At 61.6% G+C, this 57671-nt stretch carries 47 protein-coding genes and 3 pseudogenes (2 of these 50 cut by a window edge); 23 read left to right on the forward strand and 27 right to left on the reverse strand.

The annotated features are described in order from the left end of the window. The 4 genes from B5E41_RS22970 to B5E41_RS22985 all read left to right on the forward strand — a co-directional run. Nucleotides 1-119 carry the final stretch of a 2-dehydro-3-deoxy-phosphogluconate aldolase gene (locus tag B5E41_RS22970; protein WP_088396193.1) on the forward strand. 520 nt of this gene lie to the left of the window's left edge, so 119 of the gene's 639 nt are visible here — the last part of the coding sequence; the start codon falls outside the window, past its left edge; it ends in the stop codon at nt 117-119. Between the two features lie 106 nt (nt 120-225). Beyond that, nucleotides 226-945 carry a tellurite resistance TerB family protein gene (locus B5E41_RS22975; RefSeq protein ID WP_088396194.1) on the forward strand — a complete coding sequence of 240 codons (720 nt, stop codon included), beginning with the start codon at nt 226-228 and terminating at the stop codon, nt 943-945. Nucleotides 946-1062: 117 nt separating this feature from the next. Continuing rightward, nucleotides 1063-1758: a GNAT family N-acetyltransferase gene (locus tag B5E41_RS22980; RefSeq protein WP_088396195.1), complete on the forward strand. Its 696-nt coding sequence runs from the start codon at nt 1063-1065 to the stop codon at nt 1756-1758. Continuing rightward, nucleotides 1755-1961, forward strand: a complete 207-nt coding sequence (locus B5E41_RS22985) for a hypothetical protein (RefSeq protein ID WP_088396196.1) — start codon at nt 1755-1757, stop codon at nt 1959-1961. Before B5E41_RS22980 ends, B5E41_RS22985 begins: the two co-directional genes overlap by 4 nt. Before the next feature lies 1 nt (nt 1962). On the opposite strand, the gene B5E41_RS22990 is transcribed toward B5E41_RS22985, so the two are convergent. The 3 genes from B5E41_RS22990 to B5E41_RS23000 form a co-directional block, all read right to left on the reverse strand. Next, complete coding sequence (locus B5E41_RS22990; RefSeq protein WP_088396197.1) at nt 1963-3039, reverse strand: nickel/cobalt transporter; 1077 nt, start codon at nt 3037-3039, stop codon at nt 1963-1965. Further along, nucleotides 3033-3674 carry a DUF1007 family protein gene (locus tag B5E41_RS22995; protein ID WP_088396198.1) on the reverse strand — a complete coding sequence of 214 codons (642 nt, stop codon included), beginning with the start codon at nt 3672-3674 and terminating at the stop codon, nt 3033-3035. Before B5E41_RS22995 ends, B5E41_RS22990 begins: the two co-directional genes overlap by 7 nt. Before the next feature lie 130 nt (nt 3675-3804). Further along, on the reverse strand, nt 3805-4698 hold the full coding sequence (locus tag B5E41_RS23000) for a LysR family transcriptional regulator (RefSeq protein ID WP_088396199.1): 894 nt from the start codon (nt 4696-4698) through the stop codon (nt 3805-3807). Nucleotides 4699-5225: 527 nt separating this feature from the next. Between B5E41_RS23000 and odc2 the strand changes: the two genes are divergently transcribed. The 4 genes and pseudogenes from odc2 to B5E41_RS23020 all read left to right on the forward strand — a co-directional run. Continuing rightward, nucleotides 5226-6359 (forward strand): ornithine/lysine decarboxylase, encoded by a 1134-nt coding sequence (gene odc2 / locus B5E41_RS23005; RefSeq protein ID WP_088396200.1) that lies wholly within the window; start codon nt 5226-5228, stop codon nt 6357-6359. A gap of 96 nt (nt 6360-6455) precedes the next feature. Beyond that, on the forward strand, nt 6456-7046 hold the full coding sequence (locus tag B5E41_RS23010) for a GNAT family N-acetyltransferase (protein ID WP_064811366.1): 591 nt from the start codon (nt 6456-6458) through the stop codon (nt 7044-7046). A 191-nt stretch (nt 7047-7237) separates the two neighbouring features. Continuing rightward, nucleotides 7238-8298 (forward strand): annotated as a pseudogene (locus B5E41_RS23015) (serine hydrolase domain-containing protein). 120 nt (nt 8299-8418) lie between these two features. Beyond that, a pseudogene (locus B5E41_RS23020) lies at nt 8419-8739 on the forward strand (GGDEF domain-containing protein); the annotation flags it as partial. A gap of 28 nt (nt 8740-8767) precedes the next feature. Here B5E41_RS23020 and cysE read toward each other — a convergent pair. The 5 genes and pseudogenes from cysE to B5E41_RS23045 form a co-directional block, all read right to left on the reverse strand. Continuing rightward, nucleotides 8768-9586 carry a serine O-acetyltransferase gene (gene cysE, locus B5E41_RS23025; RefSeq protein ID WP_088396201.1) on the reverse strand — a complete coding sequence of 273 codons (819 nt, stop codon included), beginning with the start codon at nt 9584-9586 and terminating at the stop codon, nt 8768-8770. An 89-nt stretch (nt 9587-9675) separates the two neighbouring features. After that, nucleotides 9676-10169: pseudogene (locus B5E41_RS23030) on the reverse strand (N-acetyltransferase family protein). 16 nt (nt 10170-10185) lie between these two features. Then, complete coding sequence (locus B5E41_RS23035) at nt 10186-11175, reverse strand: WD40 repeat domain-containing protein (RefSeq protein WP_088396202.1); 990 nt, start codon at nt 11173-11175, stop codon at nt 10186-10188. Next, nucleotides 11175-12284, reverse strand: coding sequence for a CobW family GTP-binding protein (locus tag B5E41_RS23040; protein WP_088396203.1), 1110 nt, complete (start codon nt 12282-12284; stop codon nt 11175-11177). The genes B5E41_RS23035 and B5E41_RS23040 overlap by 1 nt, the downstream gene beginning before the upstream one ends. A gap of 145 nt (nt 12285-12429) precedes the next feature. Then, nucleotides 12430-13218 carry a creatininase family protein gene (locus B5E41_RS23045; protein WP_088396204.1) on the reverse strand — a complete coding sequence of 263 codons (789 nt, stop codon included), beginning with the start codon at nt 13216-13218 and terminating at the stop codon, nt 12430-12432. Nucleotides 13219-13303: 85 nt separating this feature from the next. Here B5E41_RS23045 and B5E41_RS23050 point away from each other — a divergent pair, with 85 nt between their 5' ends. From B5E41_RS23050 to B5E41_RS23060, 3 genes are all read left to right on the forward strand, one after another. Further along, entirely contained in the window at nt 13304-13816 is a 513-nt protein-coding gene (locus B5E41_RS23050) for a MarR family winged helix-turn-helix transcriptional regulator (protein WP_088396205.1), read from the forward strand. A gap of 118 nt (nt 13817-13934) precedes the next feature. Beyond that, entirely contained in the window at nt 13935-14957 is a 1023-nt protein-coding gene (locus B5E41_RS23055; protein ID WP_064805004.1) for a LacI family DNA-binding transcriptional regulator, read from the forward strand. Between the two features lie 26 nt (nt 14958-14983). Further along, nucleotides 14984-15949 carry a 2-hydroxyacid dehydrogenase gene (locus B5E41_RS23060; RefSeq protein ID WP_088396206.1) on the forward strand — a complete coding sequence of 322 codons (966 nt, stop codon included), beginning with the start codon at nt 14984-14986 and terminating at the stop codon, nt 15947-15949. Between the two features lie 89 nt (nt 15950-16038). Here the strand turns inward: B5E41_RS23060 and B5E41_RS23065 are convergent, their stop codons facing one another. Further along, complete coding sequence (locus B5E41_RS23065; protein WP_088396207.1) at nt 16039-16818, reverse strand: gamma-glutamyl-gamma-aminobutyrate hydrolase family protein; 780 nt, start codon at nt 16816-16818, stop codon at nt 16039-16041. Between the two features lie 290 nt (nt 16819-17108). Between B5E41_RS23065 and B5E41_RS23070 the strand changes: the two genes are divergently transcribed. After that, nucleotides 17109-18215, forward strand: a complete 1107-nt coding sequence (locus B5E41_RS23070; protein ID WP_088396208.1) for a TRAP transporter substrate-binding protein — start codon at nt 17109-17111, stop codon at nt 18213-18215. Nucleotides 18216-18297: 82 nt separating this feature from the next. On the opposite strand, the gene B5E41_RS23075 is transcribed toward B5E41_RS23070, so the two are convergent. Both B5E41_RS23075 and B5E41_RS23080 read right to left on the reverse strand, forming a co-directional pair. Beyond that, entirely contained in the window at nt 18298-19791 is a 1494-nt protein-coding gene (locus B5E41_RS23075; protein WP_088396209.1) for a TRAP transporter large permease, read from the reverse strand. Between the two features lie 20 nt (nt 19792-19811). Beyond that, entirely contained in the window at nt 19812-20351 is a 540-nt protein-coding gene (locus B5E41_RS23080; protein WP_088396210.1) for a TRAP transporter small permease subunit, read from the reverse strand. A 327-nt stretch (nt 20352-20678) separates the two neighbouring features. Between B5E41_RS23080 and B5E41_RS23085 the strand changes: the two genes are divergently transcribed. The 6 genes from B5E41_RS23085 (at nt 20679) to B5E41_RS23110 (ending at nt 27477) form a co-directional block, all read left to right on the forward strand. Continuing rightward, the gene (locus B5E41_RS23085) at nt 20679-22982 is read left to right on the forward strand and encodes a putative bifunctional diguanylate cyclase/phosphodiesterase (protein WP_088396211.1); all 2304 of its coding nucleotides are present in this window, start codon (nt 20679-20681) and stop codon (nt 22980-22982) included. Nucleotides 22983-23122: 140 nt separating this feature from the next. After that, nucleotides 23123-23875, forward strand: coding sequence for an N-acyl amino acid synthase FeeM domain-containing protein (locus B5E41_RS23090; RefSeq protein WP_064811354.1), 753 nt, complete (start codon nt 23123-23125; stop codon nt 23873-23875). 223 nt (nt 23876-24098) lie between these two features. After that, the gene (locus B5E41_RS23095; RefSeq protein WP_011426827.1) at nt 24099-24323 is read left to right on the forward strand and encodes an aa3-type cytochrome c oxidase subunit IV; all 225 of its coding nucleotides are present in this window, start codon (nt 24099-24101) and stop codon (nt 24321-24323) included. Nucleotides 24324-24528: 205 nt separating this feature from the next. Then, nucleotides 24529-25677: a Re/Si-specific NAD(P)(+) transhydrogenase subunit alpha gene (locus tag B5E41_RS23100; RefSeq protein WP_088396212.1), complete on the forward strand. Its 1149-nt coding sequence runs from the start codon at nt 24529-24531 to the stop codon at nt 25675-25677. Further along, nucleotides 25677-26075, forward strand: coding sequence for a proton-translocating transhydrogenase family protein (locus B5E41_RS23105; protein ID WP_003582338.1), 399 nt, complete (start codon nt 25677-25679; stop codon nt 26073-26075). Before B5E41_RS23100 ends, B5E41_RS23105 begins: the two co-directional genes overlap by 1 nt. A 7-nt stretch (nt 26076-26082) precedes the next feature. Continuing rightward, nucleotides 26083-27477: an NAD(P)(+) transhydrogenase (Re/Si-specific) subunit beta gene (locus tag B5E41_RS23110; protein ID WP_088396213.1), complete on the forward strand. Its 1395-nt coding sequence runs from the start codon at nt 26083-26085 to the stop codon at nt 27475-27477. A 32-nt stretch (nt 27478-27509) separates the two neighbouring features. On the opposite strand, the gene B5E41_RS23115 is transcribed toward B5E41_RS23110, so the two are convergent. The 5 genes from B5E41_RS23115 to B5E41_RS23135 all read right to left on the reverse strand — a co-directional run bounded on the left by B5E41_RS23115 (nt 27510) and on the right by B5E41_RS23135 (nt 33043). Continuing rightward, nucleotides 27510-27992, reverse strand: coding sequence for a DUF992 domain-containing protein (locus B5E41_RS23115; protein WP_088396214.1), 483 nt, complete (start codon nt 27990-27992; stop codon nt 27510-27512). A 59-nt stretch (nt 27993-28051) separates the two neighbouring features. Next, nucleotides 28052-29704, reverse strand: coding sequence for a sensor histidine kinase (locus B5E41_RS23120; RefSeq protein WP_088396215.1), 1653 nt, complete (start codon nt 29702-29704; stop codon nt 28052-28054). A gap of 425 nt (nt 29705-30129) precedes the next feature. Continuing rightward, a complete protein-coding gene (locus B5E41_RS23125; protein ID WP_088396216.1) occupies nt 30130-30990 on the reverse strand; it encodes a tetratricopeptide repeat protein in 861 nt (286 codons plus the stop codon). A gap of 134 nt (nt 30991-31124) precedes the next feature. Continuing rightward, on the reverse strand, nt 31125-31337 hold the full coding sequence (gene rpsU / locus B5E41_RS23130) for a 30S ribosomal protein S21 (protein WP_003585885.1): 213 nt from the start codon (nt 31335-31337) through the stop codon (nt 31125-31127). A 155-nt stretch (nt 31338-31492) separates the two neighbouring features. Then, a complete protein-coding gene (locus tag B5E41_RS23135) occupies nt 31493-33043 on the reverse strand; it encodes an adenylate/guanylate cyclase domain-containing protein (RefSeq protein ID WP_245303136.1) in 1551 nt (516 codons plus the stop codon). A 331-nt stretch (nt 33044-33374) separates the two neighbouring features. Here B5E41_RS23135 and B5E41_RS23145 point away from each other — a divergent pair, with 331 nt between their 5' ends. Next, nucleotides 33375-35546 carry a CHASE2 domain-containing protein gene (locus B5E41_RS23145; RefSeq protein ID WP_088396249.1) on the forward strand — a complete coding sequence of 724 codons (2172 nt, stop codon included), beginning with the start codon at nt 33375-33377 and terminating at the stop codon, nt 35544-35546. Between the two features lie 6 nt (nt 35547-35552). Here B5E41_RS23145 and B5E41_RS23150 read toward each other — a convergent pair whose 3' ends face one another. Further along, nucleotides 35553-36584: a FecR family protein gene (locus tag B5E41_RS23150; protein ID WP_088396250.1), complete on the reverse strand. Its 1032-nt coding sequence runs from the start codon at nt 36582-36584 to the stop codon at nt 35553-35555. Between the two features lie 315 nt (nt 36585-36899). Between B5E41_RS23150 and B5E41_RS23155 the strand changes: the two genes are divergently transcribed. The 4 genes from B5E41_RS23155 to B5E41_RS23170 all read left to right on the forward strand — a co-directional run bounded on the left by B5E41_RS23155 (nt 36900) and on the right by B5E41_RS23170 (nt 42135). After that, nucleotides 36900-38153 carry a sarcosine oxidase subunit beta family protein gene (locus B5E41_RS23155; protein WP_011426818.1) on the forward strand — a complete coding sequence of 418 codons (1254 nt, stop codon included), beginning with the start codon at nt 36900-36902 and terminating at the stop codon, nt 38151-38153. Between the two features lie 109 nt (nt 38154-38262). Then, nucleotides 38263-38604, forward strand: a complete 342-nt coding sequence (locus tag B5E41_RS23160; RefSeq protein WP_064804970.1) for a sarcosine oxidase subunit delta — start codon at nt 38263-38265, stop codon at nt 38602-38604. After that, nucleotides 38601-41594 carry a sarcosine oxidase subunit alpha gene (locus tag B5E41_RS23165; RefSeq protein ID WP_088396219.1) on the forward strand — a complete coding sequence of 998 codons (2994 nt, stop codon included), beginning with the start codon at nt 38601-38603 and terminating at the stop codon, nt 41592-41594. Before B5E41_RS23160 ends, B5E41_RS23165 begins: the two co-directional genes overlap by 4 nt. Further along, a complete protein-coding gene (locus tag B5E41_RS23170) occupies nt 41587-42135 on the forward strand; it encodes a sarcosine oxidase subunit gamma (protein WP_088396220.1) in 549 nt (182 codons plus the stop codon). The genes B5E41_RS23165 and B5E41_RS23170 overlap by 8 nt, the downstream gene beginning before the upstream one ends. Nucleotides 42136-42281: 146 nt before the next feature. Here the strand turns inward: B5E41_RS23170 and B5E41_RS23175 are convergent, their stop codons facing one another. The 10 genes from B5E41_RS23175 to B5E41_RS23220 form a co-directional block, all read right to left on the reverse strand. Further along, complete coding sequence (locus B5E41_RS23175; protein WP_088396251.1) at nt 42282-42770, reverse strand: MaoC family dehydratase; 489 nt, start codon at nt 42768-42770, stop codon at nt 42282-42284. Between the two features lie 89 nt (nt 42771-42859). Further along, on the reverse strand, nt 42860-44836 hold the full coding sequence (glgX, locus tag B5E41_RS23180) for a glycogen debranching protein GlgX (protein WP_088396221.1): 1977 nt from the start codon (nt 44834-44836) through the stop codon (nt 42860-42862). A 12-nt stretch (nt 44837-44848) separates the two neighbouring features. Then, on the reverse strand, nt 44849-46480 hold the full coding sequence (locus B5E41_RS23185; protein ID WP_088396222.1) for an alpha-D-glucose phosphate-specific phosphoglucomutase: 1632 nt from the start codon (nt 46478-46480) through the stop codon (nt 44849-44851). Between the two features lie 6 nt (nt 46481-46486). Beyond that, entirely contained in the window at nt 46487-47929 is a 1443-nt protein-coding gene (gene glgA / locus B5E41_RS23190; RefSeq protein ID WP_088396223.1) for a glycogen synthase GlgA, read from the reverse strand. 3 nt (nt 47930-47932) lie between these two features. After that, entirely contained in the window at nt 47933-49195 is a 1263-nt protein-coding gene (glgC, locus tag B5E41_RS23195; protein ID WP_064804961.1) for a glucose-1-phosphate adenylyltransferase, read from the reverse strand. Between the two features lie 18 nt (nt 49196-49213). Continuing rightward, entirely contained in the window at nt 49214-51421 is a 2208-nt protein-coding gene (gene glgB, locus B5E41_RS23200; protein ID WP_088396224.1) for a 1,4-alpha-glucan branching protein GlgB, read from the reverse strand. Then, nucleotides 51418-53880: a glycogen/starch/alpha-glucan phosphorylase gene (locus tag B5E41_RS23205; protein ID WP_064804959.1), complete on the reverse strand. Its 2463-nt coding sequence runs from the start codon at nt 53878-53880 to the stop codon at nt 51418-51420. Before B5E41_RS23205 ends, glgB begins: the two co-directional genes overlap by 4 nt. Nucleotides 53881-54154: 274 nt before the next feature. Beyond that, a complete protein-coding gene (locus B5E41_RS23210; protein WP_088396225.1) occupies nt 54155-55375 on the reverse strand; it encodes a TadE/TadG family type IV pilus assembly protein in 1221 nt (406 codons plus the stop codon). A gap of 114 nt (nt 55376-55489) precedes the next feature. After that, complete coding sequence (locus B5E41_RS23215) at nt 55490-56368, reverse strand: transglutaminase family protein (RefSeq protein ID WP_085860463.1); 879 nt, start codon at nt 56366-56368, stop codon at nt 55490-55492. A gap of 4 nt (nt 56369-56372) precedes the next feature. Then, nucleotides 56373-57671: the 3' portion of a circularly permuted type 2 ATP-grasp protein gene (locus tag B5E41_RS23220; protein WP_088396226.1), read on the reverse strand. 1119 nt of this gene lie beyond the right edge of the window; only the last 1299 of its 2418 coding nucleotides appear in the window; its start codon lies beyond the right edge, outside the window — the gene reads right to left on this strand; its stop codon occupies nt 56373-56375.

The raw sequence follows: 57671 nt of genomic DNA on the forward strand, positions 1-57671 counted from the left end.
CGCTGCCGAACGTCGTCTGTGTCGGCGGTTCGTGGGTTGCGCCGAAGGAACTGGTCGCAGCCGGCGACTGGGCTGGCATTACCACACTTGCGGCGGAGGCCGCCGCTCTGAAGGCCTGAGGTTGCATGGGCGGGACATGAGCGCCAGGCAGCCCGCCCAATATTTGTATTTCAGCCGTCGCAAACCTATGTTCTCCTCCGGCCTCAAACAGGGAGACGACGAGGAATGTTCGACGCAAAGAAGCTTCTCGACCAGTTCTTGGGTTCGCAGGTGCCGGGTCTCGGCGGTTCAGTCCGCGACAAGGCGGGCGAGGCGATGCAGACGGCAAAGAACAATCCGATGAAGACCGGCGCGATCGCAGCCGTGCTTCTCGGCACCAAAACCGGCCGCAGTATTGCCGGCAATGCATTGGCGATCGGTGGTCTTGCCGCTATCGCCGGCCTTGGCTATCAGGCTTACAAGAACTATCAGGCGGGCCAAGCGCCCGCGGCCCCCTCGGATGCACCGTCGGCAAACAATCCGGTGCTCCTGCCTCCGCCCGTCGAATCCGGTTTCGGACCGGCATCGCCTGCCGCCAGCAACGAATTCGTGCTGGTACTGATCCGGGCGATGATTGCCGCAGCGAAGGCCGACGGCCATATCGACGACGCCGAACGCGCCCTGATCATGGACAAGATCAAGGCCGCTGACGTCAGCGGCGAGGCTGCTGCTTTCATCGAGGGCGAACTTGCGTCACCGACGGACATTGATGCGCTCGTGGCTGCGGCGGTGACGGAAGAACAGCGCGTCGAGCTCTATACCGCCTCGCGGCTGACCATCGATCCGGATTCGCGCGCCGAGCGCGGTTATCTCGATCTGCTCGCGGGCCGGCTCGGCCTCGCCGATCAGCTGATCGACCATATCGAGGCGACGGTGTCATCCGCCAAGACGACCTTGTCACAGTGACATCCAGGCCGGTTGCGTTTATCGGGCGACTGGCCTATCCACTCCCGGAGCCTTCCCCGGATAAATTGACGCATTCGTCAATTTATCCGGGGAAGGCTCTGGAATAGGGGAGTGAACATGCGCGATCTTGCAAATTTCAAGGGCTGCCCGGCGCCGAAGCCGGTTACGCTGAAAGGCCGTTTCGTCACCATCGAGCCCTATCGCCGCGAGGAACATCTCGAAGCGCTGTGGGACGGGCTCGGCGGCATGGGCATCAACCCACTGCTTCTTTATTTTTCGCAGGATGATTTCTCGGGCATCGAGGACTTCGCCAACTGGCTGGAAAACGTCTACACCAAATCCGGCTGGCTCACCCATGTCTTTCGTGACAACGCCACCGGCAAGGTTGTCGGCATGGCGAACTACATGCGCGCCGACCCGGCAAATGGCGTCGTCGAAATCGGCGGCGTGGCTCATGGTCGCGACATGAGCCGTTCGCCGCTGTCCACCGAAGCGCACTACCTGATGGCCAAACATGTTTTCGAGGATCTCGGCTATCGCCGCTACGAATGGAAATGCGACAATAAGAACGAGGCGAGCAAGACGACGGCACTGCGCTACGGCTTCAGCTTCGAAGGGGTGTTCCGTCAGCACATGATCTCCAAGCATCGCAACCGCGACACCGCCTGGTTCTCGATGATCGACGCCGAATGGCCGCTGATTAACGATGCTTTCGAGGCCTGGCTTTCGCCCGAAAATTTCGACGCGGCCGGCAATCAGATCCGCCGCCTGCAGGATATTCGTGCGGATCTGGAGAAGGAAAGGCTGGCGTGAGCCCGGAAAGCCGCTCGCAGGCGATCGCCGCCGCTGTCATCCTGCTCGGCGCTGGCCTCGTCCTTTATTTTCTGCCGACCATCGTTCTCTGGATCGGCAATTTCTCGCCGACGCTGGGGATCCTTGTGGGCATCTGCCTGATCACGGCGTTTTTTGCGGTCTTCTGGCTCAGGGCGCGCTACCAGCGTCGCAGAGGAAAATAGCCTATCCTTGCAGGGAGGCGCCGAGCAGGACGGCGCCCATCAGGATGACGAGCAGGGCGCCGAGGATTTCAATGGCATTGCCAACCCAGACCGAAGCCGTCGAGCCTCGTCCGGATAGGCGGACTGCCGCACCCTTGGCGGTGACGGCAAGCGTCGCGAGCACGGAAACGGTGATCGCCGTGCCGAGCGACATGGCGGCGACCGAAAGCGCGCCGCCGAGATAGAGGCCGTTCAGCAGCGAGAAAGTCATGACAAGCAAAGCCCCGGAGCAGGGTCGAAGGCCGACGGCTATGATCGCCGACCAAGCCTCGCGGACGCTGAACCTGTCGCCGGCGAGCAGGGCCGGATCAGGCACGTGCGTATTGCCGCAGGTCTCGCAGACCATGCCGGGAACGAAGCTGTGGCCAGCCTTCACGGCCTGCGCCTTGCCGTTGAAGGCATAGGACTGGCGTTCGGCTGCGTTATCCTTCCAATCCAGCATCATGGACACCGGACCGGCCGACGTCGCCACCAGCCGGCGGCGCGGCAGATTGCTTGCCATCGAACGCAGTTTGCGGAACAGCAGCCAGCCGCCGAAGAGGATCACCATGACGAAGCTTATGATTTCCATGGCATGAGTGGCTGTCGTCAGCGTAATGCCGGTGCCGCGCAGCACCAGCCAGGCGCCGCCGACCAGCGCCACGGCAACGACGCCCTGGATGAAAGCCGAAATGAAGGAAATAACCACGCCGCGCTTCAGCTCGACCTCGTTGGCGATCATGTAGGAGGAGATCACCGCCTTGCCGTGGCCGGGGCCGGCGGCATGGAAGACGCCGTAGGCGAAGGAAAGGCCGACCAGTGATGTCAGCTGCCACGGATCCTCCCGCATTCCCTTCAACGCACCGGTCAGCGCCCGATAGAAGGCCTGCTGTTCATAGTTCACATAGAGCAAAAGCGGCGCAAAAGGCCCGCCCGTCGGTTGAAAACTCGGTTCGGCCGTACCGATGCCGAGCGGCGATTGCGCGTGGGCGAGGCTTGCCGCCGTCAGGAGCGCGAGCAGTGCTGCGGAAAGGATGAGGGACGGGCGTTTTATCAGCATGTGAGCTCCAGCCGTGTGGCGAAGAGTTTGGACATGTTGGTGCCGGTGGGATCGTTGAAGAAGGCGTCCGTCAGCGACTGTTTGTTTTGCGAGATCACCTCGTCGGCATCCGGCCTTACCACCTGGTGTTTGCAGGCCTTGAAACCGTCGCCCACCGTTGCCAGCTCGTTGTCTGTGGGGAAATCGATCGACGTATAGAGCGTCGGATCATAGACGCCGAAGGTAAGCCTGCCCTTGAGCGGCATCTTCTCCGCCGGCTTGACCGCAAAGAACATCAGGAGCTGGCCATTTTTATAGTCGACATGGATGATGTCCGGCTGCTGGACGGTGATGCTCTTCCCGTTGATCGTCAGGTTCATGTAATAGTCGTAATCGGCAAGCGATTGCTTCACCGTTTTGCCGACCTGCGCGAGTTCGTTCGGCTCCAGCTTCAGATCGGTGTTCTTGTCGAAATCCATGACGACCGAGGAGGAGAAGACCTCGTCGAAGCGCCAGACATTGCGCAGTTCCTCGACGCTGCCGTCAGCGCCGGCCACGACTTCGAGCCGCGCCTCCACGAAGATGTGCGGATGCGCAAAGGCAACTGCCGGTGTGAGCGAAAGAAGCGCGGTCATCAATGCTATGGATTTGTTCATGCGTCCCGCTGCCATATTCGGTCGACCCGAGTTCTTGCCAGAAATTGGGACGGAATTGGGACCGGTTTGCCGGTTGAGTTCCGATCGGCCCCACTCCATCGTCCGGCCAGGCCGGTCTTGCGTGCAGATATCACGGATGCTTCTTGAACCAGTTGTGCAGGTAATCGACGAAGATCCTCACCTTGGCCGGCAGGTAGCGCCGGTGCGGGTAGACGGCATAGATGCCGCGGTCGGTCGGAATATAATCGTTAAACAGCGTCACCAGCTCGCCGCTTTCGATCGGTTTACGGGCGATGAAATCGGGAATGAGGGCGATGCCGATGCCGGCGAGGGCAGCGCGAAGTGTCGCGTGCGGGCTGTTGACCTCGATCGGCCCCGAGACGGCGACGGCGAAGGTTGTGTTGTCAGGATTGTGGAAGCGGATGCTGCCGTGGGTGCGTGAATTGGTATCGACGATAAAGGGAAGATTGGAAATGTTGCTTGGATGCTCCAGATCGGGATGACGCTCGAGAAAATCCGGGGTGGCGCAGAGATGGACGCGGAAATCGGAGATCTTGCGGGCGATCATGCCGGAATCTTCGAGCTTGCTGATGCGGATCGCCACGTCGAAGCCTTCCTCGATCAGATCGACGAACCGGTCATCGGCGGCGATCTCCAGCGAAAGGTCCGGGTTCTCGCCGGCGAAATCGATCAGCGACTGGCCGACGTCGGCGTCGACGAAGGTGCGGGGAACGGAGACGCGCAACCGTCCCTTCAGCTGTGCATTGTTTTCGCGCACGAGATCGGCAAGGTTGTCGATCTCCTTCAAAATATCGGAGGCGCTGCGATAATAGGTGTGGCCGGCCTCCGTCATGGAGAACTGCCGGGTCGTGCGGTTGAGCAGCAACGCGCCGAGCTCGTCTTCCAGTTCGCGCACATATTTGGACAGCAGCGCCTTCGAGCGGCCGGTGCGCCGGGCGGCGGCGGAAAAGCCTTCGGCCTCGACGACATCGATGAAGGCGCGTATGCGCGTCAAGGTATCCATGATGCTTCCTAGAACTGTTTTGGAACGTTGAACAAATTGCCCCGCGCTGTTCAATATTTTTTTGCCCAGAGGATCAAAAAATCGCTTGATTATGAAGGCGAATATTCTTATCTCCCAGTCAGCCCAAAGTCGCACGTGCCCATGGGTGTCCGCCGAACCCTCGAATTGGTGAGGAAATCGGTAAGGTACCTGGAATTAACCCCTCCAGTCGCTATTCCGGCCAACCGGAAAATGCGAGGACGCCTGAAGCAACGACGGTGCGGGCCTTTTTGTTCTCTCCCTGCTTTCCATCAGCGGGGGTTACTGAAGAGGCACACCATCATTGCCGGAAGTGCGGTTGGGACTCTCCCTCCAATCCATGGCAGACAAAGCCGAACTTACACCGCATCGCGGCGTTGGTTCACTATCCGCGCATCGAGCGCTTGCTATGGTTCCGGGGTCTCCACCGGCTGGTTCCAATGCGAGTTCTCGTACGCCCTTTGTCCTCCGGTTCATGCCGGAGCTCTGGAACTGGAAGAGGGAACGATATGACCACCCAGCGCATCCGCGACTTTCTCGCAACCCGACGTCCCGACGGTCCCTGCCTCGTGGTTGACCTCGACGTCGTTCGCGACAATTTCCACGCCTTCCGTCACGCCATGCCGGACAGCGCCATCTACTACGCCGTCAAGGCCAATCCGGCTCCGGAAGTGCTGAAGCTGCTCGTCAACCTTGGCTCCAATTTTGATTGCGCATCCGTTGCCGAAATCGAAATGGCGCTGGAAGCCGGCGCGACCGCTGCCCGCATCTCCTATGGCAACACGATCAAGAAGGAGCGTGATGTCGCTCGCGCTCATGCGCTCGGCGTCAGCCTCTTTGCGGTCGACAGCCACGAGGAAGTCGAGAAGATCTCGCGCGCTGCTCCCGGCGCCCGTGTCTTCTGTCGCGTGCTCACCGATGGCGAAGGCGCCGAATGGCCGCTGTCGCGCAAGTTCGGCTGCGTTCCGCAGATGGCCGTCGACGTTCTCGTCTACGCTCATCAGCTCGGCCTGCAGTCCTACGGCGTCTCCTTCCATGTCGGCTCGCAGATGACCAAGGTCGATGCCTGGGATTCGGCTCTTGCCGATGCCAAGCGTGTCTTCGTTCAACTTGCCAAGCAGGGCATCCACCTGCAGATGGTCAACATGGGCGGCGGCTTCCCGACCAAGTATCTGCGTGACGTTCCGTCCGCGGAAGCTTACGGCAAGTCGATCTACCAGGCGCTGCGCACGCATTTCGGCAACCAGATCCCGCAGACGATCATCGAGCCGGGTCGCGGCATGGTCGGCAATGCCGGTGTCATCAAGGCGGAAGTCGTGCTGATCTCCAAGAAGTCGGACAATGACGACGCCCGCTGGGTCTTCCTCGACATCGGCAAGTTCGGCGGTCTCGCCGAAACCATGGACGAGGCCATCCGTTACCCGATCCGCACCGAGCGCGACGGCGACGAGATGGAGCCCTGCGTGATCGCCGGCCCGACCTGCGACTCGGCCGACGTGCTGTATGAAAAGAACCTCTATCCGCTGCCGCTGTCTCTGACGATCGGCGACGAGGTCCTGATCGAAGGCACCGGCGCCTATACGACGACCTACTCGGCAGTCGCTTTCAACGGCTTCGAGCCGCTGAAGGCCTACGTCATTTAAGGCCTTGTTTCTGCTAGTCCCGTAACCAGCCGGGGCGGCAAATTCACAATTCTCCGAAGTCACCGTCTGAAACGGTTTTGAGTGCGGGAGGCCACGATGGCCGCTGTTCTTGATTCTGTCCGTGCATTCTTTGCGCCCTCCATTTTCACCATCGACGCCGAAAATCCGTCGGATGTCGTCGCGCGTGAAAACCTGCTCGATCGCGTCATGGGCACTGACCGCCGCAAGAAGTCGTCGGAGAAAATCCGCCGCAACCGTATTCCGGCCGAAGGACTTGCGCTGGTCGCGCGTGACCGCGACGGCCATCTGATCGGCACGGTGCGGCTCTGGAACGTCGAGGCCGGCGTCAACGCCGAAGGCACGCCGATCAACGCGCTGCTGCTCGGTCCGCTGGCCGTCGATTGCCGTCACGGCGGCAAGGGCGTCGGCTCGGCCCTGATGCGCGCGGCGATCCTCGAGGCGAAGAACCGCGGGCATGGCGCCGTCCTGCTCGTCGGCGATGCCGCCTATTACGAGCGCTTCGGCTTCTTCGCTGAAAAGGCTCGCCATCTTGTCATGCCGGGTCCGTTCGAACGCTCGCGCTTTCTCGCGCTTGAGCTCACTGAAGGCTGGCTTGACGGCGCGGCTGGCATGATCGTCCCCTCGGGACGCATGCTGGCCAGCGCGCCGGTTCGCCGCGCAGCTTGAGCTGCACGCCCGTCGGCAAGTGGGGAATCTCTTTCCCGGGCCGGCGACGTCCGCGCCGCTTGATCATGCAGGCAGGCGGGTCTGCCATGGTTGCGGCGCGGATTGTCTTTCCGTGACAGGGCGGTGAGGCGTGCGAATAATCGGCTCACCAGCAGACACGATCGCGTGAAAAGTGCCATGGGCACACGAAGATGCTGCGGCGATATCCTATCATGCGCCGCACGATCCGGATTTTTCCCCTTCTGCTTTTCTTCTGCCTGCCGTTTGGCGCAACAGGCCTGGCGTCCGCCCAGAGCACGGCGTCCGCCGCCGGGCTTGGTCCGCGTCTCGACCAAGCGGCGAGCGATCCGGCGCTGCGACCGCTCAAGACGGTGGTCGTCGCTCGCAACGGACGCGTTCTCACCGAACGCGGCTTCCACGGTCATTCGCCGTCGGAAACGACCAATATCAAATCCGCTTCGAAATCGATCATTTCGGCGCTTGTCGGTATCGCGATCGGCAAAGGACTGCTGGATGGGCCGGACCAGAAGATCGCGCCGATCCTGAAGGCCGATCTTCCCTCATCGCCTGATCCGCGCCTCAACGACATCACCATCGGCAATCTTCTCTCCATGCAGGCGGGACTCGAATCGCATGTCCGGACCGAATTACGGCCGCTGGGTCTCGTCGCGCAACTGGGTGCGCTTTGCCCTTTCGCAGCCTTTTGTCGATCAGCCCGGCGGAGAGATGCTCTATTCCACCGCATCCACGCATCTGCTTTCGGCCATTCTAACCAAGGTCAGCGCCAGGTCGACCCTGGCTTTGGCGCGCGATTGGCTCGGCCCAATCGAGGGTTTCCGTATCGGCGCATGGGAGCGCGACCCGCAGGGCATCTATCTCGGCGGCAATCAGATGGCGATGAGCGCCCGCTCCCTGCTTGCTTTCGGCGAGCTTTATCGCAATGGCGGGCGGGCGCACGGCGGAGGGAGTGCAGGTGGTGCCCGCCGACTGGATCGTGCAATCCTGGCAGCGCCGCACCAATTCACGCTTCTCCGGCGACGAATATGGCTATGGCTGGTTCACACGTGAGATCGGCGGCGAGCAGGTGCATTTCGGCTGGGGTTATGGCGGCCAGATGCTCTACATCGTGCCGTCGCTCGATCTCACCGTCGTCATGACCTCGGAAGAGAGCGGTCCTTCGGCCCGAAACGGCTACCGCGATTTGCTGCACGGTCTGCTGGCCGACATTATCGGCACGGTGCGGGCGGCTTGACCACAGCGGCGCAGGGAAAACCGCCGATCGTTCAATTCTTAACGAAGGCTCCAATCAAACCGCAAAATGCTTGCTGTAGGTTCCGCGACCAGAACCTCGGAAAACCACATGCTACTGGGCTTTGCCAGCATTTCCAAGGGGATCATGCGCTCAAGCGATCTGCTCGCCCGCCAAGGCGGGGACGAGTTCTTGGCGGTGCTGAAAAACATCTCACAGGAAGATGCGATGGCGATTGCCGAGCGCATCCGTCTCGACTTCGCCGCCGCCATGCAGCGGCCGGATCTCGCCGTCTTTCCTGCGCTCAGCATCGGCGTCGCCACGCGGGAAGGCGGCGGAGATTTCGAACGGCTCGTGCACAAGGCCGATGAGGCGCTCTATCGCTCGAAGCGCGAAGGCCGAAATCGCGTTGAAGCCTTTTGGGAAAACCAGCAAGCGGCATAGCGCGTGGGCGCGACCCTGTAGCGATTACCTAAATATTCTGATCCATCGTCTCGGCCGGGATTTCGTCGGTACGGTGGATACGAACGACGGCGGCCGGCACGCCGGCGACCGTGCAATGTTCGGGGACCGGCTTCAGCACGACACTGCCGGCGGCGATTTTGCTGAAGGCGCCGATTTCGATATTGCCGAGGATCTTGGCGCCCGCGCCGATCATGACGCCGTGGCGGATCTTCGGATGACGGTCGCCCGTCTCCTTGCCGGTGCCGCCGAGCGTGACGTTCTGCAGGATCGATACTTCATCTTCGATCACCGCTGTTTCGCCGATGACGATGCCCGAGCCATGGTCGAGCATGATGGCGGCGCCGATCTGGGCTGCCGGATGGATATCCGGGCCGAAGACCAGCGAGGCCAGATTGGCGAGCCATGTGGCGATTTCCGGGCGGCCCCCTTTCCAGAGCGCATGGGCGATGCGATGGGTCTGCAGCGCATGGAAGCCCTTGAGGTTCAGAAGCGCGTGCAGAAACGTCGTGCAGGCGGGATCACGCTCGCGCACGGCAGCGAGATCTGCCTCGACTTTCCGCATGATGTCGTCATCAAGCGTGGACAGGATGAGATCGAACAAATCGCCCGTTTCAACTTGCGGCACCGAAAGCCGCGCGGTCAGCACACGGGCGAGGATCTCATGGCTGCCGGCAGCGTCCGTCACCTGCTCGGCAAGCAGTCGCTGCAATATCGGCTCGCGCACGGCAAGCTCGCCCGCCTCGGCGCGGATCACGGCCCAGATGGATACGCCGCCCGAGGATTGCGGCTGTTGCTCGGCCAAGCCGAGGCCGGTCGATTTCGGCATTGACGTTTCCTCTGTCAGCCACGGCGCGGGCAATGCCTGCGTGGATTTTCATGTTTCGCCCGGCCAAGGCATTTGGCAAGCCCGATCTTCTAACCGGACGGTTTCGGGCTGAGCGTCGGTTTGGGAAGACGGCGCCAATGATAGAGCACGTCAGGCTCTTTTTCCTCGTTGTCGGCACCGTCGGTCTCTTCCTCGGCGGTAAAGCCATGCCTCTCGTAGAAAGCGCGTGCGCCCGTATTGCGCTGGAATGTCCAGAGCCGGATCTCATTCATCTCCTCTCTGGCGCAGCCGAGGAGGAGGGAGCCGATGCCCATGGCCTGGAAGTCGGGGAGAACGTAAAACTGCTCTATCCAGTTATCGCCATAGGCGATGACGCCGACGAGCTTGTTTGCCATGGCGGCGCCGAGGATCGTGCAGTTCGGCAGGAGATGCATGCGCCAATACTGCTCTTCTTCCTCAGGCGTGTGCAGAACGGGCAGCCAGGGCAGGCGCTGCCAGAGCGCCACGCGCCTGATCTCAGCGCAGCCCGCATGTGGTCGGCGCCGAGCGTCACGAGTTCGGGTTCCGTCAAGGCGCCATCCACTACCGGGAACGCGGCATCAGGCAGAAATATCGACGACGCCGCAATCGCCGGCTTCCGAGGCGAAAGCAAGCAGCTTGCCGTCCCTGCTCCAACTCATCGCCGTGATCGCGCCCTTGCCGGGGCGGCGCAGCAGCGCTTCCTTGTTGTCGGCAACGCGCACAGCGAGGATCATGCCGTCAACGAAGCCGATGGCGAGGATATCTTCCAGCGGATGGAATTTCACCGAGGTCGCCATGATGTTGGCGCGGGTGCCGAGTTCCAGCGGCGCCTTGCCCATCGGACCGTCCTTGCCCTGGAAAGGCCAGACGATGGCCGCCGGCGCGCCCGAGGAGGCGAGCCATTTGCCCTTGACCGACCAGGAGAGGGATTTCACCTTGGCGGGATAGCCGGTCATGCGCATGTGGCGGGCTTCGGCGCCGGGCTTGCTGTCGAGCTTCCAGCCGTGCAGCGCGTTTTCCTGCATCGAGGTGACGAGGAAATTACCATCCGGCGAGAAGGTGACGCCGGTATGCGCGCCCTTCCATTCGAGATCGACCGGTTTGGCGCTCATACCGACCCAATGCAGCGACACGCCGTTGTAACGGGCAACGGCGATGCGTAGACCCTTCGGTGCGAAGGCGAGGCCTTCGACGGTGCGCTCCTCGGGAAATTCCTTGGTCGTGCCGTCGGCAAGGCGCACGAGCGAACTTTTGCCGTAAGAATAGGCGATGGCGCCCTGCGGGCCGGCCGCGACCTGTGAAATCCATTTGCGCGGTGCGGTCGCGAGTTCGCTGACGCTGCCGTCGGCGGTGATGCGCAGGACCTTGCCGTCCTCGCCGCCGGAGATCAGGCTGTCGCTATAAGGATCGCGGATCGCGGTGAGCATGCCCTGATGGGCTTCTGAAACCCTCTCGCCGCCGTCCAGCCGGTGAAACGTGCCGTTTGCGTTTGCGAAGAAGGGAACATCACCTAAAAATTCGACGGCCAGAATGTGGCCGTCGAGATCAAGCGGCGCAACTGTCGGCATCAGGCGGCTGCCTCGCAGGCCTTGAACGAAGCCTCGAGTTTTTCGCGGTCGAGATCGCGGCCGATGAAGACGAGACGGCTTTCATGCTTCTCGCCATCCTTCCACGGCCGCTGGTGATCACCCTCGATGATCATGTGCACGCCCTGAACGACGTAACGCTGGGGATCATCTTTGAAGGCGATGATGCCCTTGAGGCGAAGAATGTTCGGGCCCTGCACCTGGGTGACTTTCTGGATCCACGGGAAGAAGCGCTCGGGATTCATCTCGCCGCCGCGCAGCGACACCGACTGCACCGTCACATCATGGATCGCGGACATCGCGCCATGATGATGGTCGTGCCCATGATGATCGTGATCATGATGATCGTGATCATGGCCATGATGGTGGTGGTCGTGATCATGGTGATCATGATCGCAATCCGGGCCGCAGACGTGGTCGTCATGGCCGTGTTCCAGGAAATGCGGATCGTTTTCGAGCGCGCGCTCCAGGTTGAAGGCGCCCTGATCGAGCACGCGGGCGAGATCGACGCCGGAGCGGCTGGTCTTGTAGACGCGGGCCGCCGGGTTGATAGCGCGGACGATGTCTTCGATCACATCCAGTTCGTCCGGGGTCACGAGGTCGCTCTTGTTGATGACGACGACGTCGGCGAAGGCGATCTGGTCTTCGGCCTCGCGGCTGTCCTTCAGGCGCAGCGGCAGGTGCTTGGCGTCGACGAGGGCGATGACGGCGTCGAGCTCGGTCTTGGCGCGAACGTCATCGTCCATGAAGAAGGTCTGGGCGACCGGTACCGGATCGGCAAGGCCGGTCGTCTCGACGATGATGCCGTCGAAACGGCCGGGGCGGCGCATCAGGCCTTCGACGACGCGGATCAGGTCGCCGCGCACCGTGCAACAGACGCAGCCGTTGTTCATCTCGTAGATTTCTTCATCCGACTCGACGATCAGGTCGTTGTCGATGCCGATTTCGCCGAACTCGTTGACGATGACCGCATATTTCTTGCCGTGGTTTTCGGAGAGGATGCGGTTGAGCAAGGTCGTCTTTCCGGCGCCGAGATAACCGGTGAGCACGGTGACGGGAATAGGCTTCTGGGTGGAGATCGCGTCGGTCATGAGAACCTCTAAATTAGGCGTACGGCCGAACGGCGTAGGATCGGCCGCTTGAGCGGTTGGTCTCATATAATGGCATGGGCACGGCAGTTCAAAGGATTTTATATGTTATAAGATCACATCGCCGCCCGATGCGGATGACCGCTTTTCAACGGAGCTCGCCGAGGTCGAATGCATCGACATCCTCCAGAAGTTCCACCAGCCCCTTCACCGCATGGGCAATCAGCGCCTCGCCCTTTTCGGCCGTCGCAACCGCGGCATTGCCTGCGACGCCCGATTTATTGAGATCCAACATCTTCCAGCCGAAGGCATGCGGGCCGTAGGCGCGCAGGTGCTTGAAGCGGGTGGCGAATTCCGTCTGCCGCGAGGGAAAATCCTCAGCCTTTGCCATGTCTACCTTGTCTTGGTGAAGCGCCAGCATGACCGAAGTCTCGATATCGCCGCCATGGATACCGATCGCCTTTTCCTCCGGTGCAATCACGCCATCCGGCAGGCCGAAACGGGTCCAGCTCGTCGCCACAGCCAGCATGGCAAAACGGACCCGCGCCTCGGTCGCGACGACTGATATCAGAGGCGAATTGCCGCCATGGGCGTTCAGCATCACGAATTTGCGAATGTCTCTCTTCGCCAGCCTTTCGGCAATGCCGAGCCAGCGGTTGACCGCTTCGTCGAAGGCGAGCGTCTTCGTTCCTTCAACATCCATGTGCTCTATGGAATAGCCGACCGATTCGGCGGGCAAGAAGGTGACCGGCAGGCCGGCGGGCAGGGCCGCCTTCAATCGTCCGGCGATGCCTTCGGCAATCAGCGTGTCGGTTTCGAAGGGCAGGTGAGGGCCGTGCTGCTCATGGGCGCCGAGCGGCAGCACGGCGATCGGGCGGCGTGCGCCGGGGGCGCGAACCGAGCCGCTGTCGTCGAAGCGGGGCGAAGGCATCATCATCCGGTCGTTGCCTCTTGTTTATGACGAGATCATGGGCAATGTCATATCGCAGCGGCGTCGGGGCTTAAAGATCAAAGGGATGGCTATGGGAAAGAAGCATAAGGACGGCAAGAAGAGCAAGTCCAAGAAGAAGGACCAGACGGAGTACACGCTTGTCGATCTTTCTCCGGCGCTCACCCAGGCGGCCCGTTCCATGCGCACGGTGCTCTCGCGCAACCTGTTCGAAAGCGGTCTCTATGCCGGCCAAGACGGCGTCATTCTCTCGCTTGCCGAGAGCGATGGCATGACGGCGGGCGGTCTTGCGCAAAAGCTCGGCGTCAAGGCGCCGACGATGACGCGGACGATTGGCCGCATGGAGGCGCAGGGCTTTCTCGAGCGCAAGCCCGATGCCGAGGATGCGCGCCTCACCAAGGTCTATCTCACTGCGCTCGGCCGTGACAGCGTGCGGGCGATCGAAATGGCGGCCTCGGCCTGCGACAGGCTGGCGACGCAGGAATTTTCAGAAAAGGAAATCCGCAATCTGGTTCGCCTGCTGAAGGCGATCGACGCCAATCTGCAGGCGGAAGCGCATGCCATTGAAGAGCCGGACGAAGACTGAAATTTCTCCTGAAAGACGAATTGCCTCCGCCGGTTAAATCTTTTAATTAAACAGTTTAAGGGCCGCGCCGGTTTCCGGCATGGTCTTACTGTCTTGCGTGCTGCCTGGAGGAGGACACGTGGCCCAGAAGATCAAGCTTTCGACAATTGCCGAGACGCTCGGCATTTCAACGGCGACCGTGTCGCTCGCCTTGCGCGACAGTCCGCTGGTTGCCGGCAATACGCGGGAGAAGATCAAGGAGCAGGCGCGCGCGCTCGGCTACATCTACAATCGCCGTGCCGCCAGCCTGCGCACCTCGCGCTCCGGCATCATCGGCGTCGTCGTCCACGACATCATGAATCCGTTCTACGGTGAGATCCTGAAGGCGATCGAAAGCGAGCTCGATCGCAGCCGCCACACCTTCATCCTTTCCAATCACTATGACAATGTCGAGAAACAGCGCACCTTCATCGAGACGCTCCTGCAGCTCGGCGGCGACGGTGTGATCATGTCGCCGGCGATCGGCACGCCGCCCGAGGACGTGCAACTGGCGGAAGAAAACGGTATGCCGGCGATCCTTGTTGCCCGCTCGATGGAGGGGCAGGACCTGCCGACCTATCGCGGCGACGACAGCTACGGCATCTCGCTTGCCACCAACCACCTGATCGGCCTCGGCCACCGCTCGATCGCGATGATCGGCGGTACGGACCAGACATCCACCGGCCGCGACCGCTACCAGGGCTATGTCAATGCCCTGCGCAAGGCGGGCATCGAAGTCGATCCGAATCTGCGCATTCCGGGCCCCCGCTCGAAGCAGGGCGGTTTCGAGGCGGCGGTGCATTTCCTCTCGCTGCCGCAGAAGCCGACGGCGGCCGTTTGCTGGAACGATCTCGTCGCGATCGGCCTGATGAACGGCATTGCCCGCGCCGGCCTGGTGCCGGGCCGGGATATCTCCGTCACCGGTTATGACGATCTCGAGGAGGCTTCGATCGCCACGCCGGCGCTGACAACCGTCTGGAACGGCCAGACCGAAGTCGGCCGTCTGGCCGCGCGCGCGCTTCTCGACCGTCTTGCCGGCAGCCACGAACCGGACGGCATGCATTTGATCAAGCCGGAAATGCGCATCCGCCAGTCGACCAGTCCCCATCGGCCCCGCGCCTGAACCAGACTCTGTCCAAGAGGAAAGCCATGTCCCGCATCGCCATTCTCGTTCCCGGGAAGATACACGAACGTGTTCTCGAAAGGCTGAAGGATCGTTTTGAAATCATCGCTGTCGTCCGCGAGGAAAAGCTGGCGCTCGACAGCGACACCGCCGGCCGCATCCGCGGCGTCGCCGTCTCCGGCGCCTTTCCCGGCAGTTGGATGGACCAGTTGCCTGGCGTCGAGGTGATCGCCAGTTTTGGCGTCGGTTATGACGGCATGGATGTCAAACGGGCCGCCGAAAAGGGCATCGTCGTCACCAATACGCCCGACGTCCTGAATGACGAGGTTGCCGACACGGCGATTGGCCTGCTCCTGAACACGATCCGCGAATTGCCGCGGGCCGAAGCCTGGCTGCGTGCCGGCAACTGGAAGCCGGGCACGGCTTATCCGCTGTCACGGTTCTCGCTCAAGGGCCGTCATGTCGGGCTCTACGGCCTTGGCCGCATTGGGCTCGAGATCGCGAGGCGGCTGGAGCCGTTCAAGGTGAAGATCAGTTATCACACACGTTCGCGCCATGCGGATGCGCCCTACGATTATCACCCGACGCTGAAGGGCTTGGCGGAGGCGGTGGATACGCTGATTGCCATCGTTCCGAAGACGCCGCAGACGCATAAGACGATCGATGCCGATATCCTGGCCGCTCTCGGTCCGAACGGAATTCTCGTCAATGTCGGCCGCGGCTGGACGGTTGATGAAGAAGCGCTGAGCGCCGCCCTCGCGTCAGGCGCGCTCGGTGCTGCCGGTCTCGACGTCTTTTATGAAGAGCCGAGCGTGCCGTCCGGACTGCTGGAACCGGCCAATGCCGTGCTGCTGCCGCACGTTGCCTCGGCCTCCGTGCCCACGCGCATGGCGATGGCCGACCTGGTCGCCGACAATCTCATCGCCTGGTTCGAGAGGGGGGCGGCGCTGACGCCGGTGCCGGAAACGCCGCAGAAGCTCAACCGAGACTGAGTTCAGCTGCCTCCGAGACCGTCGTGCGTCCCTGAGGACGCACAAAGGACGCTTGTTCTTTCCGGAATTCGGCACCGATGTTCGATGCGCTAGGCGATCGCCTGCGCGGTGACAGCCGCCAGTTTGCCGGCAGCGTAGCCGCGGACGGCGTCGCCGAAGGCGGTAAACAGCCGGTTCGACGCCTTGTCGGTTTCGGCCCAATATTCCGGATGCCATTGTACGCCGACGGCGAAGGCCCCGGCGTCGATGACGGAAACGGCCTCCACCGTGCCGTCTTCGGCGGTCGCTTCCACCTGCAGGCGCGGCGCGGTTCTGGCGATCGCCTGGCGATGCAGCGAATTCACGCGGATATCGCCCGGGCCGAGAATGCCTGATATGCAGGAGCCTTCCCTGACATGGACGGTCTGGCGGATGGCGTACATGCCGTCACGGTCGACGCCCTCCGGCCGGCGATGGTCCCAGACTCCGGGCTGCTCGTGGATCTCGCTTGCCAGCGAACCGCCGAGAGCGACGTTCAGTTCCTGAATGCCGCGACAGATGGCGAGCAGCGGGATGGCGCGGTCGATGGCGCGGCGAATGAGCGGCAGGCTGGTGGCGTCGCGGGCCGGGTCGAAGGGGCCGTCCCGGTCGGTCGCCTCGGCGCCGTAAAGCGAGGGATGCACATTGCTGGCCGAGCCCGATACCAGCAGACCATCGACGCGGTCGAGCACCGCGTCGGGATCGTAGCCTGCCTCGAAGGCTGGAATCATGAAGGCCATGACGCCGGCCGCGTTCAATGCGGCACTGAGATATTGATGCTGGACGGCATGCCAGGTCGCGCCGTCGAAGCTGCGGATATCGGCAGGAATGGCAACGATCGGTTTCGTCATGTTTGCACCGGTAAAATCTTCTGCTCGTCGTTTTTGCCGCCAGAACCACCGTGAAGTCAACGCCTGGTTTTGTCCGATGAGCCATTGCGCCGCAAACGACGCCGCGGCTCCGGGGCTCGCGCTAAGCTGCTGATTTTGATGGGCGCCTCGCGCGCTCCCTATTGCTATCCTGATGCCAAAGGCTAATAGACTAAAGCTTGAATCGCGGCCCCCTCCATGCTTAGCTCTGCCCTCGCTGCGGGTAGGGATGAAGATTGGCCGCGCAGTGCCATCTATACGGGAGGTTTTTGATGGATCGTCGTTCGTTTTTCAAGAAGGCGGGAACCGCCGGTGCCGGCGCAGTTGCCGCAACGGCGCTGGCAGCGCCTGCGATCGCGCAAGAGAATCCAAAGATCGCGTGGCGCATGACGTCGTCGTTTCCGAAGAGCTTGGATACGATCTATGGCGGTGCCGAAGACATCGCCAAGCATGTTGCCGCCGCGACCGACGGCAATTTCACCATCCAGCCTTTCGCAGCCGGTGAAGTGGTGCCGGGCCTGCAGGCCGTCGATGCGGTGGCCGCCGGCACGGTCGAGGCGGCACATACCACCTCCTATTATTTCGTCGGCAAGGATCCGGCCTATGCCTTCGGAACAGCCATCCCGTTTGGATTGAACAGCCGCCTGACCAACGCCTGGTTCTACGAAGGCAACGGCAATACGCTGATGAACGAGTTCTATGCCACGCAGGGCATGTATGCCCTGCCGGCCGGCAATACCGGCGCACAGATGGGCGGCTGGTTCCGCAAGGAAATCAATACGCTTGACGATCTGAAGGGCGTGAAGATGCGCATTGCCGGCCTTGCCGGACGCATCATGGAGAAGGTCGGTGTCGTCCCGCAGCAGATCGCCGGCGGCGACATCTACCCGGCGCTTGAAAAGGGAACGATCGATGCGGCTGAGTTCGTGGGTCCCTATGACGACCTGAAGCTCGGCTTCCACAAAGTGGCGAAATACTACTATTACCCGGGCTGGTGGGAAGGCGGCCCGACGGTGCACGCCTTCTTCAATCTGGATAAATGGAGCAACCTGCCGAAGCATTATCAGGCAGCGCTCACCGACGCCTGCGCCTTCGCCAACACCAACATGCTGGCGAAATACGATATGAAGAACCCGACGGCGCTGAAACAGCTCGTTGCGGAGGGTGCGACGTTGCGCCCGTTCAGCCAGGAGATCATGGAAGCCTGCTTCCAGGCGGCAATGGGCATCTACGGCGAAATCTCGGCCAACAACCAGTATTTCAAGAAGATCTACGAGGACCAGACCGCCTTCAAGCGCGACGCCTATCTGTGGATGCAGCTTTCGGAATACACCTTCGATACGTTCATGATGATCCAGCAGCGGGCCGGAAAGCTCTAGGCTTTCCGCGACCGGCATCGACGCTTTAGGCGAATGCAAGCAAAAACCCCGGATCGTTGATCCGGGGTTTGTTTTTGGTGGGCTATTTGGCTGGCGCCGGCGGAGCCCCCGGCAGGCCGTTCAGCGGCGGCAGGGAGAGCCCCGGTATCTGCGGCGAGCCGTTGCCGCCGCCGCCCACGGGCGGCAGGCCGAACTGGCCGCCAAAGCCCGGCACTTCGATCTTGATCGAGTTCGGATCGACCTTCGGGCCATGGTCCAGCCAGTAGGTGACCGATTGCGGCCAGAAGATCACGATCGCAACCAGGATGATCTGCATGCCGACCCAGGGCAGGGCGCCCATGTAGATATCCGAGGTCTTGACGTCCTTGCTGGCGATCGAGCGGAGGTAGAACAGCGCAAAACCGAAGGGCGGATGCATGAAGCTGGTCTGCATGTTGACGCAGATCAGCACGCCGAACCAGATCAGGTCGATCCCGAGGCTGGAGGCGACGGGGGCGAGCATCGGAATGACGATGAAAGCGATCTCGAAGAAATCGAGAAAGAAAGCGAGCACGAAGATGAAGATGTTGACGAAGATCAGGAAACCGACCGGGCCGCCGGGAATGCCCGACAGCATATGCTCGATCCAGCGCGAACCATCCATGCCCTGGAAGACCAGGCTGAAACAGGTGGAGCCGATCAGGATCATCACCACCATTGACGTAATATGGGTGGTCGACGTCATCGCTTCGCGGATCAGCGGCCAGGTGAGACGGCGGTTCATGGCTGCCAGCGCCATGGCGCCGACGACGCCGAGCGCGCCGGCTTCCGTTGGCGTGGCAAGGCCCATAAAAATCGTCCCGAGCACGAGGAAGATCAGCACGATCGACGGCACCATGCCCATCAGCACTTTCGCCAAAAGCGCCCAGTTGAAATCGCCGCGCACCTCTTTCGGCAGCGGCGGCATCGATTTCGGCTGGATGATCGACATCACCAGGATGAAGAGCACGAAAATCGTCACCTGCAGGATCGAGGGGCCGATGGCGCCGAGATACATGTCGCCGACCGATCTGCCGAGCTGGTCGGCGAGGACGACGAGCACGAGCGAGGGCGGGATCACCTGCGTTATGGTGCCGGAAGCGGCGATGACGCCGGTGGCAAGGCGCGGGCTGTAGCCGTAGCGCAGCATGATCGGCAGCGAGATCACCCCCATGGTGATGACGGAGGCGGCTACCGTGCCGGTGATTGCGCCGAGCACGGCGCCGACGAGGATGACGGCATAGGCGAGGCCGCCGGGAATGCCGCCGAAGAGCTTGCCGGTGCCTTCGAGCAGATCCTCGGCAAGGCCGCAGCGTTCTAATATCGCTCCCATGAAGGTGAAGAAGGGAATGGCGAGCAAGAGGTCGTTGGAGACGATGCCGAAAAAGCGCAGCGGCAGCGCTTGCAGAAAGGCTTCGCTGAAATGGCCGGTAACGATGCCGATGATGCCGAAGAACATGCCGACGGCGGCAAGCGAAAATGCGACCGGAAAGCCGTAGAGCATGAAAATGACCATGCCCAGGAACATGGCCGGCGGAATGATGCCGAAATCAAACAAAACCGTTCCCCCCAGGCGCGCTACTGCAGCGGCTTTTCGTATTTGGTGTCGATGCTGATTTGGCCGGTCAGCGCTGCGATCCGCTTGATCAGCTCGGAAACGCCCTGAAGGGAAAGCAGTGCGAAGCCGGCGACGAGGATCAGCTTGACGGGCCAGCGGATCAGCCCACCGGCATTGCCCGATATTTCCCCCTGCCGGTAGGAAAGCGCGAAGAAGGGCCAGCAGAGCCAGGTCAGGAAGACGCAGACGGGGATGAGGAACAGGATGAGGCCGACGATGTCGATCCAGATCTTCGCCTTCTCGGACACTGCGCCATAAATCAGGTCGACACGAACGTGCTCATTGTTGCGCAGCGCATGCGAGGCGCCGAGCATGACGACGAAGGCGAAGAGGTACCACTGGATCTCAAGCCAACCGTTCGAACTGTAGTTGAAGGTGTAGCGGACGATGGCATTACCGGCGCTGATGAGACAGCAGAACAGGATCATATATTCGGAAAGTTCGCCCATGATCCGACTGACCGAATCAATCAGCCGGCTTGCCGCCAGAAGTATCGACATTCGTTTCCCTTATTTTTGTCCTGCCGTTTTTCGGCAGCTTTCCCTCTTTGGAATCGGTGTAGACCACGGCTTTTGAAATTGGAAGGATAAATGCCTCGCGTTGGAGCATAGTCTAAGTCGCAACAGGCAGCGTCTATGGTCCGCCAATGTTTTAACAACCCAAGCGTGGATAAATTATTTTATGAATCTCGCCAGTAGGGTGCATTATCTCGCGTAAGCTGTGGTGTTCATCTGCTGGTTTTAGAAAATTTGACCAAATGTTTGATTCGATTGAAATCAATTTTTAAAGGGTTGGGCTTAGAATCCCCGCGCACAGGGAAAGTGTGGATGAAGCCAGATAACCCGAACAGGGTCCCTATTGATGTGTATTTGTCGTTTGTGAGCTCCCTTTCCGGGAACCGCATGACGCTTCTCGTCGGCGTGATCGTCCATGTCGCGACATGCCTTGCGGTGGCTGCCAAGACGCAGTACTCCATCTACATCCTGCTGTCGGTCGCCTTCCTTTTGGTCTTCAGCGCTCGCATGGCCATCTTCCGGCAGTTCGATCGTGTCGACAAGCAGAGCCTGTCGCGCGCCGGAATCGAGCGTTGGGAGCGGGTTCTCGTTGCCGCTGGATCCTGCACCACCGCTCTTCTCGGCTTCGCCAGCGGCTACGCCATCTTCGTCGTGCATGATTCCTTTGCGGAGCTTGCCTGCATTTCCGTCACCATGGCGACCATGGTTTCCGTTGTCGGGCGCAACTATGGCTCGCGCTTCGCAGTCGACCTCCAGACGTTCTTCTGCTGCCTGCCGATGATCGTCTGCAGCCTGCTGGCGCTGGATTTCTATCGCGGCGTCCTGTCGATCTTTCTCATCCCCTTCTGGCTGACGACGCGGGCGATGGCGAACGGCGTGCGCGAATTCCTGTATGAGAATGTTATTGCGCGCCGGGAAATCACCATCATCGCCGACCGTTTCGACACGGCGCTCAACAACATGCCGCATGGCCTCGTCATGGTCGATGCTGAAAACCGCATCCAGGTTGTCAACCGCAAGGCCTGCGAACTGCTGAAAATCGGTGCGCCGGCGCGGCTGAAGGATCGCGATCTTGGCGCCGTGCTGCGCTATGGCGCACGCTACAGCTTCATGGACGCCTCACAGCCGGAGCTCATCCTGCGCCAGCTCACCCAGGTGGCCGAAGGCAACCTGTCGCGCACGCTCGTTCATTTTCCCGAGAGCCTGTCGCTCGAATTCTCAGCCAGCCGCAGGGCCGACGGTGGCGCGGTGCTGATCTTCGAAGACGTATCCAGCCGTGTGAAGGCCGAGCAGAAGATCATGCACATGGTCCGCTTCGATGCGTTGACCGGCCTGCCGAACCGCGAATATTTCGGCCAGCTGGTGCAGGAGTATCTCGCCAAACATTCGAGGAAATCGGGGCCACTCGGCTTTATGGTCCTCGATATCGATGAGTTCAAACATGTCAACGACATGCGCGGTCACGTCACCGGCGACCATCTGCTTTGCGCCATCGCCGCCCGCATCAAACAGGTCTGTGGCAACGCCATCCTCGGCCGGCTGATGGGCGACCAGTTCATCTTGTTCTTCCCGCATGCGAAGGAGCCGGCCTCACTCGACCTCGAGATCCGCCGCGTGCACGCTGCGATCCAAGGCCATTATGAGGTCGATGAACTGACCTTCCTCATTTCGCTCAGTGCTGGTTACGCCATTCTCGAAAGTTCCGCTTTCGCGATGGACGAATGGAGCGTCAAGGCGGATCTTGCGCTGTTCGAGAGCAAGTCGCGCTTCAAGGGCGGCATATCAGGCTTCGAGCGCGAGATGGACGGACGCTATATCGAGCAGCAGAAGCTGAAAGCAGACCTTCGCGAGGCGGTCTCTGCCCAGGCGCTGCATCTCGTCTTCCAGCCAATGTTCCGGGCCGACGGCTCGCGCATCGAATGCGCCGAGGCGTTGGCGCGTTGGGTGCATCCGGAGAAGGGCTCGATTCCGCCTGATGTCTTCATTCGGCTCGCCGAGGATATGGGCATCATCTCCGACATCACCCGTTTCGTGCTGTTCAAGGCCTGCAGCGAATGCATTACCTGGCCGGAGCACATCGCCGTCTCAGTCAACCTCTCGGCGCGAGATTTGCGCGATGCCGACATTCTGTCGGTGGTCGCCGACGCGCTTGCCCATTCAGGGCTCGACGCGGCGCGGCTGCATCTCGAAGTCACCGAAAGCTGCCTCATCGACGAGCCGCAGGCTGTGCGCGCCATCCTGGCGGAACTCAGAGCCCGCGGCATCACCATCGCGATCGACGATTTCGGCACCGGCTTCTCCAGCCTCAGCTATCTCGACACGCTGCCGCTCGATATCGTCAAGATCGACCGTTCCTTCGTGCGTAATATCGTCGAGGATACCCGTCGCCTCAAGCTCTTGCGCGGCACGGTCAATCTTGCGCGCGAGCTCGGCCTCAAGATCGTCATCGAGGGGGTCGAGACCGAGGAGCAGCTCGCTCTGCTCAACAAGCACCGCAGCACCGATCTGGTGCAGGGCTATGTCTTCTCGCAGCCGGTGCCTTCCCAGAACATCCCGCTCCTGCAACAGGGCGTCGGCCGCCGCGCCGTCCAACGTCGCCGCAACAAGGTCGCCTGAGCACTCGGCAGCCGCCGATTTTCCTTGTGACGCTCCCCGCCGTTAACCTTAATAGTTTATAAACGGTCCGAATTACCGGATTTCCTTGCCTAAATTTCGCTGCTGTATGATTAATGATCCGTTAACGAGTGGATCAAAATATGTCAGACACACTGTTCACGCGTAGTGATTTCAGTACGAAAATCTTGGAAATTCTGGATCATGTCGAATATCGCCGTGTCGAAAGCAGCGAAGACATGGAGGAGGTGGAGCGGCTGCGCTACAAGGCCTACAAGGCCCACGGCGCGCTGTCGCTTGCCCCGGAAGGCCTATTGGACGATGTCGATTTCGACAGCCATGCCTATATCTTCGGTCTCTACTATTATGGCGAACTGGTCAGTACGATCCGAATTCATTACGTGACGCCGGAGCATCGTATCAGCCGGTCCGGAGAGGCCTTTCCCGAGGCGATGGATGAGCTTTTGGACGCCGGGCTGACCTTGATCGATCCGGCGCGTTTCGCGGCCGATCCGGAGCTCACCGCCAACATGCCATGGGTTCCCTATCTCACGCTGAGACCCGCCATCGTCGCGGCAGCGTATTTCCGGGCTGACCGCGTCATTCAGTCCGTCCGGCCCCCGCATGCCGCCTTCTACAAGCGGGTCTTCTATGCCGATACCATCGTGCCCGGCCGACTGGCGGAGAGTTACGGGGTTGATGTGACGCTGATGGCGACGAATGTGGTGGAGGTCGGGCGCAAGCTATTGACGCGCTATCCCTTCTTCATCTCCAGCGCCAGCGAACAGCGCATGATGTTTTCGCGCACTCCCCACGATACGCTGCCGCCGCTTACCATCATCCCGACGGCGCGCTTCGTGCCGCAAGGTGAACTCGGCACCGACCTGCCGCTGTAATTTCTCCTGCTCTGCGAATGAGGAGAGGTTATGCAGCCGTGACAAGATCCGCAGCCGGCGCCCTCACATTTTTCCTTGCGGAAGAAGGTGATTTGGAACCGCGGCTGCGGCATTCTCATGCATTGCGCTTTCGCCTGTCATTGTGTAATTCCTGCAGGCAGGGACTTCCCTCGGCCTAAGAGGGAATCAGGCAGCGCAAAAGCATTTCAGGGAGACGATATTTATGGCCGAACATCATACCGGACCGGTCGAGACCGGCGCGCCGATGGATTACAAGGAACATGAGCAGACCTACAACATGTTCATTGCCGGCACGAAATACGGCACGATGCTTCTCGTTGTTCTCCTGCTCGCGATGACCGCCGGTTTCTTCGGCGGCGCCGGCCTCCTCGGTGGCCTCTTCGTCTTCATCGTTCTTCTCGCCGCCGGCATCTTCCTGTTCCGCTGATCGCGGCTGGCGCATCGGCTCTGAAAATCGCAATCGATTTTCGGCAAACACGATATGTCTATTCAGGAGTTGGAGCGTCTTTGTGCGTCCGGGGGGACGCAGGCGCTCTAAGGGGAGGGGAGGCTTCTCCGAAGCCTTCCGAATGAGATGCTTGGCCTGCGCAGGCGAGCCTGCGGCGGTCTGGCTGACCCGGAGGAGGGGGCAGTTGGGCAATATTGTTTTCGTTGCAAAGGAAGTCACGGACGGGGAGGCGCGTGTCGCGGCCTCCGCCGAGACCGTGAAGAAGATGAAGGGGTTCGGGTTCGACGTCATCGTCGAGGCCGGCGCCGGTGCGGCTTCGCGCATTCCGGACGCTGAGTTCGAGGCCGTAGGCGCCAGGATCGGCAGTTTTGCCGATGCAGCCTCCGCCGACGTGGTGCTGAAGGTGCGCCGCCCGAGCCCATCGGAAATCGCGGGCTATAAGAGCGGCGCTGTTGTCATCGCGATCATGGACCCCTACGGCAATGACGAGGCGATTGCCGCACTCGCAAGTGCCGGGCTTTCGGCTTTCGCCATCGAGCTGATGCCGCGCATCACCCGCGCCCAGTCGATGGACGTGCTCTCCTCTCAGGCCAATCTCGCCGGCTACCAGGCCGTCATCGAGGCGGCCGCGGTCTATGACCGCGCCATGCCGATGATGATGACGGCGGCAGGCACCGTGCCGGCTGCCAAGGTCTTCGTCATGGGTGCCGGCGTCGCCGGGCTGCAGGCGATCGCCACGGCGCGGCGCCTCGGTGCTGCGGTCTCGGCCACCGACGTTCGCCCGGCCGTCAAGGAGCAGGTTGCCTCGCTCGGCGCCAAGTTCATAGCCGTCGAGGACGAGGAGTTCAAGGCGGCGGAAACGGCCGGCGGTTATGCCAAGGAAATGTCGGCCGATTATCAGGCGAAGCAGGCGGCGCTCGTCGCCGAACACATCGCCAAGCAGGATATCGTCATCACCACCGCTCTCATTCCCGGCCGGCCGGCGCCGCGGCTCGTTTCGCGCGCCATGCTTTCCTCGATGAAGCCGGGTGCGGTCGCCGTCGACCTCGCGGTCGAGCGCGGCGGCAATATCGAGGGCGTCGTTGCCGGCGAGATCGCGGATGTCGAAGGCGTCAGCGTGATCGGCTTCGCCAATATGCCGGGCCGGGTCGCGGCCAGCGCCTCGGCGCTTTACGCCAAGAACCTCGTCACCTTCCTCGAGACGATGGTCAACAAGGAAACGAAGGCGGTCGTCGTCAACCTCGATGACGAGCTCGTCAAGGCAACGATGCTGACCTATGCCGGCGACGTGGTGCATCCCGCCTTCGGCGGCGCGAAGAAGGGAGACATGTGATGGCCAGTGAAGCAATGGACAGAGCGCTGCAGCAGTTGAACGACGCCGTGACGGCCGTCGCCACCGCAGCCGCGCATGCCCCCGAAGCGGCAAGTGCGGCAACGGGCGGGGCGATCGATCCCTTCGTCTTCCAGCTGGCGATCTTCGTCTTGTCGATTTTCGTCGGCTATTACGTCGTCTGGTCAGTGACGCCGGCGCTGCATACGCCGCTGATGGCGGTGACCAACGCGATCTCCTCGGTCATCGTCGTCGGCGCGCTTCTGGCGGTCGGCATCTCCACGAGCGGGCTTGCGACCGGCTTCGGCTTCGTTGCCCTGGTGCTGGTCTCGGTCAACATCTTCGGCGGCTTCCTGGTCACGCAGCGCATGCTTTCGATGTACCGCAAGAAGGACCGGTGAGGGATCGATGACCAATATCGCAGCTTTCCTCTACCTCGTTTCCGGCGTGCTCTTCATCCTGGCGCTGCGCGGCCTGTCGCATCCGGCCACCAGCCGCAAGGGCAATCTCTACGGCATGATCGGCATGGGGATCGCCATCCTGACGACGCTGGTGTTGGCGACCCCGAACTTCGGCGGCCTCGTGCTGATCATCCTCGGCCTTGCCATCGGCGGCAGCGCCGGCGCCTATGTCGCTCGCACCATCGCCATGACCTCGATGCCGCAGCTCGTCGCCGGCTTCCATTCGCTGGTCGGGCTTGCCGCCGTGCTGGTCGCTGCCTCCGCGCTTTATACGCCCGCCTCCTTCGGCATCGGCGAGATCGGTCATATCCATACCGAGGCGCGCATCGAAATGGCGCTGGGCGTCGCGATCGGGGCGCTCACCTTCACCGGCTCGATCATCGCCTTCCTGAAGCTCGACGGGCGCATGTCCGGCAAGCCCATCCTGCTGCCCTACCGGCATTTGATCAATGCAACCCTGCTGGCGCTGATCGTGCTCTTCATCATCGGCCTTGCCGCTACCGAAAGCCATTTCGACTTCTGGGCCGTCGTGGCGCTGTCGCTGGCGCTCGGTGTCCTGCTGATCGTGCCGATCGGCGGCGCCGACATGCCCGTCGTTGTCTCCATGCTGAACTCCTATTCCGGCTGGGCTGCGGCCGGCATCGGCTTCACCCTCGGCAATCTGGCGCTGATCATCACCGGCGCGCTCGTCGGCTCCTCCGGCGCCATCCTCTCCTACATCATGTGCAAGGGCATGAACCGGTCCTTCGTCTCGGTCATTCTCGGCGGTTTCGGCGGCGAGACGGCATCCGGCGGGCCGGACACATCAGACAAGACGGTCAAGCTCGGCTCCGCCGAGGATGCGGCCTATCTGATGGCGAATGCCTCGAAGGTCGTCATCGTGCCGGGTTATGGCATGGCGGTCGCCCAGGCTCAGCATGCGCTGCGCGAACTTGCCGACAATCTGAAGAAGAACGGCGTCGAGGTGAAATATGCGATCCACCCGGTCGCAGGCCGCATGCCCGGCCATATGAATGTGCTGCTGGCCGAAGCCAATGTTCCCTATGACGAGGTCTTCGAGCTCGAAGACATCAATTCGGAGTTCGCCCAGGCCGATGTCGCCTATGTCATCGGCGCCAATGACGTCACCAATCCAGCGGCGCGCGACGACAAGACCTCGCCGATCTACGGCATGCCGATCCTCGACGTCGATCGGGCGAAGACCTGCCTGTTCGTCAAGCGCTCGCTTGGTTCGGGTTATGCCGGCATCGACAACACGCTGTTCTACAAGGACGGCACGATGATGCTGCTCGGCGACGCCAAGAAAATGACCGAAGACATTAATAAGGCGATCGCGCATTGAGCCGATGAGCCGCCCTTTTTGGGCGGCTTTTCTCATATCTCGCCCGGCGCCAGCGTCATCTTCTCGACGCCGATCGCCAGGTTCAGCCCTTCCTGCGCCTGGACATTCAGCGGCTGCAGCATGAAAGCCTTATTGGTGCCGCCGGCGATCACTTTGGCGCCGGCGCCCGCACCGATGCTCGCATCGGCGCCGACACCGTAATATTCGCCGGCAAGGGCGAATTGCGGCATATCGGTGCCGGTCTTTGCCAGGACCTGCCAGATCATCACGCTCTTGCCCGTCTGGCCGATGTCGAGGCCGAACTTCTCGATTTTTCCGGCATAGACGGCCTTGGCGCCGCCGGATGCCGGCGTATAGGTGCAGATAAGGTTCTTCTGCGAGGTGACGATCAGGCCCTGACCGCCATCCGATCCGCAGACCAGACGGCCAAGCGTCACATAACTTTCCGCACTCGCCGGGCTTGCCAAGGCAGCGGCCGCCAATGCCGCGGCGGCGATCATCGTTTGCTTGAACATGGTCCTTCTCCTTGGAAACGACCTGTTCGAAACGGGTTGCGGTGGCGATTGTTCCTGGGTTATTCCCGCTCCAGCGCGGCGCGGTGGGCTATCAGCACCCATAACAGGCCTTCGGGCCGGAAATCGACCTGAACCGTGCCTCGGAAGGCGGAAGCGGCATGCGCCTTGATGACGGTCGTGCCGAAGCCGGAGCGCGAGGGCTCTGTGACCGGCGGGCCGCCGCGCTCTTCCCAAGTGAAGCGGAGCAGGGCATCCGACTTGTCTTCGTCCCTGACATCGTGCCAGTCGAAGCGGACGCGGCCCTGGGGGACGGAGAGCGCACCATATTTCACAGAATTGGTGGCGAGCTCATGCAGGGCAAGGCCGAGATTCTGCACTGCATCCGGCTTCAGGACGAAATCATTGCCGGTGATTTCGATCTGTTCGTGCGATTGCGGGAAGGCCTGCAGATGGATGTCAACGACCCGCCGGAGCGACACGCCTCCCCATTGCTCGCTGGTCAGAAGCTCGATCGAACGCACCAGCCCCTCAAGGCGATCGGCGACGGCGGCTTGAAAGGTTTCGACGCTGTCGGCCTGTTTGGCGAGCTGGCGCATCATGGCCTGAGCAAGCGTGAGAAGGTTCTTGGTGCGGTGGACGAGTTCATGCATGACGAAGCGCAACCGGTCTTCGGTCTGGCTGCGATCGAATGAGGCATTCGAAAGAGCGATCGCCACCTGGTTCGCCTCGATGACGCTCGTTTCAACGGGTGAGACGATATGGCCCTTGCCCATGCGGTTCGCCATGTCGGCGATCTCGCGGATGGTGGTGCGGACCTGTCTCGCGACGGCATAGGCGGCCAGCACCGCGACGAGTACGAGCGCGACGCCGCCGATGATGAGGAAACGCCAGGTGCTGAGAATCGAAGCCTGCGCCACCGGCCCCCAGATCACCGTCTTCCAAGACCAGCCGGGAATTTGTGCATAACCGAGAAGCATGTGCGGCAGGATCGACTTATCTTCGAAGACCCCTCGGGAAAAACCAAGCGCCGGCAGGATGCGCGGATCGAAGGGGGTGCCGGGCTTGAGGGCGGCGGGACCTGCGGCAACGACGACGTGGCCGCTTTGGTCGAGAACGGCGGCCGACCAACCGGGGGCAAGACCCTGGGTCGTCACCAGCCGGCCGAGATCACTGGCGTCCTGGGTGATGATGAGGGCGGCGACAGGATCGCCCTCTCTTGGTAAAGTGACGTTGTAGACCCACTCGCCGCTGGTTCTGCCGCGAAAAACATCGGACGCCTCGATTTGGCCGGATTTCATTGCGGCATCGAGGGCGGGGATGTTTGCCGTCTTTCCGAGCGGAGTGCCGAAAGGCCGGCGCGTGTTCAGCAGTTGCTGACCATTGCGGTCGACGGCGAGGACATAGAGCGCATTGTTCCGCAGAGCCGTTTCCGTGCGTTCGTGAAAGGAGGCGAGGTCGCCGTTTTCGAGCTCCGGGGAGCTCGACAGCAGCCGCAACGTCGTCGCCATGTCCTGAAGCTGGCGATCGATGATGCGCGAAAGGGCAAGCGCGTCCTGCGCCGTCTCGCGCTTCAGCGTCGAGCGCTGGTTGTCCTCCAGCTGCAGCAGAAGCAGCGCCACGAAGGCGAAGATCGGCAGCGCAATCGCCACCGCCATGGCGACCAGATAGGTGCCGATCGAAGCTTTAGGAAAAAACAGTGCGACGATCTTCATTTATTGCGCGCCGCCGCTACAAGTCCCGGTATCGCCGCGTCCTTTGTGCGTCCTGAAAGACGCGCGGCGCTGCTGTGCGCGCTGTCCGCAACAGTTTTCGTCTGCGGTCAGGAAAGCAAAGATCCGCATCTCTCGCAAACCGCCCTCAACGTGTTTTCGCATACCCCGATAGCGGGCTATCGAAGCATCCGCATGTTAGGGGGAGCAAAAGCTGGTTGCAACACCGTATCACATGCCATCGAAGACCGCGGCGGGTTTTCCGCCCCTCTTTTCAAAGCGATGCGCCCGCCTTCGTGACGGCGCGCTCCCGCTGTCGGTTGCTGCGCGCGCACCGGGCCGGTCACCGATTAAGCGGTTTGCAGGAGATTTCTTGCAATGCCGAGGTTCTGGGGCATCCGATGTTCCGGCCGCCCCAATTCACATCCTTAGCCGGCTGGAGCGCCGACTCGGGCAAGACCATCGCGGGCCGGCTGGTATTTCGGGTCAAGCCCGACCGCATGGCGATAGGAGCGGGCAGCCTTGGCCTTGTCGCCGCGGCGTTCGTAGACAAGAGCCTGGTTGGCCCAGGATTCGGCGATGTTGCCGTTGAGATCGATCGCGTGATTGAAATCGGCAAACGCGTTGTCGTCGTCATTCAGCGCGATGTAGGAGATGCCGCGGCCATTATAGGGCTCGGGCGAATTCGGCGAGAGCGAGATGGCCTTCGAGAAATCGTCGATGGCCTTGTCTTGCTGATTGCGCTTCTGGTAGATCAGGCCACGATTGTGATAGGCGCGGCCATCCGTCGTGCCGAGCTGGATCGCCTTGCTGAAATCATTGAAAGCTGCATCGTCCTGGCCGGCCATGCGATAGACATTGCCGCGGCCGATATAGGCGACGTCGTAGCTCGGATTGATCTGCAACGCGGCGTTATAGTCGGCAATCGCCTGGGCCTGCTGACCCATGTTGCGATAGACTAGGGCGCGGTTGGCATAGGCCTGGAAGAAGCGCGGATTGATCTGCAGCGCCGTGTTGAAATCGTTCAGCGCCGGACGGAACTGGCCGCCGCGGCCGTAAGCGGAGCCGCGGACATTATAGCCTTCGGGATCCCGGGGGTTGGCGTTGATAACCGCCGTCAGCGAGGCGATGTTCTCTTCCGAACCCTGCGCCTTGTCGATGCGGATCACGGCGTCCGTGGTATTGGTCGTTTCGCAGCCGGCAAGGCCGAACATGGCGGCCAGCGCCATAGCGGGCAGCAATGCGGTTTTCTGCAAGGCGCGGGACGGATTGAAGGTGGTAACAGCCATTCGGGCTCGCTTTCCCCATGCGGCATATCCGATATTGGGATATGCGATCTTCAGCGGCAAACTAAAAAGGCGGCGGCGAACCAATCGCCCCCGCCACAATGCATCTGAAAACGTCGAAAAAACGACGGCAACGCTTAGCGTGCGACCAGGCCTTCGCGCTGGGCGCGCTTGCGGGCCAGCTTGCGAACGCGGCGAACAGCCTCGGCCTTTTCGCGAGCACGCTTCTGCGACGGCTTCTCGTAGTAGTCGCGCATCTTCATTTCGCGGAAAATGCCTTCGCGCTGCATCTTCTTCTTGAGAGCGCGGAGAGCCTGATCGACATTGTTATCGCGGACAAGTACCTGCACGAGAATCACGTTCCTTTGGTTGGTTGATGCCTGAGGCGGCGCAGCGCCAGGGGCAAAAAAATAACGTTCGCGCGGCCGCAGCCTTGCGATTGGTGATGCGGGATAGCAGATCGGGTCGGGGAAGTCCAGACGGATATGGGAGGCAGGCGGAAAAATCACGCCTGCCCGGTATCCTGTCTCGATCGCGCCGACTCCGGCAGGGCTTCATCCAGAGCTGCAATCGCCTCCTTGAGCGCCGTCCTGACCCGAAGGCGGTCGGCAGGCTCGACCCGGCTTATATCCAGATGCAGGTCGAGGCCGGCGAGATGTTCGCTCAGAACGCGGCTCTTATGGTCCGCGCCGAGCGTCAGCCCGTCCACAGCATAGGGCACGATCTCGCGCTGTATGCCCTTCATCGTGATCGGCGGCAGCGGATGGGCATCGACGATCTCGTCGACCAGCGCATAGGTTTCGTAGCTGATGACGATCTCTCCGCCCTGGGCGATCGATTGCAGGCGGGCGGCGAGATTGGCCTCCGCGCCGATGATCGTATAGTCCATGCGGTCGCTGCTGCCGAAATTGCCGACGTTGCAATAACCGCTGTTGATTCCCATGCGCACGACGAAAGGCTCTTCGGTGCCGTTTCTGCGCCATCTGTCCTTCAGTTCGCCGAGACGGCGCTGCATGTCGACGGCCATGCGCAGGCAGGCTTTCGCATCCTCCTCCGGGCCCTTCGTTTCCGGGTCGCCGAAGAAGACCAGCATGGCGTCGCCGATGAACTTGTCCACCGTGCCCCCATGGGCGAGTGCAATGTTCGACATTTCGGTCAGATATTCGTTGAGCATCTCCGTCAGCGCTTCCGGCTGCAGCCGCTCGGTGGTCGCGGTGAAATCCTTGATGTCGGAGAAGAAGATCGTCAGGCGCTTGCGCTCGGTATGGACCACCACGTCCTTCTGCCCGCTGAAAATGCTCTTGTAGATCTGCGGCGAGAGGTAGCGTGAAATCTTCAGCGAGACGCTGGCGAGGAATTCGTTGGCAGCTTCCAGGTCCTGGTTGGCGTTATGGATCGCGCGCGCCTGCTGTCGCTGCAGCAGAATGAAGCTGAGGCCGATGATGGCGACAAACAGAAAATAGCAGAGCAGGTATTTGAAGGCGAAGACGTTGCTCGCATAGGGTTGCCGGATGATCACTTCCTGAATGCCGCGCACATCGCCCACCTTCCAATCGGTCTTCGGGCTTTCCGGGTGGCTGTTGTGGCAGGCAACGCAGGCCTGGCCCATGACGACAGGGGTGATGAACCGCAGGGTATCGGTCAGTCCGACACGGGTGAGGTCGTTCAGCGTCTGTTGTGGATTGGCTCGCAGCGCCGCGAGCGCTTGTCTCTCGAAGTCATCGAGCTCGTGGGATGCTCGGCTCTTGAACGGCAGATCGGAGACGAAACGGTAGGTAATATTGGCCTGCTGTTCCTTGATGACGTCGCCGAGCTCCAGCGAAAGTGTTGCCGGCAGCGGGATGGCGCCTGGAATGTTGGCGTAGTTGTGGGAGACGACCGTGCCGGCGGTCGCACCGCTGGCATGCGCGGCCAAAACCCGTCCGACGACGTTCGCCGAATAATAGGAGCGAATGCTCGAGATCAGCGAACTCATATCACGCGCCTGTCGCCGCAAGGTATTTCCCGAGAGATCGCTGATGTCGAGCCAGACGGCAAGCGGCAGTCCTGCAAGCATCGCCAGCACGACGACTATCAGCCAATAGCCGCTGCGGCGCACGGCGGTTTCGGAAATCACGGGAGCCCCTCACTCTTCCATCTAAAAGCATTCGCGCTTCGCGCCGTTACAAGAACATTTCACCGCGCGCCCGGCAAGATCGAAGCCATGCCGTCCAAGCAAAAGCGTGGCCGAACTGACGGCGTCGCCGAATTTGAAGGCGCCGTTGCGCCGACCGGCGGGAAGCGAGAGGCTGGAAAGCGAAAAGAAGCGCCGCAAGCGCATGGGCGAATGGCGTTCGGATAGAAAGCGGCGTAGCCTGTCGGTCGGCAGGGGGACACCGGTTGGGATGATGACGCGCGTGCAGCAAATCGGTGTCGTTATCGGCCTGGTGATCGTGGCTGCCCTGACGATGCTGCGGGCAGACGATCCCGGGATCTTCAAGCTGATCCGGGGCGTGACCTTCGACGAGTATCAGCGCCTGCTTCCGAGAACATTCGAACCCATGCCGGTCCGCGTGATCGATATCGACGAGGCGTCGTTGCGTGAATTCGGTCAATGGCCGTGGCCACGGGATCGGTTGGCTCTGCTGGTGGACCGGCTTTCTGACATGGGCGCGGCGGCCATCGCCTTCGATGTCCTCTTTTCGGAGCCGGACCGGCTGTCGCCGCGCAACGTGGTGCGCGAGGTCGCGGGGGTTGATCCATCGCTGGCCGAGAAGTTTCCCGACAATGACGAGATCTTTGCCCGCTCGATCTCCGGCAAACCCGTCGTGCTCGGCTTCGGGCTTTCCAACGAGGGCGGTTACCGGCCCCCTGTCAAGGCGGGCTTTGCTTTCACCGGGGAAAGCCCCGTCTCGGCTCCGCCCTACCTCGCCGCATCGACGCCGCTCAGGCCGCAATTGGAAGCCAATGCTGCAGGGCTCGGCCACATCAGCCTCAATCCCGGCAATCCTTCGCCGGTGGTGCGGGCGGTGCCGTTGTTCCTGACCGACGGCGTGCAGCTCTATCCCAATCTCGCGGTCGAGGCGCTGCGCGTCGCGCAGGGTGTATCGACGTATGTATTGGCCGGCGCGCCCGATCGCGCCGGCGTGATGGCATCGGCAAAGATCGGCGATTTCGTCGTGCCGCTGACGGCGGCGGGCGAATTCTGGCTCTATGTCAGCCCCGACCGGGCCGAGCGCTATATCTCCGCCCGCAAGGTGCTCGCCGCCGGAGGCGCCTCTCCCGATATCTCTGCCGCCATTGACGGAAGCATCGTCTTCGTCGGCACCTCGGCGGCAGGCCTGCAGGACATCCGTGTCACGGCGCTCGGCGAGAATGTTCCCGGCGTTTCGATGCATGCGCAGGCCGTCGAACAAATTCTCTCCGGCCGTTTCCTGTCGCGGCCCGATTGGGCGGACGGGCTGGAAATCCTCACGATCGCGGTGCTCGGATGCCTGCTCGTCGTGGTGACAACCTTCGTCAGTCCAGCCGTCGCATTGGTCTGCGGCCTGCTCATTACCGCAATGGCGCTCGTGGCCTCCTGGTTCTCCTTCCTCTATGCGGGGCTTCTTCTCGATCCGTTGGCTCCGATCATCAGCGGATCGATCACCCATTTTGCGGCAACCTCGTTCCGCATTCTGGTGATCGACCGAGAAAGGCGCGAGGTGCGGCGCGCCTTCGGACATTATCTTTCTCCGTCACTGCTCCATCGCATCGAGCATAACCGCGATGCCTTGCGCCTCGGTGGAGATGACCGGGAGCTGACGGTGATGTTCGTGGACGTCAGGAACTTCACCGAGATCAGCGAACGGCTGGCGCCGACTGATGTCGTTGCCTTCCTGAATACATTGCTCGACGCGCTGAGCCGTCATGTCGTGGCTAACGAAGGTACTCTTGATAAGTTTATCGGCGATTCGATCATGGCATTCTGGAATGCGCCGGTTGATGTTGCGGATCACGAAATCAAGGCGGTTCGCACGGCGCTCGCCATGCGCGAGACACTCGCCGAACTGAACGCCAGCGACGCCTTCGGCTTCGGACCCGATCAGGAGGTCGGCATCGGCATCGGCATCCATACCGGCGTTGCTTGCGTCGGCAATATGGGCGCCAAGACCCGCTTCAACTATTCGGCGGTCGGAGATGCGGTCAACGTCGCAGCTCGCATCGAGTCGTCCTGCAAGGAGATAGGCTTCGATATCCTCATCTCCGACAGCACGGCACGCTCAGTGCAGGGAATGGCGGTGATCGAGGCCGGCGCCCTCTCGCTCAAGGGAAAGAGCAGCCGGACGCAGATTCTTGCGGTCATCGGCGATGAACGCGTCGCAGCGTCCCAGGAATTCGCCGCGCTCGAGGTCCTTCACAAGCAACTTATGCAGGCCCTGCAATCGCATTCGCGGAACAGCCGGAAGCTTATCGGCGCGGCAAAGCACAGTGCTGCGCACGTGCTCGGCGGTCTGACCGAATTCTACCAGCGTATATCGGGCAGGACCGATCATTTTCGCGAAGTGCCGGAGGCGGTCGAAAAAAGCGCCGCCGACTGACTGGCCTCAGCGACCGCGATTGAAATCGCGGCCCCTGTGGTGGTTCCGATCGTTGTCATGATCATCATCACGATCGCCATCTCCATCATGGTGGTGGTCGTGCTCTCGATGATCCAGGCCGTGATTTCCCGGCTTGCCGTCGTCGTCGTGCCGGCCATGGCCTTCATGCTTATCGGGTCTATCCGGCTTATCATGATGAGGCTTGTCGTGGTGCGGCTTGTCGTGGTGCGGCATGTCGTGGTGCGGCATGTCGGGCCTGTGCGGTCGCTCCTTTTGCGGCTCGGCCTGTCTCTGTGGCGGATCCTGCCTTTGCGGAGCGGGTGCAACTGCCGGCGGCGGCCGGTTTCGATCGCTCCTTTCCGGCAACAGCGAAGCCATGTTGCATCCGCCGAGCATGCCGAGGCCACCCGAAAGCCGCTGGTTACCGGAGAGGAAGGGCAGGGCGCGCTGGTTTCCAAGGCTCTGGAGGACGTCACGATCCACCCGGCGGGCTGACGTCATATCGCCATTCGGCTTGGCCACGACGCAGTCGCAGCGTTGCTGTAGCTGCCGGCAGCCGCCGGAGCCGCAGAAGCGGGCCGCGCCGTTCAAGAGGACGACGGCGGTGGTGCCGTCTGGGCCGACATAAAAATCGAATGCGGTGCCGCGCACGCCGATCGTGCCTGCCGGAGTCAGGATTTGATAGGCCGAGGATTTGGAATTGCCGCTGACCCAGCGGAAGGTCCCCTTGGCGGCCTTGATGGTGAGTTGCCTGACAGATTGAGAATCGTCGAAAACATATCTGTCGATGACGACGGAGGAACCCCAGCCGACCGCAAGCTTGGTGCCGTCCCTAAATACAAACTGGCCGAGCCCCGACTGCGATGTCTTGATGCGTTCGTCGCGATGAACGCTTGTATTGACTTCGATGGGGCCGGCTTGTCCCGTTACCTCGGTCTTGATGACGACAGCCTGGCCGACCGGCTCGGCGGCAGCAGCCAGCCCGACGCCGCAAAGCGTAAGAAATAGCGCCTGGAATAATAAAAGCCGCCCCCGCATGCACATGATACACCAATCCCGGCAAGGGGGAAAAATTAACATCTCGGCAACTTCTTGTCTGTTCGCCCTCTTGGGTTAGGGGCAGCCCTGCCGCCAGCTGGAAGCGCGGACCTTCGCAAGATCCTGCAGGATGATATTCGTTTGGGTTTGGGAAGCGGCGCTTGACACCATCGGAAATTGCGCAGTTTTCGACACGATGTCGTTCAGTGTCAAAAGCGAAGCTCTCGCGCGTCGCAAAAGAGCCGTTGTGCCGCAATTGGATTTGCGATTTGTATGGGCGCGAGAACAGCCCTTGCCCGAAGGAGAAGAAGGCGGATGCGGAAATATTCGGTTTTTGCCGTGGCGCGGGAGGCCCTTCGCGGCCACAGAGGTTGGGAGAAGCAGTGGACTTCGCCGGAACCGCGCGCCGAGTACGACGTCGTTATCATCGGCGCTGGCGGACATGGCTTGGGAGCCGCCTATTATCTTGCCAAGGAACACGGCATCACCAATGTGGCGGTGATCGAGAAGGGCTGGCTCGGCGGCGGCAATACCGGGCGCAATACCACCATCATCCGTTCGAATTATCTCTATGAAGAGAGCATGCACATTTACGAGCATTCGATGAAGCTCTGGGAAGGGCTTTCACAGGAGCTCAATTACAATGTGATGTATTCGCCGCGCGGCGTGATGATGCTTTCGCACAATATTCACGACCAGCAGTCGTTCAAGCGACACATCCACGCCAACCGGCTCTACGGCATCGACAATGAATGGCTGACGCCGGAGCAGGCGAAGGCCTATTGTCCGCCGCTCGACATCTCTGCCAGCGCGCGCTATCCGATCAATGGTGCGGCGCTGCAGCGCCGCGGCGGCACGGCGCGGCACGATGCGGTAGCCTGGGGATATGCGCGGGCAGCCTCCGATCGAGGCGTGCACATCATCCAGAACTGCGAAGTGACCGGCATCCGGCGCGGTCCGGACGGACGGGTGACAGGGGTCGAGACCTCGCGCGGCTTCATCGGCGCCAGAAAGGTCGGCGTATCGGCCGCGGGCCATACATCGACAATCATGAAGATGGCGGATGTGCGCGTGCCGCTACAGTCGAGCCCACTGCAGGCGCTGGTTTCCGAACCGTTGAAGCCGATCTTCCCCTGCGTCGTCATGTCGAACACGGTGCATGCCTATATCTCGCAGTCCGACAAGGGCGAGCTCGTCATCGGCGCCGGCACCGACCAGTATAATTCCTATTCCCAGACCGGCGGGTTGCAGATCATCACGCATACGCTCGACGCCATCTGCGAACTCTTCCCGATGTTCCGGCGCGTCAAGATGATGCGGCAATGGGGCGGCATCGTCGACAATACGCCGGACCGTTCGGCGATCCAGTCGAAGACGCCGGTTCCGGGGCTTTACGTCAATTGCGGCTGGGGCACCGGCGGCTTCAAGGCGACGCCAGGCTCGGCCAACCTCTTTGCGCATCTGATCGCCCGCGATGAAGCGCACAAGTTCAATGCCGGCCTTACGCTGGAACGCTTCCGCAGCGGCCGGCTGATCGATGAAGCGGCGGCTGCGGCGGTGGCGCACTGATGATGAACGTGTTCGCTCAGATGCTCGCTTCTTTCGTTATTCACGCCCTCGTCCGCCTTGAAAGCACCTTCTCCCTGCTGGGGAGAAGGGGAGGAGAAGGAAAACTCACATGCTGCTGATCCATTGCCCTTATTGTCAGGAAGAGCGTTCCGAGCTCGAATTCCGCGGCGCGGGTGACGCGCATATCGTGCGGCCGGCCGATATCGCCTCGATCTCGGACGAGGAATTCGAAGAGTATTTCTTTCTGCGCGACAACCCGAAGGGGCTGATCTTCGAGCGCTGGCGGCATATTCACGGCTGCGGCCGCTTCTTCAACGCGGCGCGTGATACGGTGAGCGACAAGTTCATCATGACCTATAAGGCAGGCGAGCCGAAGCCGCGGATCGGTGCCGAGGCCGAACAGCACGGGCCTGTCGAGACCTATGAAGCCGTGGAAGGAGAGGCGCAATGAGCGGCGCAAATCGTATCGCCGGCAAGGGGCGTCTGACGCCTGCAAAGACCGCGCGCTTCAGCTTCGACGGCACGAGCTATACCGCGCTCGAAGGCGATACCGTCGCCTCGGCGCTGATCGCCAACGGCATTCATCTTGTCGGCCGTTCGTTCAAATACCACCGGGCCCGCGGTATTCTGTCCGCAGGGGCCGAGGAGCCGAACGCACTGATTGACGTCGCCCGCGACAAGGCGCGCAAGCAGCCGAACGTGCGCGCCACGGTGCAGGAAATCTTCGACGGCATGATCGTCCAGTCGCAGAACCGCTGGCCCTTGCTGGCCTTCGATGTCGGTGCGGTCAACAATCTGATGTCGCCGTTCTTCGCCGCCGGCTTCTACTACAAGACCTTCATGTGGCCGCGCTCCGCCTGGAAACACGTCTACGAGCCGTTCATTCGCCGCGCTGCCGGTCTCGGCGTCGCGCCGACGGAGGAGGATCCGGACCATTATGCCAGCCGCTACGTCCATTGCGACGTGCTGGTGGTCGGCGCCGGTGTTGCCGGGCTTTCGGCCGCGCTGGCCGCGGCCGAGACCGGCGCGAAGGTGATCCTTTGCGACGAGCAGGCGGAAGCCGGCGGTGCGCTGCGCTACGATGCCGGCGTCAGGATCGACGGACAGGATGGTTACGCCTGGGCGCAGAAAACCGTGGCGCGGTTGAAGGCGATGGACAATGTCGAAGTGCTCATCCGCACGACCGCCTTCGGCTACTACAACCACAATTTCGTCGGCCTTGCCGAACGCGTCACCGATCATATCGCCAAACCATCGAGCGATCTGCCGCGCGAGCGGCTGTGGCAGGTCCGCGCCAAGCGGGTGATCCTCGCCAACGGCGCGATCGAGCGGCATATGGTATTTCCGAACAACGACCGGCCCGGCATCATGCTGGCTTCGGCGGGGCGGATGTATCTCAATCATTACGGCGTTGCTGTCGGAAGCAATGTCGGCATCTACACTGCGCATGACTCCGCCTATGAGGCGGCCTTCGATCTGAAACGGGCCGGCGTTTCGATCGCCGCCATCGTCGATTGCAGGCAGGCGCCGGGAGCTGCGGTGCTGGCAGAGGCGCGTTCGCTCGGCATCGATGTTCTCACAGGCCAGTCGGTCGTCAACACGGCAGGGCGGCTGCGCATCTCATCGATGACGGTGGCGCGCAACGGCGGCGGCTCGCCACGCAAGATCGCGGTCGATGCGCTTCTGGTTTCGGCCGGCTGGACACCATCCGTGCATCTGTTCTCGCAGTCGCGCGGCAAGGTGGCCTTCGATGCGGAAAGCCAGCGCTTCCTGCCCGGCACCTATGCGCAGGATTGCCTGTCGGTCGGCGCCTGCAACGGCACCGACGACTTGCAGCGGACGGTCGAGGAATCGCTTGCCGCCGGCGAACTGATGGCGCAGGCCGCCGGCAAGAGCGGCGGCGGGAAAATCACGATCTCGGCCGAGCAGCCCTATGACTGGACGGGCGGGATGATCGGCGCCGCCGAAGGCGCCGGGCCGAAGACGAACGCCAAGGCCTTCATCGATTTCCAGCACGATGTCTGCGCCAAGGATATCCGCCTTGCCGTGCGCGAAGGCATGCACTCGATCGAGCATATCAAGCGGTTCACGACCAATGGCATGGCCTCGGACCAGGGCAAGCTTTCCAACATGCATGGCCTGGCGATTGCCGCGGAAATGCTCGGCAAGGAAATCCCGCGGGTCGGTCTCACCACCTTCCGCGCGCCCTACACGCCGGTGACCTATGGTACGCTGATCGGCCATTCGCGCGGAAAGCTGTTCGATCCGACGCGCAAGACGCCGCTGCACGGCTGGGAAGAAGCGCATGGCGCTGTTTTCGAGGATGTCGGCAACTGGAAGCGCGCCTGGTTCTATCCGCGCTCGGGCGAGACCATGCATCAGGCGGTTGCGCGCGAGTGCCGGACGGCCCGCGAGTCGGCAGGCATCTTCGACGCCTCGACGCTCGGCAAGATCGAGGTGGTGGGCCCGGACGCGGCGAAATTCCTCAATCTCATCTACACCAATGCCTGGGACACGCTGAAGCCCGGCAAGGCTCGCTATGGCATCATGACGCGTGAGGACGGCTTCGTTTATGACGACGGAGTCGTCGGTCGCCTGGCTGAGGATCGGTTCCATGTGACGACGACAACAGGCGGTGCGCCGCGGGTTCTCCACCATATGGAGGATTACCTGCAGACGGAATTCCCGGATCTGAAGGTGTGGCTGACCTCGGTGACCGAACAATGGGCTGTCATCGCCGTGCAGGGGCCGAAGGCGCGCGCGATCGTCGAGCCTCTCGTCGAAGGGGTGGATCTTTCGAATGAGGGCTTCCCGCATATGAGCGTTGCCGAGTGCACGGTCTGCGGCGTACCGGCGCGGCTCTTCCGCGTGTCCTTCACCGGTGAAATCGGTTTCGAAATCAACGTGCCGGCCGATTACGGCCAGTCGGTGCTCGAGGCGGTCTGGGCTAATGCCGAACCGCTCGGCGCCTGCGTCTACGGCACGGAGACGATGCACGTTCTGCGCGCCGAGAAGGGCTATATCATCGTCGGCCAGGATACGGACGGGACCGTGACCCCTGACGATGCGGGCGTTGCCTGGGCCGTTTCGAAGAAGAAGAAGGACTTCGTCGGCATTCGCGGGCTGCAGCGGCCGGACCTCGTCAAGGAGGGGCGCAAGCAGCTCGTCGGCCTTGTCACCAAGGATCCGAAGCTGGTGCTCGAAGAAGGCGCGCAGGTCGTCGCGAGCCCGAACGAGCCGAAGCCGATGACGATGCTCGGCCACGTCACATCGGCCTATTGGTCGGAAAATTGCGGCAGGTCGATCGCCTTCGCGCTGGTCGCCGGCGGCCGGGCGCGAATGGGCGAGACGCTTTATGTGCCGATGCCGGACCGGACAATCGCTGTCGAAGTGACGGACCTGGTGTTCTTTGACAAGGAAGGAGGCCGCATTCATGGCTGATGTCGCAATTCGCAAACCGGCGTTGGCCGGCCGTCTCGGCGGCTCCGCCACCGTGCGTCTGGCCGTCGCACCGCCTGCAAGCCGAGTGGCGCTGCGCGCGCCCGCAGGGTCGCTCAAAGCACTTTCTTTGGCTCTCGGCCTGTCTGTGCCGACCGCTCCGAAAACGTCCGGCCGCGCCGGTGCGCGCTCGGCGCTCTGGATCGGACCGGACGAGTGGCTGTTGATCGACGAAGCGGGCGGCGATCTGATGGCGGCATGTTCCAGCGCCGGCGCGCTGCATTCCGCGACAGACGTTTCCCACCGCAACGTGGGGGTCATCGTTTCTGGGCCGGGTGCGGAGGCCACGCTTGCGGCCGGCTGCCCGCAGGATCTGTCGCTGTCTTCCTTTCCGGTCGGCGCCGCCTCGCGGACCGTTTTCGGCAAGGCAGAGATCGTGCTTTTTCGCACGGAAGAAGACACGTTCCGGGTGGAGTGCTGGCGGTCGTTTTCCGATTACGTCTTCGGGCTCTTGGCCGAGGCGGCGGAAGATGCCGGCCATTGAGGCTTTAAGGCCGGTTGCTTAAGAACCAGATGAAATTTTCAGGGCCGCAACTGACCGTTGCGGCCCATTTCGTACCAATGTGTGGCATCCGTGATGGATGCGGGGAAGCCGTCGTCAATCCGAGCGGGTAGGAAAGCGGCTCTTGCCTACGCGTCTTCCGGGCGGTCCTTCGGATCGAACTGGATGATGGTGATCCATTTTGCCGTCAGCGCCGGCTTCTTCTCGTTTTCGATTTCGATCGTCACGTCGTAGGTGGTCATCAGCATGCCGCCGCCGCGGAAGCGGGCGTCGGAGAGCAGGAAGCGGCCGCGCACCCGGGCGCCGCTCTTGACCGGCGTCATGAAGCGGACGCGGTCGAAGCCGTAGTTGATGCCCATGGTCTGCTCGCGCACTTTCGGCAGGCAATTGTAGTTCATCGCCGACAGCAGGGACAGCGTCAGGAAACCATGGGCAATGGTGCCGCCGAAGGGGCTTTCGGATGCCGCGCGCTCGGGATCGACATGAATGAACTGATGGTCGTCGGTCGCCCCCGCAAAGGCGTCGATCATTGTCTGGTCGACGGTGATCCAATCCGAAAGACCCGTTTCCATGCCGATCAATCCCCGCACGTCGGAGAGTGAAATTTCCGTGACCATGAATTCCTCGTGAGAAAAGCCGCCGGGCAAAGCCTTATCGTGCATTTATGACGATTTCGACAAGGATTTGCATGAGTGGGGGAAGGCGGTCATTTTTCTACGAAAAAGGCGACCGAGCGTGGCTCGATGGTCACGCGGGCGTCGGCCTTCTTCGCTCCCTCCGGCGTCAGTTGGCGCCAGCCCGGCTCGTTTTCCGACGGAAGCGTAAAGAGCTGGCGACTCTCCGAGCGATTGAAAAGCACGGCAAGCCGGGTTTTTCTGCCGCGCGAGGCGCGGTCGCCGGTGCCGAGCAGCATGCCGAGGGTCGAGAGCGACTGCGTCTCCCATTCGGCAACGGTCATCGGTTCGCCGGAGAGCGAGATCCATTCGACATCGCCATTGCCGGAGAGGAAACCTGTTTCGGAAAAAACAGTGAAGCGGCGGCGCAATCCTGCGACGAAAGCGGTATGGGCGATAAGATCCTCGTTCAGCGCCTTCCAGTCCAGCCAGGTGATCTCATTGTCCTGGCAATAGGCATTGTTGTTGCCGTGCTGGCTGCGGCCGCCCTCGTCACCCGCCGTCAGCATGATGCTGCCGCGACTGGCAAAGAGCGTTGATATCAGGGCCATCACGTCATTGATCCGGCGCTTGCGAATGGTGGGATAGAGGGTCTCGCCCTCGACGCCATTGTTCCAGGAATGGTTCTCGTTGTGGCCGTCCCGATTGTGCTCGCCGTTGGCGTCATTGTGCTTGCCGGCATAGGAGACGAGGTCGATCAGCGTGAAGCCGTCATGGGCGGCGAGGAAATTGACGCTGCGCGTCCCTTTGCCGTCATTGCGGGAGAAGATGTCGGAGGAACCGGCAAGCGCCGTTGCGAGCGAGCCGGTCTTCCAATGGTCGCCACGCCAGTAGCAGCGCAGATCGTCGCGAACCCTGTCGTTCCATTCGAGGAAGGGGCTGGGGAAATTGCCGATCTGGTAACCACCCGGGCCGATATCCCAGGGTTCGGCGATCATGATGCGGTCGGCGAGCACATCATCGGCGAGGATCGCGGCGAGCGTTCCCCCATCGCGCTCGAAGCCGCTCGCGGTGCGGCCCAGCACCGGGGCGAGATCGAAGCGGAAACCATCGACGCCGGCGTTGAGCACGAAATGGCGCAGGCTGTCGATGACGAGGCGCCTGACCTCGGGATGGTCGCAGGCGATCGTGTTGCCGGTGCCGGTATCATTGATGAGTTCGCCGGGGCTGTTTGGGGCGTGGCGGTAATAAGACAAGTTGTCGAGGCCGCGCAGCGACAGCGTCGCGCCATAACGATCGCTCTCGCCGGTATGGTTGAAGACGAGATCGAGGATGACGGCGATGCCTTCGACGTGGAGCGCGGCAACGGTCTTGCGCAGTTCGGCCATGCCGCCGGGGACAATTCGCGGATCGAGCGCCATCAAACCGACGGGGTTGTAGCCCCAGCCGTTGGTGAGACCGAGCGGCGGCAAGTGGCGCTCATCGATCCAGGCGGTGATCGGCATCAGTTCGACGGCATCGACCCCGATCCGCTTCAGATGCGCGATCACCGATGGATGGGCAAGGGCTGCGACGGTACCGCGCTCGGCCTCCGGCACATCAGGGTGAAGAATGGTGAAAGGCCGCACCGCCACTTCATAGATAAAACCGCCCGGTTTGAAGAGCGGCTTGCCGATTGCGGCTGGGGTATCGGTGGTGACGATCGCCTTCGGCATCAGGTCCTGGCTGTCCTCGCCATAGAGGCCGAGGCGGGGATCGTAGCGGAACGGCCGGTCGATTTCCTTGGCGTAGGGATCGATCAGCAGTTTGGACGGGTCGAACCAGAGGCCGTTGTCGGGCGCATAGATGCCGTCGGCGCGATAGCCGTAACGAGCGCCTTGCCCGAGGCCGTCGACGAACAGGCGATGGGTATGGTTGCCATCGCGGGCCATCGGCAGGCGCGCGAATTCCCGGTTGCCGTCATTTTCGAAGAGGCAGAGTTCGATCTGCGCGGCATGATGCGACCACACGGCAAATTCGACGCCGGTCTCGAAGACGATCGCGCCCCGCGCCGAATTGCTGTCCCGCATGTCCCCCCCGGATCAGGTGATCACGGTTGGCTCATCGCGTCCCGTGCGCACACCAATGCTGGCAATGCTTTCGGCGGCCGCAATCAAGTCGGCGAGCGCTTCCTGCGTTTCGATGTTGTGACGAGTCGAATCCGGCTCGTAGCGCTCGATATAGACGCGCAAGGTTGCGCCAGACGTGCCGGTGCCCGACAGGCGGAAGACGACGCGGGAGCCGCCTTCGAAGAGCACGCGGATGCCCTGATGCTCGCTGACCGATTTGTCGATCGGATCATGATAGGCGAAATCATCGGCCTTCTCGACCTTCAAGCTGCCGAAGCTCTTGCCGGGCAGGGTGGAGAGCTGGCTGCGGAGATTGTCCATCAAGTCGTTCGCCGCGCTGGTGTCCAGGCCTTCATAGTCGTGGCGCGAGTAATAGTTGCGGCCGTAGGTCTGCCAGTGCTGAGTGACGATGTCGGCGACGCTCTCGCCGCGCACGGCAAGGATGTTCAGCCACAGCAGCACGGCCCAGAGGCCATCCTTCTCACGGACATGATTGGAACCGGTGCCGGAGCTTTCTTCACCGCAGATCGTCGCCATGCCGGCGTCGAGCAGGTTGCCGAAGAACTTCCAGCCGGTCGGCGTCTCATACATGCCGATGCCGCGTTTTTCGGCAACGCGGTCGGCCGCGCCCGATGTCGGCATCGACCGGGCGATGCCGGCGAGGCCGCCGGAATAGCCGGGGGCGAGATTGGCGTTGGCGGCAAGGATCGCCAGACTATCGGAGGGGGTGACGAAGATGCCCCGGCCGATAATGAGGTTGCGGTCGCCGTCACCGTCGGACGCGGCGCCGAAATCGGGCGCGTCCTCTCCCATCATCTCATCGAAGAGTTCCTTGCAGTGAACCGGGTTCGGATCGGGATGATGACCGCCGAAATCCGGCAGCGGCATGAAGTTGCGAACCGAACCCAAGGGAGCGCCGAGGCGATTTTCGAAGATCTCCTTGGCGTAGGGGCCGGTGACGGCGCTCATGCCATCGAAAGCGATGCGGAAACCGAGGCTGATCAGATTGCGGATGGCGCCGAAATCGAACAGTTCTTCCATCAGCGCGGCATAGTCCTCGACCGGGTCGATAACCGAGAGGATCATGCCGCCGGGAAGCTCGTCCTTGCCTATGCGGTCGAGATTGACGTCGGCGAAATCGGCGATCTTGTAGCTGTCGATCGTCTTGGAGCGCGCATAGATCGCGTCGGTGATCTTCTCCGGCGCCGGGCCGCCATTGTTGATGTTGTATTTGATGCCGAAGTCTTCGGTCGGCCCGCCGGGATTGTGGCTGGCCGACAGAATGATGCCGCCGAAGGCCTTGTACTTGCGGATGATGTGGGACGCGGCCGGCGTCGACAGAATGCCGCCCTTGCCGACCATGACCTTGCCGAAACCGTTGGCGGCGGCCATCTTGATCGCCTTCTGGATGACTTCGCGATTGTAGTAACGTCCGTCACCGCCGATGACGAGGCACTTGCCCTGATAGCCTTCCAGCGAATCGAAGATCGACTGGATGAAATTCTCCGCATAGTTCGGCTGCTGGAAGACCGGAACCTTCTTACGCAGACCCGACGTGCCGGGTTTCTGGTCCAGATAGGGCGTGGTGGGTACGGACTTGATCATTTTAGGTCACATGCCTTTCGAGACGAGGCTTGAATAGAGGGCAGCGTAGCGTTCGGCGCTCTTCTCCCAGGAGACATCCGATTTCATGCCTTGCTTTTGCAATTGGGTCCAGAGTTTTCGGTCCGCGTAAAAATGCATCGCACGGCGGATTGCCTGTAGCATGCCCGTTTCGGTCACGGGTGAGAATTGTATGCCGGTTGCCACTTTCGCCGCAAGTGCGGCGTGATTGGCGTCGATCACCGTGTCATTCAGCCCGCCGGTGCGCGCGACGATCGGCACGCAGCCATAACGCAGGGCGTAAAGCTGGGTCAGGCCGCAGGGCTCGAAGCGCGACGGGATGATGATCGCGTCGCAGCCGGCCTGCATCAGATGCGACATCGGCTCGTTATAGCCGATCGAGACACCGATCCGGCCGGGATGACGGCTGGCGGAGGCAAGCAGCGCGCCTTCAAGTGCGGCTTCGCCGGAACCGAGCACGACGAGCTTGCCGCCCATGGCGACGATCTGGTCGGCGACGTTGGCGACGATATCCATGCCCTTCTGCCAGGTGAGGCGGCTGATGACGCAGAAGATCGGCGCATCGTCATTGTCGAGGTGGAAGAACTCGGCGATCGAGCGGCGGTTTTCCTCACGGCTCTTCAGCGTTGTCGGGCCATAATGGGTGTGGACGACGGGATCGGTCGCCGGGTTCCAGACATCGGTGTCGATGCCGTTGACGATTCCATGCAAATCGTCGATGCGGGTGGCGATGACGCCTTCGAGCCCCATGCCGAATTCCGGCGTCAGGATTTCGTCGGCATAGGTCGGGCTGACGGTCGTGACCGCATGTGCGGTCTGCAGGCCGCCCTTGAGGAAGCCGACCGTGCCGTAATATTCGATGCCATCGACGGCGAAGGCATGATCGGGCAGGCGCAGGCCGGGAAAAATCTCGGAACCGAACTGGCCCTGGAAGGCAATGTTGTGAATGGTCAGCACGCTCGGCAGTTCCGGGGTTGGATAATAGCGCATGTAGACGGATGTCAGCGCCGCCTGCCAATCGTGCGTGTGGACGAGATCCGGCCGCCAGCCGGGCAGCAGACCGGCGGCGATCTCGGAAGCGGCGAGCGACAGGGCGGCGAAACGGCGCCAATTGTCGGGATAATCCTTGCCAAGCGGATCAAGATAGGGACCGCCCGGCCGGTCGTAATAAGCGGGCGCGTCGAGGACGAGCAGATCGAGGCCCTCGTGTTCAGCCTCGAGCACGGTCGCTCGCTCACCGAGCAGGTCCGCGAATTCGAGCCTGACGACAGGGTCGCGAATGACCTTCATGACGGCGGGGTAGCCGGGCAGGAGGGTCTTGGTCTCGACCCCGAAGTCTTTCAGAGTAATGGGCAGGGCGCCGGACACATCGGCCAAGCCCCCTGTCTTGATCAGAGGGAAGACTTCGGACGAAACCGAAAGAACTTTCATAAGTCAAATATCCAGCTTGTCGATCATCGGCTGAGTGATCAGGCAGATGCCGCTTTCCGTCCGTCGGAAGCGCTTGGTGTCGAGCTCGGGATCCTCGCCGACCACAAGACCCTCCGGAATGACGACGCCATGGTCGATCACCACGTTCTTGAGCTGGGCGCGCCGTCCGATCTTCACATTCGGCAGGATGACCGCTCCCTCCAGCTTGGAAAAGGAATTGGCCCTGACGCCGGTGAAGAGCAGGCTCTTGTTGAGGCTGGCGCCTGAGATGATGCAGTCGCCCGAGACGACGGAGGACGTGGCCGATCCGCGGCGGTCGTCGTCGTCATGGACGAACTTCGCCGGCGGCGTGATCTCGGCATAGGTCCAGATCGGCCAGGACTTATCGTAGATATCGAGTTCCGGGACGATGGCCGTCAGGTCGATATTGGCCTGCCAGTACGCGTCGATCGTGCCGACGTCGCGCCAGTAGGGCTCGTGCTCGAAATCGGAACGGACGCAGGACTTGGCGAAACGGTGGGCGACCGCCTTCCCGTTTTTGACGATATAGGGGATGATATCCTTGCCGAAATCGCGGCTCGAGGTCGGGTCGGCGGCGTCGCGGCGCAGCGCATCGAGCAGGAACTTGGTGTGGAAGACGTAGATGCCCATCGAGGCGAGCGCGAAATCCGGCTTGTCGGGAATGCCGGGCGGATCGGCCGGCTTTTCGATGAAAGCGAAGATCTCATCCTTTTCGTTGACATGCATGACGCCGAAGCCGGTCGCTTCCATGCGCGGCACTTCCAGGCAGCCGATCGTCACGTCCGCGCCGGAATCGACATGCTGCTGGAGCATGTATTCATAGTCCATCTTGTAAACATGGTCGCCGGCGAGAATGACCATGTACTCGACGCCGTAATCCTCGATAATATCGATGTTCTGATAAACGGCGTCGGCAGTGCCTTCATACCACTGCGTTTCAGAGACGCGCTGCGAGGCAGGCAGGATGTCGAAACTTTCGTTTCTTTCCGGACGGAAGAAGTTCCAGCCGCGTTGCATGTGACGGATCAGCGAATGCGCCTTGTACTGCGTCGCGACGCCGATGCGGCGAATGCCTGAATTCAGCGCGTTCGACAGGGCGAAATCGATGATGCGGGCCTTGCCGCCGAAATAGACAGCGGGCTTGGCGCGTCGGTCGGTGAGTTCCTTAAGACGGCTCCCCCTGCCGCCCGCCAGAACATAGGCCATTGCATCGCGGGCAAGTGGCTGAATACGCTTCTCTACCATTTTCTCCTCCCACCAGTCTTAATTTTCAGGTTCAAGCATGATTGTCGCCAAGGGCGGCAGCGTGATCGAGCAGGTGATATTGCCGCCGGCATCGACGGCCTGCACGCGCCCGCCATTGCCCTTGCCGCTGCCGCCATAGATGTCGGCATCGGTATTCAGAATCTCCCGCCAGCGGCCTGCGGAAGGCAGGCGTAACAAGTAGTTCTCGCGGTAGACGGGCGTAAAGTTGGTTATGATGACGATCGGCTTCTGGCCCGGCGCCTTGCGCTGCCAGGCGAAGACGGAATTCTCGCTGTCGTCGGCAATCAGCCATTCGAAGCCTTCGCCCTCGCAGTCACGCTCATGCAGGGCGGGTTTGCTGCGATAGGTGAAGTTGAGGTCGCGCACCAGGCGCCGCATGCCCTCGTGCATACGGTATTGCAGCAGGTTCCAGTCGAGCGACCGATCCTCGCTCCATTCGCTCCACTGGGCGAATTCCTGGCCCATGAACAACAGCTTCTTGCCGGGATAGCCCCACATATAAGCGTAATAGGCGCGCAGATTGGCGAACTTCTGCCAGTCGTCGCCCGGCATCTTGGCGATCAGCGAGCCCTTTCCGTGAACGACCTCGTCGTGCGACAGCGGCAGGACGAAATTTTCCGAATAGGCGTAGAGGAGGCCGAAGGTGAGCTCATTATGGTGGTGCTTGCGGTGCACCGGGTCGCGCTTCATGTAGCTCAGCGTGTCGTGCATGAAGCCCATATTCCATTTGAAGCCGAAGCCGAGGCCGCCTTCATGCACGGGTTGCGAGACTTTCGGCCAGGAGGTCGATTCCTCGGCAATGGTCATGACGTTGGAATGCTGGCCGTAGATGCGGATGTTGAGGTCCTGCAGAAAGCGGACGGCTTCGAGGTTCTCGTTGCCGCCATATTCGTTCGGGATCCATTCGCCATGCTTGCGGGAATAATCGAGATAGAGCATCGAGGCGACGGCATCGACGCGCAGGCCGTCAAGATGGAACTTCTCGGCCCAATAGAGGGCGTTGTTGACCAGATAGGAAACCACTTCAGTGCGGCCGAAATTATAGATTGCCGTGTTCCAGTCCGGATGGAAGCCCTTGCGCGGGTCTTCGTGCTCGTAGAGCGCCGTGCCGTCAAACCAGCCGAGGCCGTGTTCGTCGGTCGGGAAATGTGCCGGCACCCAGTCGAGAATGACGCCAATACCGACCTTGTGGCAGCCGTTGACGAAACGGGCGAAGCCTTCCGGCTCGCCGAAGCGGGCGGTCGGGGCGTAAAGGCCGGTCGTCTGATAGCCCCAGGAAGGGTCGTATGGATGCTCTGTGATCGGCAGGAATTCGATATGAGTGAATCCCATGTCGACGCAGTAGGGGATGAGACTGGAGGCGAGCTCGTCCCAGGACAGCATGGTGCCGTCCTGCCGGCGCTGCCAGGAGCCGGCATGCACCTCATAGATCGAGATCGGCTGACGGCGCTTGTCGGTTTCGCGCCAGTGCTTCAGATGGGCCTCGTCCTCCCAGACCTGCTCCAGTTCGGCAGCGGCGATCGAGGCGGTCTTGGGTCTGAGCTCGCTGCGGCGGGCGAAGGGATCGGCCTTCAGCGGCAGCAACACGCCGTCGTGGCCGCGAATTTCGAACTTGTAGGCGACGCCGAGCGGCACATCGGGAGCGAAGATTTCCCAGATGCCGCTGTCGGCGCGGAAGCGCATGACATGGCGGCGGCCGTCCCAGCCGTTGAAATCGCCAACCACGGAGACGCGCTGGGCGTTCGGCGCCCAGACCGCGAAGTGGATGCCCTGCGCGCCGTCATGGTTGATGAGATGGGCGCCCATCTTGTCGAACAGGCGCAGATGCGAACCTTGGCGGGCGAAATAATCGTCCATCGGCCCGAGCACCGGCCCGAAGCTGTAGGGGTCGGTGACCGCCCATTCGGCGTCGCCGCGCCGGGCGCGGTAGCGCACCGGCTGCAGTTTGGCGAGTGAAACCGGCCCGGCGAAGAGGCCATCGGCGTGGAGTTGGTTCAATTCGCCGACAATCCCGCCATCGAGGGTCATGGCGGTCACTTCCTCCGCACCCGGGATGAAGCACCGGGCAACGAAAGCCTCGCCGGCTTGGTGCACACCTAGGACGGCAAAGGGATTGGAATGCGAGCCGGCAAGGATCGCCGTGATTTCATCTGCCGAAATTTCCCAGGAAAGCTTTACTTCAGGGACGGTTTTCGGCGTTTTCATCCGGCTCTCCAGATTTCGTCTGCATATTGCCTGATCGTGCGATCGGAGGAGAACCAGCCCATCCGTGCCGTATTGTTGATCGTCTTCGTGTACCAGGCGGACTGGTTGGTCCAGATCTGATCGACGTCGCGCTGGGCCTGGGCATAAGCGTCGAAATCGGCGGCGACCATGAACCAGTCATGCGAATAGATCCCGTCGATCAGCGCCGTGTAGCGATTGCGGTCGTCGGGCGAGAAGACGCCGGAGCCGATGGCTGAAAGCGCCTGGGAGAGTTCGCGGGACCCTTCGATAATGGCGCGTGGATTGTGGCCGTCGCTGCGGACTTTGGCGACCTCATCAGCTCTGAGGCCGAAGATGACGATGTTGTCTTCGCCGACATTGTCGCGCATTTCGACATTGGCGCCGTCGAGCGTGCCGATCGTCAGCGCTCCATTGAGACCGAACTTCATGTTGCCGGTGCCGGACGCTTCCATGCCGGCGGTCGAGATCTGCTCGGAAAGGTCGGCCGCCGGAACCATGACTTCGGCGAGCGAGACATTGTAGTTGGGCACGAAGACGACCTTCAGCAGCCCGCGCACCGCCGGATCGTTGTTGATCGTGCGGGCGACGTCATTGATCAGCTTGATGATCAGCTTGGCATTGTAATAGCTCGGCGCCGCCTTGCCGGCGAAGAGTTTCACGCGCGGCACCCAGTCCAGCTCCGGATGCGAGCGGATCTGGTCGTAGAGGGCGACGGCTTCGATGATGTTCAGAAGCTGGCGCTTGTATTCGTGAATGCGCTTGATCTGGATGTCGAACATCGCCGACGGGTCGAGCTTCACGCCCATGCGGCTGGCGACGAGATTGGAAAGCGCTACCTTGTTGGCCCGCTTCACCGCCGCGAACTTCTGCTGGAAGGTCGGATCGGAAGCATGTGCCTCGAGCGGGCGAAGCTTTTCGGCATCATCGAGGAACGCATCGCCGATCGCCTCGCGGATCAGACCGGTGAGGCCGGGATTGCACTGCTGCAGCCAGCGGCGCGGCGTGATGCCGTTGGTCTTGTTGTTGATGCGGTCGGGATAGAGCTTGTGCAGGTCGGCAAAAACCGTGACCTTCATCAGGTCGGTGTGCAGGGCCGAGACGCCGTTGATCGAGTGCGAACCGATGAAGGCGAGATTGCCCATGCGCACGCGGCGGTCGCCGCTTTCCTCGATCAGCGAGATCGAGCGGATTTCGCTGTCGGAGAAGTTCTTACCCTTGCGGGCTTCGAGCAGGATCTTGGCATTGATCGCGTAGACGATCTGCATGTGGCGCGGCAGCAGGCGCTCGAACAGCGGAACCGGCCAGCTTTCCAATGCTTCCGGCAGAAGCGTGTGGTTGGTGTAGGAAAAGGTGCGGCGGGTGATATCCCAGGCTTGGTCGAAATCCATGCCGTGCACGTCGCAGAGCAGACGCACCAGTTCAGCGACCGAGACGGCCGGATGGGTGTCGTTCAGCTGAATGGCCACCTTGTCCGGCAGCGAGGTAAAGTCGTCATATTGCTGCAGGTGGCGGCGCAGAATGTCCTGCAGCGAGGCCGACGAGAAGAAGAATTCCTGGCGTAGCCGCAATTCCTGACCGGCAGGGGTTGCATCCGCAGGATAGAGGACGCGGGTCAGGCTTTCGGCCTTGTTGCTTTCGCGCAGCGCGCCGATGTGGTCGCCGGCGTTGAAGGCATCGAGCAGGATTGGATCGATCGGCTGCGCCGACCAGAGGCGCAGCGTGTTGACGCGTTTTCCCCGCCAGCCGACCACCGGCGTGTCGAAGGCGGCAGCGATGACGCGCTCGGCCGGCTTCCAGACATAGCGCGGCTGGTCGTCATGGGTGGTGATGAATTCGACGGCGCCGCCGAAACCGATTTCATAGGCGCTCTCGCGGCGCTCGAATTCCCAAGGATTGCCGTGGGCGAGCCAATTTTCCGGCAGTTCCACCTGCCAGCCGTCGGCCATCTGCTGACGGAAGAGGCCGTGAACGTAGCGGATGCCATAGCCATAGGCCGGAACGTCGACCGTCGCCATGCTTTCCATGAAACAAGCGGCGAGACGCCCGAGGCCGCCATTGCCGAGCGCGGCGTCCGGCTCCAGGCCGGCGATGACATTGACGTCGACGCCGAGGGAGCTAAGAGCATCGCGCACCTCTTCCATCAGGCCGAGGTTCGAGACGGCATCGCGCATCAGGCGGCCGATCAGGAACTCGAGAGAAAGATAATAGACGCGCTTGGCTCCGGTCGCATAGACCTCACGGGTGGAGGCCATCCACTTGTCGATGATGCGGTCGCGCACCACCAGGATCGTCGCCGTCAGCCAGTCATGCGGCTTTGCCACCTTGGCGTCCTTGCCGATGCGGTAGGTCAGGCGTTCGATGATTTCTTCAGCGAGAATTTCCGGCCTTGAGCTGCGGGGAGCGGGAGAGGGGATAACCGGCTTGGAAACGGTATTCATGGTCAGATCTCGCCAATTTTAATTTGGTATCAGGGTGTTAATGCCCGATTTAATCGATTTGTCGCCTGCGCTTGCGACAGTTTATGCATCGTTAGGAAGCACTTGCAACAAAGGATTTGGACAAACGAAAAATTTGCGAAACCTTCATGTTCACATTGCTCGGGAGGATTGATTTCAATCGTCTTTCCCGATCTGAAGGCCGGCAGCAACAGCGAAAAGCCGCGCCGGTTTGTTCCGGCGCGGCTTTTCCTTTGCCCTTTGTCGTGGCTGTAGCTCAGTTCGTCAGACGTGTCAGCTGAGCGGAGGCCTTCGCACCGATCGCCTGAAAGGCGGCAAGGAGGTCTTCCATTTTTTCAGCCTGGAAATAATGGGAGTCGTCGGAGGCGCAATAATGCAGCAGCGCCTGCCCCCCTGCTGGTGCCATAAAGGCAATCGTATAGATTTCGATGCCTTTCGCTTTCGCGTCGTCGCATGTCTTCTTCGTTGCGGTGTCGTAGGAACGGCCGCCGCTGCTATCATTGTTGTTGTCGCCGTCCGTCATGAAGACGATGTACTTCTTGGGCACTTGCCCGGTTTTCTGCTGATGGGCGGCGTTTTCGACGTCATTCCCGGCAGCGTTCTTAGCCGTCAGAGACAAATAGGCCGTGTTCATTGCGCCGCTGGAGTTCGTGCCGCCTCCTGACTGAAGCGCGTTGACGTAGTTTGAGGCAGCGGCGGTCCCCCAGGCGAGACTGCTGGCGGTGTATTCAACGATATCGTAGGATACCGCGCCTGTGCGTACATATTCGGCATTGGGATCCGCGCTATTGAGCTGACCGAAGAGATTGCCGGCGGCGAGCTTCAGCGCTTCTATCTTTGTGTAGAAACGCGTACGCGTGCCGGTGCAGGTGTCGTAGACTGTCCTGCCGCCATTGTTCAGATGAGGATTGCACTTGTAGGTGAAGGATTCCGTCACGACAGTTGTGGTCGGATCTCCCATCGACCCCGATTTGTCGAGTGCGAGGAACATGGAGATCGAGCCTTGGGTCTCTGAATGACCACCGACCGTCGTGCCGGTGGTCGAGAGATGCTGCGTGCTGAAGCCGACTGCCTGCATGAGCGGGTTGACCGTGAGGTCGTAACTCGGCGAAACCGTTACTTGGTAGGATGTCGATTTGCCCGATGTCGTTGTTTGGACATTGACGCTCGTCGTGCTCTTGATGTCGGTACCGCTCTGCAGATAATTCGCCATCTGCCCGGCGACGAAATTCCGGGCGAAGGCTTCGGCCTCAGAGGTTTGGATCGTGCCATTCGCCAGTGCGGTGGCGGTCGCAAGCGCCGCCGAATCGGCTGCTTCCTGCAATTGCTGTTTCGAGAGCAGCATATCACCGACCTGGATCGCCATGCCGGCAGCACCGAGAAGAACCGGCGCCAAAATCGCCGTCATGATACCGAAATTACCGCCTCGATCGCTGAACATGCGACGCAGGCAGGGACGCAAAAACGAGGTGCTCATCATGTTCACCCAACTGGAAACCCTGTGAGGTGATTTACGCACGCTGCCTCTTTACGCAGTCCTTACGGCGTCAATAGAATTTTAACGAATCGGCTAATTTTTCCAGTTTTGGGATTATTTCAGCGGGATGACATCGACCGCCTGAACGGCGCGCTGGCCGCCATAGCTTTTCAATACGCCGATGACGGGGACGACATCGGAATAGTCCCGTCCATAGGCGACGACGATATGGTCCATACCGGCCGGAATGTTGTTGGTCGGGTCGAGCTCGATCCAGCCGATCGTCTCGCCGCACCAGACCCGCACCCAGGCATGCATGGCGTCTGCCCCTTCCAGCCGTTCCTTGCCGGGGGGCGGAATGGTGCGCAGGAAACCGGAGACGTAGCCGGCCGGAATGCCGAGGCTTCTGAGCGCCAGGATCATGATGTGGGTGAAATCCTGGCAGACGCCGCGTTTGAGCCTGAACGCTTCGAGCGGAGTTGTGTCCACTGTCGTCGCGTCGGAATCGTAGGTGAAATCCTTATTGATGCGGGCGCAGAGCGCATGAGCGATCTGCATGGCTGTCAGCTGGGGCGTGACGCAGCTTCGTGCATAATCGCCAATCTCGCGCGCCTGCGTCAGGCGCGGGCTGTCGCCGAGAAAGTGATGCGGTGAATCCGGCGCCAGCGACCAGACGTCTGATATTTCTTCCGGCAGGTCGGCAAGCAGCGGAGAGAAATCAGCGGCGATCGGCTGGCTTTCGACCTGCACACGGGCCTGCATGCGAATGTCGAGCGTCTCGTGCGGCGTCCGCAGCATGAAAGAGGTGGCGGGATGTTGAAAGAAATCGACGAAATGCGATTGCTCGTCCGGTGTCGGGGAGACTGTGATCGAGCCGGCGACCAGGCGTTGGCGGTTGCTCAGCGACAGCGGCATCAGTCGCATGATATGGCGAGCGCCGGAGGCCGGCACATCGTAGCTATAACTCATGCGGAGCGAGAGATCGTAAAGCACGCCGTCACCCGAGATAGGTCTGGGCGAGCAGATCGGAAAGCTGCTCCAATTCGCGTTCGAGCCGCTGGTAGACCTCGACTCCCATGCCCTCCGGCGTCATCACCGCCAGGCCGGAATGAAGCCGCATCGCCTCCCGGTAGAAGGGCGACATCTGGCCATTGATCAGGGCGTTCGGCAATTGCTCGACCTCATGGTGGATCTCGTTCACCTGGAAGAGGACCGAGCGAGGATTGAGGGGATCGAGCGCCAACAGGTCGGTGACGGTCAGCCGCGCGGTATTGACGTTGTAGCGGCGACGGTGGGTCATGACGCTGTCGCCGATCTCGAGCAGCATGTCGAGCGCGCCGTCGGGCGCTTCCGGGCCGGACATGTGGCCGAGCAGGCGCGTCATGTGCAGGCCGCGCTCGATATAGCGGCCGAGCGAGAGGAAGCGCCAGCCCATGAAGCGGTACATGTTTTCGTGCACGAGGCCGGCAAAGCCCGCGAGCTTGCGCAGGAGGATCGTCATCGCATGGCTGGCGTCATCGCCGGCCGTGACGGTGGCGTGAAACCGCCGGGCGGTTTTGGCGAGATCGTTGAGGGCGAGCCAACCATCGGGCGAGAAGCGGTCGCGGATGTTGCTGGCCGAATAGACGGCGCTGTCGATGTTGCGCAGGAGCCTCTCGGGCACGGGCTCGGCGGTATCGATATCGAGGGCCGCGAGATAGGCTGAGACATCGGCGAGCAGCGGCTGGCTCGGATCGGCAGCTTCGGCAAAACGCGCATGCCAGGCGCGCAGGATGCGCAACGCACCTTCGGCGCGTTCGATGTAGCGGCCGAGCCAGAACAGATTGTCGGCCGCCCGGCTCGGCAGGCTGCCCGGCATGTTGCGGGTGAAGCTGCCTTCCGCCGGCAGCAGGGTGTGGCGCTCGACCGGCTTGTCGCTGACGATCCAGACGTCGGCAGCTGCTCCGCCAGACTGCATGGCGATCGCCGAGACGTCGGCGCCGGAGCCGATGCGGGCAAAACCGCCGGGCATGATCTGCCAGCCGTCTGCCGTGCGGGCAGCGAAAACGCGCAGCGACATCGGCCGCGGCACGAGTTTGCCGTTCACCCAGGCGGGCGTCGTCGATAGCGTGACGACTTCCTGGCCGACCAGTTTCGGGCCGTCCGAGTTGAGCCAGTCGGCAATGGAGTCCTTGGCGGTTGCCCGCAGCGACGAGCCGAGGACGGATTCGCCGTTGTCATCGAAGAAGGGGGCGCGGGAATAGGCCGGGCCGATCACCATTTTCTCGATATTCTTGGCGACCTGCTCGCGCTCTTC

The organism is Rhizobium esperanzae (genome assembly GCF_002204185.1).
Taxonomy (GTDB): domain Bacteria; phylum Pseudomonadota; class Alphaproteobacteria; order Rhizobiales; family Rhizobiaceae; genus Rhizobium; species Rhizobium esperanzae.

Excerpts from the sequence above, each read along its gene's own strand:
- B5E41_RS23050 (WP_088396205.1), top strand. The coding sequence starts at position 13,304 with ATGGGAAAGAAGCATAAGGACGGCAAGAAGAGCAAGTCCAAGAAGAAG.
- B5E41_RS23000 (WP_088396199.1), bottom strand. The coding sequence starts at position 4,698 with ATGGATACCTTGACGCGCATACGCGCCTTCATCGATGTCGTCGAGGCC.
- B5E41_RS23175 (WP_088396251.1), bottom strand. The coding sequence starts at position 42,770 with ATGGTCACGGAAATTTCACTCTCCGACGTGCGGGGATTGATCGGCATG.
- B5E41_RS23125 (WP_088396216.1), bottom strand. The coding sequence starts at position 30,990 with ATGGCTGTTACCACCTTCAATCCGTCCCGCGCCTTGCAGAAAACCGCA.
- B5E41_RS23090 (WP_064811354.1), top strand. The coding sequence starts at position 23,123 with ATGTCAGACACACTGTTCACGCGTAGTGATTTCAGTACGAAAATCTTG.
- B5E41_RS23170 (WP_088396220.1), top strand. The coding sequence starts at position 41,587 with ATGGCTGATGTCGCAATTCGCAAACCGGCGTTGGCCGGCCGTCTCGGC.
- B5E41_RS23085 (WP_088396211.1), top strand. The coding sequence starts at position 20,679 with ATGAAGCCAGATAACCCGAACAGGGTCCCTATTGATGTGTATTTGTCG.
- B5E41_RS23010 (WP_064811366.1), top strand. The coding sequence starts at position 6,456 with ATGGCCGCTGTTCTTGATTCTGTCCGTGCATTCTTTGCGCCCTCCATT.
- B5E41_RS23040 (WP_088396203.1), bottom strand. The coding sequence starts at position 12,284 with ATGACCGACGCGATCTCCACCCAGAAGCCTATTCCCGTCACCGTGCTC.
- glgX (WP_088396221.1), bottom strand. The coding sequence starts at position 44,836 with ATGCGGGACAGCAATTCGGCGCGGGGCGCGATCGTCTTCGAGACCGGC.
- B5E41_RS23095 (WP_011426827.1), top strand. The coding sequence starts at position 24,099 with ATGGCCGAACATCATACCGGACCGGTCGAGACCGGCGCGCCGATGGAT.
- cysE (WP_088396201.1), bottom strand. The coding sequence starts at position 9,586 with ATGCCGAAATCGACCGGCCTCGGCTTGGCCGAGCAACAGCCGCAATCC.
- B5E41_RS23150 (WP_088396250.1), bottom strand. The coding sequence starts at position 36,584 with ATGCGGGGGCGGCTTTTATTATTCCAGGCGCTATTTCTTACGCTTTGC.
- B5E41_RS23160 (WP_064804970.1), top strand. The coding sequence starts at position 38,263 with ATGCTGCTGATCCATTGCCCTTATTGTCAGGAAGAGCGTTCCGAGCTC.
- B5E41_RS23155 (WP_011426818.1), top strand. The coding sequence starts at position 36,900 with ATGCGGAAATATTCGGTTTTTGCCGTGGCGCGGGAGGCCCTTCGCGGC.
- B5E41_RS23070 (WP_088396208.1), top strand. The coding sequence starts at position 17,109 with ATGGATCGTCGTTCGTTTTTCAAGAAGGCGGGAACCGCCGGTGCCGGC.
- B5E41_RS23115 (WP_088396214.1), bottom strand. The coding sequence starts at position 27,992 with ATGTTCAAGCAAACGATGATCGCCGCCGCGGCATTGGCGGCCGCTGCC.
- B5E41_RS23105 (WP_003582338.1), top strand. The coding sequence starts at position 25,677 with ATGGCCAGTGAAGCAATGGACAGAGCGCTGCAGCAGTTGAACGACGCC.
- odc2 (WP_088396200.1), top strand. The coding sequence starts at position 5,226 with ATGACCACCCAGCGCATCCGCGACTTTCTCGCAACCCGACGTCCCGAC.
- B5E41_RS22980 (WP_088396195.1), top strand. The coding sequence starts at position 1,063 with ATGCGCGATCTTGCAAATTTCAAGGGCTGCCCGGCGCCGAAGCCGGTT.
- B5E41_RS23080 (WP_088396210.1), bottom strand. The coding sequence starts at position 20,351 with ATGTCGATACTTCTGGCGGCAAGCCGGCTGATTGATTCGGTCAGTCGG.
- B5E41_RS22990 (WP_088396197.1), bottom strand. The coding sequence starts at position 3,039 with ATGCTGATAAAACGCCCGTCCCTCATCCTTTCCGCAGCACTGCTCGCG.
- glgB (WP_088396224.1), bottom strand. The coding sequence starts at position 51,421 with ATGAAAACGCCGAAAACCGTCCCTGAAGTAAAGCTTTCCTGGGAAATT.
- B5E41_RS23135 (WP_245303136.1), bottom strand. The coding sequence starts at position 33,043 with ATGCTTGCAGGACTGCCGCTTGCCGTCTGGCTCGACATCAGCGATCTC.
- B5E41_RS23045 (WP_088396204.1), bottom strand. The coding sequence starts at position 13,218 with ATGATGATGCCTTCGCCCCGCTTCGACGACAGCGGCTCGGTTCGCGCC.
- B5E41_RS23035 (WP_088396202.1), bottom strand. The coding sequence starts at position 11,175 with ATGCCGACAGTTGCGCCGCTTGATCTCGACGGCCACATTCTGGCCGTC.
- B5E41_RS23110 (WP_088396213.1), top strand. The coding sequence starts at position 26,083 with ATGACCAATATCGCAGCTTTCCTCTACCTCGTTTCCGGCGTGCTCTTC.
- B5E41_RS23120 (WP_088396215.1), bottom strand. The coding sequence starts at position 29,704 with ATGAAGATCGTCGCACTGTTTTTTCCTAAAGCTTCGATCGGCACCTAT.
- B5E41_RS22995 (WP_088396198.1), bottom strand. The coding sequence starts at position 3,674 with ATGAACAAATCCATAGCATTGATGACCGCGCTTCTTTCGCTCACACCG.
- B5E41_RS23205 (WP_064804959.1), bottom strand. The coding sequence starts at position 53,880 with ATGAATACCGTTTCCAAGCCGGTTATCCCCTCTCCCGCTCCCCGCAGC.
- B5E41_RS23210 (WP_088396225.1), bottom strand. The coding sequence starts at position 55,375 with ATGAGCACCTCGTTTTTGCGTCCCTGCCTGCGTCGCATGTTCAGCGAT.
- B5E41_RS23145 (WP_088396249.1), top strand. The coding sequence starts at position 33,375 with ATGACGCGCGTGCAGCAAATCGGTGTCGTTATCGGCCTGGTGATCGTG.
- glgC (WP_064804961.1), bottom strand. The coding sequence starts at position 49,195 with ATGGTAGAGAAGCGTATTCAGCCACTTGCCCGCGATGCAATGGCCTAT.
- B5E41_RS23065 (WP_088396207.1), bottom strand. The coding sequence starts at position 16,818 with ATGACGAAACCGATCGTTGCCATTCCTGCCGATATCCGCAGCTTCGAC.
- glgA (WP_088396223.1), bottom strand. The coding sequence starts at position 47,929 with ATGAAAGTTCTTTCGGTTTCGTCCGAAGTCTTCCCTCTGATCAAGACA.
- B5E41_RS23060 (WP_088396206.1), top strand. The coding sequence starts at position 14,984 with ATGTCCCGCATCGCCATTCTCGTTCCCGGGAAGATACACGAACGTGTT.
- B5E41_RS22975 (WP_088396194.1), top strand. The coding sequence starts at position 226 with ATGTTCGACGCAAAGAAGCTTCTCGACCAGTTCTTGGGTTCGCAGGTG.
- B5E41_RS23185 (WP_088396222.1), bottom strand. The coding sequence starts at position 46,480 with ATGATCAAGTCCGTACCCACCACGCCCTATCTGGACCAGAAACCCGGC.
- B5E41_RS23165 (WP_088396219.1), top strand. The coding sequence starts at position 38,601 with ATGAGCGGCGCAAATCGTATCGCCGGCAAGGGGCGTCTGACGCCTGCA.